The following is a 57,671-nucleotide window of genomic DNA, read 5'->3' as shown; positions in this document are numbered from 1 at the left end:
TCGCTAATATCGCGAACAGGGAGACCGGCTTCTCGTAGCGCACGGGCAGTCCCCCTGTTGAAACCAGGTCCACGCCGAACGATGCGAGACTTCGAGCAAAATCAACAAGCCCAGTTTTATCGGTAACAGAGAGTAGAGCGCGGCGGATCTGCCGAAGATCGGTAGGAGCAGCTAAGGAAGCGACGTCGTGTTCAATCATCACCTGACTATTCTAAGCCAGCACAGGCTACAACCTATCGTCACAGCAGAGCCGAACCAGTCAGCGAGCTTACGTGCAGAATCTGGTGCGTAATGCACCAACGCTTCAGCCCATTGGCGACATTCTCCACTGCACGCGGATCTGCGTAACTGGCCGTCCCAACCTGTACCGCAGTCGCTCCGGCCATCATGAACTCCACCGCGTCCTCAGCCCGAACAACTCCTCCCATGCCAACGATAGGGATCGTCACATTCTTTGAAACCTCATGCACCATCCGCACCGCAATGGGCTTGATCGCCGGGCCGGAGAGTCCTCCGGTGATATTGGCGATACGAGGACGACGCGTCTCAACATCAATCGCCAGAGAGACGAAGGTGTTGACGAGTGAAACCGCGTCAGCTCCCCGTCCGCTGCGACGCGTGCCATCAATCCAATATCCGTAACATTGGGTGAGAGCTTGACCATCAGAGGCCTGCGAGCAGCTGCCTTGCACCGCGCCACCAACTCCCAAAGCTGCGGCGGATCTGTCCCGAAGACCATCCCTCCGTGGCTGGTATTCGGGCAACTCGCATTCAGCTCATACATCGCTACATCGGGGGCATCGTTCAGAGCTTGGATGACCTCAACGCAATCCTCGATGGTGAACCCGAAGACGTTCGCAATAATCACCGTGCCTGTGATCTTCCTCAGCTTGGGAAGTTTTTCAGCGATAAAGGCGCGAACCCCCATGTTCTGCAGCCCAATCGCATTCATCATCCCGGCGGCGGTCTCTATGATTCTCGGAGCCGGGTTGCCTGCCATCGACTCGCGCGAAAGCCCTTTCGTGACGAACCCTCCTATGCGATCCAGAGAGACAATATCCTCGAACTCGACCCCATAACCGAAGGTTCCGCTTGCCGCAATCACCGGCGAGCTAAACTCAACACCGGCGACGGTCACCCGCATGTCCGGACCTTTGGTTCGTGCAGTCGCGCTCACTATCTCGATTCCGTTCCCATACTATCCAGTGTAGCGGTACTCATCGCACGTTAGCATCACCCGACCGTAGCGCCTCGATTTGTCCGCGCCCAACATTGGCGTCGGGAATTGACCCCGCACAAAGCGCTAGTGCTTCGACGCAGCCAGTCGATGCATCTCCGAACCCGCCATCAGGAACCCACCGACACCATACACATAGCTCGCAGAAGGCTTGAACTTGCCCGGCTGCCCATCGATCGGCTGAATCGAACCCAAGCGTCCATCAGCATAGATATGCCCAAGCATCCCCTTCCACGACTTCTCCACCACCGGGAGATACGTCTTGCGATCGAGAATCTTCTCGTTGATCCCATACGCAATCGCAAACGTAAAAAACGCCGACCCAGACACCTCCGGCAGGTCGTAAGACTCAGGGTCCAACAACCCCGATCGCCACAACCCATCCGGACTCTGAATCGCCGCCAGTTTCCCGGCCATCTCACGAAACTGTGCCACATACCTCGGTCGCGCAGGATAGTCCGCCGGCATGATCCGCAGCACGTTGACCAGCGCACCCATCACCCAGCCATTGCCGCGCGACCAGAAGATCGGCTTTCCGTTCGCCTGTTTCTGCGTAACGTAGCGGCTGTCGCGAAAATAAAGATGCTCCTGCTGGTTATAGAGGCTCCCCGAAGTTAGCCACCACTCGTGATCCATGTAGTCGAGATATTTCCGATCTTTCGTAATCTCATACATGCGCGAAAGCACCGGCGGCGACATGAACAGCGCATCGCACCACCACCAAAGCAGCTTATTCGAATCGTCTTCCCGCATAATCAGACGATCCATAATCGCCTTCGTGTCTGCCATCCGCACGGGCTGCGAGTCTTCGCGATAGAGATCCAGGTAAGCCTGCCCTAAAGCCTGATCATCTGCGTGAGGAAACCGCGCATCGAGCAGCGTCCACTCCGACAGTTCCGCCAGATGCAGAACAGCATCACGATACTTCCGATCACCGGTAGTCTTCGAAGCCGCCAGCAGACCGTCATAGAGCGCAGCAAAGGTCCACTGCTTATTGAAGTGGGGCTCCGCATAAGCAACCTGCCAGTCGGCAACCTTCTTTATCGCCGCATCGATCGCCTTCGGCTTCAACTCCGTCGAAAGTCCCGTCGCCGGTGGCCCAGGATCATCCGGAGCATCCCCCGCGGCGTTACCGTCCACCGGCACAACCTTCGCTGTCGAAGCTACTTCCGGCGCAGACTGTGCAAAGGCCGTCATCGAAACAGCCCCGACAAGTACACCAAGAGCAAAGCCACGCGAAACTCTCGCCGCCAACCCACTTCGCGAAATCTTGCCGGGAACCCACCGCCGCAGCACCACAAAATTCCAGAAAAACATCATTCCTAAACCAGACTCCCATTCATTACCAGCGCGACTGCACTCCGCAACCGCGCCGTGTTTCCTTCAAAGGCAGGCCGCAACCTCGGCGCCTTCGAAAGCGCATTCTGTTTGAGTTCAGACTCAACGATCGGCCCGAACAGATACCACGCAGCCGTAATATCCCCAACCACCACGATCTCACTCGGAGCCAGCGCATTGGCAACCATCCTCAACCCGCGTCCAAGAAACGACGACATCTTCTCGAGCGCCTTGACCGCATGGACATCATGGGACTGCGCCATCTTCACCAGCGCAGCAAAGGTAGGCGGCGCACTCGCCCCACTCATCTCCTCGTAGTAGCGCAGCCCCGCGCGATTTGAGCTGACAGTCTCCCAGCACCCTCGCCCCCCGCAACCGCACCGCGGCCCGTTCATCTCCATCTGCACATGGCCAAACTCTCCAGCCATGCCGTTCGCGCCGCGAAGCAACTGCCCATTGGCAAAGATCCCCGTTCCAATTCCCTCCGAAACATTCACCACCACCAGGTCATGCAAGCCGTCGCTGTCGCCGAACCAAACCTCCGACAGCGCGCATGCATTCGCGACGTTGTCCATCTCAACGCGCAACCCCGTAGCTTTTTGAATGCGCGACTTGATACTCGAGATAGGCCACTTCAAATTCGGCACAAAGATCGGCTCATCCCGGAGAGGGTCAGCACGGCCCGGCAGACTGATGCCAATTCCGTCAAACGATTTGTCGCTATGCGCCGCAATCAGCTTGCGAATCGCAGAAATAATCGGCTGAATCGCCTTCTTCGGATCCTCCGGCAACTCCACCACATTCTGCGCCACAATCTTCCCGCCAAGGTCGGTCACCGCAACCGTCGTCTGCGACGGATGAATATCCAGCGCAATCACAGCACGCTGATGATTCAATTCGAGAAAAGTCGGTCTGCGACCGCGAGGTGGCCGCCCCGTCGAACCCTCCAGAATCCACTTCTCCTTGATAAGGTCTTCGACGATCAGCGAGACCGTGCTCCGCTGCAGGCCGGAGACGCGGGCAAGATCGGCACGAGAGAGTGGCTGACGAGTCCGAATCAGATTGAAGACAAGGTTCCGGTTGATCTGGCGAGGCGTTTTGTTCGACGCGCTCTGTCTGCGGGTAAAGGTGAATCGAGCCGAATGTGTGGTGGGCATCGTTTAGCTTTCGTGTCTCATAAGATCAATAGGCGAAACCATATCAAAACATACGAACTGGGCAAACTCGAACGTCGCACTGTCGTTCGAATCTTGAGCCGCCCATCGCTTGACATCTTTGGCGACGAGTCTTTATATCACTGGAGGTCAAGCATTTTGTAGATACTTTGAATTATTGTTTCGGAAACGGTATTCAACTCCTCTCCCAACTCAAGAGGCGCGCGCATGCTAGCCTGAAAATCGTGGCGACCTACTTAGAGCAATCGCTAACAAAATTAAAAGAGTTCGAAGGCTGCATCCCGTGGATGTATCGCGACACGGTAGGCAAAATCACCGTCGGCGTCGGCCTCATGCTCCCCGACGCCAACGCCGCCGAGTCCCTCCCCTTCCTCCTCGGCAGCCGCCCAGCTACGTCACAAGAGATCGCCGCCGAGTACGCCCGCGTCGACTCCCTTCCCCAGGGCCGAGCCTCCGCCTTCTACAAATCCCCTAACTGCCTCGAACTGCCCCAGCAGACCATCGACGCAAAACTGACCTCAGTCCTCCAGGGCTTCGAAGCCACCCTCCGCACACATCTCCCCCACTACGACACCCTCCCCGACGGCGCAAAGCTCGCACTGCTCGACATGATCTACAACCTCGGCCCCGCAGGCCTCTTCAAAGACTTCCCGCACCTCATCGCCGCCGTCGAGTCCGGCTCATGGACAGAGGCTGCAGCCCGTTGTCTTCGTCGAGGCCCCAGCGCCGCCCGCAACGCCTGGACACGCGAGCAGTTCCTCTCCGCTGTCGTAACCAACATCCAGGCAGAGGCCGAGAGCCTGTTGAAGCAAATCTGGCGTCTCATACGTCAAATATGGAACGCCTTATTCGGCCCCCGGTAATAGAGCCCGGCCCCGGGCTTCGATATAGTGGAACTCTTGACTCACAAAGTCTGCGGAGGGCTTTTGGTAAAGGTAAAACGTAGAATCGCCCCCATTGCGATGATTGCTGCATGTGCAATCGCTCTAACCTCGGCAGCGAAGGCACAGGACCTCGCAAGCTTCGAAAAGCGCACCACCGTCAAAGTTCTCCCCAACGGCCTCACCCTCGTCATCTGCGAGCGCCCCGAAGCCCCCGTCTTCAGCTTCTACACCCTCGTCGATGCAGGCTCCGCCGACGACCCCGACGGCGCCAGCGGCATCGCCCACATGTTCGAACACATGGCCTTCAAGGGCACCACCGAGATCGGCACCACCGACTACCCAGCAGAAAAGATCGCCCTCGCCAAAGTCGAAACCACCTACGCAGCCTACGACGCCGAGTATCGCAAGCGCGTAGGCCAGAATGCAGAAAAACTGGCGCAACTCCTCAAATCGTTTCAGGATGCGCAGGCCGAGGCACAAAAATACGTCATCCCCAACCAGTTCTCCCAGATCGCCGAAGAGAACGGAGCCGTAGGCATCAACGCCAACACCACGGAAGACTCCACCCAGTACTTCTGGAGCATGCCCTCCAACCGCCTCGAGCTCTGGGCCTATCTCGAAAGCCAGCGCATCGCCCATCCCGTCGAGCGCGAGTTCTACAAGGAGCGCAACGTCGTCCAGGAAGAGCGCCGCATGCGCTCTGACTCCTCCCCGTCGGCCGCATGGTCGAGCAGTTCCTCGCCACCGCCTACGTCGCCCATCCCTACCGTCGCCCCGGCGTAGGCTGGGAGAGCGAGATCAGCCAGGTCTCCGCCACCGAAGCCACCACCTTCCACGAAAAATATTACGTCCCCGCGAACATCGTCATCGCGGTCGTAGGCGACCTCAAAGCCTCCAAGACCATGCCCGTGCTCGAGCGCTACTTCGCTCCCATCCCCGCCGCCCCGCGCCCCGAGCCCATGACCACCGTCGAGCCGCCGCAGGTCTCCGAAAAATCCGTCACCATCCGCGAAGCCACCCAGCCCTTCTACATCGAGGGCTACCATCGTCCCGACTACCTCGACCCCGACGACTCCGCCTACGACGCCATCTCCGACATCTTCTCAAACGGCCGCACCGCTCGCCTCTATCGCTCTCTCGTTCGCGACCAGTCCATCGCTGCCGAAGCCCAGGGCTTCAGCGGCTTCCCCGGCGACAAGTACCCCGGCCTCTTCGCCGTCTACGCCGTCCCCTCCCCGGCCACACGCCTGAAGAGATGCGCGCTTCCATCCACAAAGAACTCGACCGCCTCAAAAACGAAGACGTCACCGACGCCGAACTCGAACGCTACAAGACCCGCTCCCGCGCCGACCTCCTCCGCGGCCTCGCCGACAACGAAGGCCTGGCCCATCAACTAGCCGAGTACCAAACCCGCTTCGGCGACTGGCGCGAGCTCTTCAACCAGCTCCAAAAGATCGACGCCGTCAAGAAATCCGACATCCGCCGCGTCGCCAACAAAATCTTCACCGACAGCAACCGCACCAGCGCACGAATCGAATTCGTCCCACCCCAACGCAAAGCCCCGCAAGCCGCAGAAGGCGCAGGAACAGGAACTCCAGGAACCTCCATGCTCACCGCACCCCCAGCGCAGACCGCTGAGACCGCCGGAGGTACGAAATGAACCAGCTCTCCGAAATGGCCAAAAAACTCCGCACACCCCAGCAAAGAATCGTCATCTCGACCGAAGCCGCGCGGCCTCATCGCGCGGCGCAGTGGAGAGACCACCGTATTTCGTCTTTGCTCTTGTCGTTGCCGGCTCTCAATCCACGTCGGCGAAAATTAGCAGCCGGCTTTTCAAAGCTAGCCTTCACCGTCGTCGTCTCTTCATGGCTGCTAACCACTCTCGCTGCCTCTGCACAAACCGCACCAGCAGCAACAGCCACCACACAAGCACAACCGTGGAAACAAATCCCCATACCACCCCTCCCCGCCTTCAAACCCGCACAACCCCACCGCGTCGAACTCGAAAACGGCGTAGTCCTCTTCCTTCAGGAAGACCACGAGCTCCCCTTCATCAACGGCACCATCCTCATCCGAGGCGGCAGCCGCGATGAGCCCAATGCAAAGGTAGGACTCACCTCCCTCTACGGCGAAACCTGGCGCACCAGCGGCACCGCCACCATCGACGGCGACAAGCTCGACGACGTCCTCGAGGCCAAAGCCGCGTCCATCGAAACCAGCGGCGGCACCGCCTCCACCTCCATGGCCTGGTCAAGCCTCAAAGGCGACTTCGACACCGTCTTCGCATCCGCCATCGACCTCCTCCTCCATCCCACCTTCAAAGATGACAAACTCCAACTCGCCAGGCAGCAGCTTGAGACCGGCATCGCTCGCCGCAACGACGACGCCGGCAGCATCGCCACTCGCGAAGCCGCGAAGATCGCCTACGGCCCCCACAACCCCTACGCACGCGAACTCGAGTACTCGACCGTAGAAGCCGTAACCCTCGCCGACCTCAACGCCTGGCACACCCACACCGTCGTCGGCAGCAACATCATCGTCGCTCTCTCAGGCGACTTCGACTCCGCAGCCATGGAAGCCAGACTCCGCGCCGCCTTCGCGCCCATCCCACGCGGCCAGCGCTTCCAGTCCTTCAAAGCCACCTTCACCGACCCCAGACCCACCGTCAACTTCGTCTCCAAAGATGACGTCAACCAATCCAACGTCATCATCGTCGGCCTCGGCACCGAGCGCAGCAACCCCGACTACTACGCCCTCTCCGTTATGAACCAGGTCTTCTCCGGGGGCTTCGGCTCCCGCGTCGTCCAGGACGTCCGCACCAAACTCGGTCTCGCCTACACCGTCGAAGGAAACTACGGCGCCTCCTACGACCACCCCGGCATCTTCGTCGTCGAAGCCGCAACCAAGAGCGCCACCACCGTAGCCGCAACCAAGGCTCTCCTCGCCGAGATCGACCGCCTCAAAACAGAACCACCCACCCCCGCCGAACTCAGCAAGGCCAAAGACCAGGTCCTCAACTCCTTCGTCTTCCACTACGATTCTCCCGATAAAACGCTAGGCGAACAAGTCACCCTCGCCTTCTACGGCTATCCTGTCGACACTCTCGAAAAGTACAAATCCGGCATCGAGAAGGTCACCTCCGCCGACGTCTCTCGCGTAGCCAACAAGTACATCGACACCAGCAAACTCGCAGTCATCGTAGTAGGCAACGAATCGCAAATCACACCGTCGCTGGCCACACTAGGTCTAGGCACCGTAAAGAATCTGGACATCACCATTCCACCCCCACCAGGCGGCAAACCCGCAGAATAAGCGACCAACGGGAGCACCCCGCAAAGCAATCACAAGTCACGAAGTGACCGCAGCCCGCGCAGGGCGCCCGTCCGGCAGGACCCAATCACGCAGTTCACACAGAACTCCCCTCAAAGGGAACGATGGCGCTATCCTTGGAAAGCGTTATCGTCCCGGAGGTTCGTCATAAAAAATTCGCACGCGTTTCTGCTAGGTGTTGCCTCGCTCCTGCTTAACTCTCTCCCCCTCTCAGCCCAGCGTCCTCCGGCAACGCCGCTCATCACCCACGACCCCTACTTCAGCGTCTGGTCCACCGCCGACAACCTCACCGACTCCGACACCACCCACTGGACTGGCACTCCACAACCCATCACCGGCATCATCCGCATCGATGGCAAGCCCTTCCGCTTCCTCGGGCACAACCCCGACACCATCCCCGCCATGCAGCAGACGGCTCACTCCGTCGCACCAACCCACACCACCTACGAGTTTCGCCAGAACGGCATCACCCTCCGGCTCGTTTTCTTCACGCCAGCTCTCCTCAGCGACCTCGACGTCCTCTCCCGCCCAGTCACCTACCTCACATGGACCGCTGAATCGACCGACGCCACACCGCATCAAGTCTCCGTCCTCCTCGACGCCGATCCCGTCATCGCCGTCAACGACCGCAGCCAGCAGGTCAACTCCTTCCGCAACCAAACCTCTTTGCTCAACGTCCTCTCCACGGGCTCCCAGGAGCAAAAGATCCTCAACCGCTCCGGCGACGATCTCCGCATCGACTGGGGCTACTTCCATCTAGCAGTCCCCAAAGACGCGCACTACGCAACCTACCTCGCACCACATCCAGCCACCGCCTTCGCCGCAACCGGACAGCTCTCAACCACCGACACCATGGACATGCCCGAGCGCGCCGACCACTCCGCCTCTGCACTCTCCGCCATCATCGACTTCGGCTCCGTCTCCGCACAACCCATCACCCGCCACGTCCTCGTCTCCTACACCGATAACTACGCCATCCAGTACCTCCAGCGAAACCTCCGCTCCTACTGGCAGCGCAACAACCAACCCGTAGACCAGATGCTCGATCAAGCCGAACAGCAATACTCAGCACTCGAATCACGCGGAGAAGCATTCGACAAAGAGCTCACCGCCGACCTAATCAAAGTTGGCGGCGAGCACTACGCCTACATCGCGATCCTCTCCTACCGCCAGGCCATCGCCGCACACAAGCTCGTAGCCGACGCCAACGGCGACCCCATGCTCTTCGCCAAAGAGAACTTCTCCAACGGCTGCATCGCCACCGTCGACGTCCTCTATCCCTCAGCTCCGTTCTTCCTCTTCTTCAACCCGAAGCTCCTCGAAGCCCAGCTCCTCCCCGTCCTCGAGTACTCCTCCCTCGCCCGCTGGAAGTTCCCTTCTCCCCTCACGACCTCGGCCAATACCCACTCGCTAACGGACAGGTCTACGGCGGCGGCGAAGAAACCGAAGAAGATCAGATGCCCGTCGAAGAGAGTGGCAACATGATCATCCTCGTCGACGCCGTAGCACGCGCCGAAGGCACACCCCAACTAGCCCAACGCTACTGGCCCCAGCTCACCAAATGGGCCGAGTACCTGAACATCCACGGCCTCGACCCCGAAACCCAGCTCACCACCGACGACTTCGCCGGTCACGTAGCCCACAACGCCAACCTCTCCATCAAAGCCATCGACGCCCTCGCCGCATACGCCGACCTGGCCCATCTCCTCAAACAAGAGTCCGTCGCAAAGCAATATCAAGCCACCGCAAAAGAGATGGCTCAAAAGTGGATCACGATGGCGAAGGAAGGGGACCACTACAAGATCGCCTTCAACAGCCCCAACACCTGGAGCCAGAAGTACAACCTCGTCTGGGACAAGATCCTCGACTACAACCTCTTCCCCAACAGCGTCCGCGACAGCGAGGTAGCCTTCTACCTAACCAAACTCAACCTCTACGGCCTCCCCCTCGACAGCCGCGCCGACTACACCAAGCTCGACTGGTCCATCTGGACCGCAACCCTCGCCTCCAACCCCGACCAGTTCAACGCCATCATCGACCCCATCTATCGCTGGACCAACGAAACCCCAACCCGCGTCCCCCTCACCGACTGGTACGACACCAAAACCGGCAAACAAGTAGGCTTCCAGGCCCGCAGCGTAGTAGGCGGCGTCTTCATCAAAGCCCTCTCCGACAAACAACTCACCGCAAAGTGGCGCAGCAAATAGTCCACTCCAGGATCGAGCACCCTCCTCGCGGGCAGAAATTTTAGTACCATTCCGGGGAGGTTTCATCATGCATGAACGCAACAGCGAGGCGAAGCGCGTCTCTCCGCTGGCGATGGACTCTCAGGAGTTCCGAGAGGTGGGCCATCAACTCATCGACCGGATCGCCACGTTTTTGGAGACTCTTCCCCAACAGCGTGTCACCCCCGCGGAATCCCCAACATTAGTGCGGCAAGCCGTTCAAGCAGATCGCCCCCTCAGCGACCGTGGCGAAGAGCCCGCGCTCATACTCAACCGGGCCGCCAGCCTGCTCTTCGAGCACTCGCTCTTCAACGGCCATCCCCGCTTCTGGGGATACATCACCTCCTCCGCCGCACCCATCGGAGCGCTCGGCGACCTCCTCGCCGCCACAGTCAACCCCAACGTAGGAGCCTGGCTCCTCTCTCCAGTCGCAAGCGAGATCGAAGCCCAGACCATACGCTGGATCGCCGATCTGCTCCACTATCCCACCGACTGCGGTGGTCTCTTCGTCAGCGGTGGCAACATGGCCAATCATGTCTGCTTCCTCGCAGCGCGTCAGGCCAAGGCGAATTGGAACCTTCGCACCTCCGGCCTGAACGGCGTCCCTCTCCGTCTCTACTGTTCCAAAGAGACTCATACCTGGATTCAAAAGTCTGCCGATCTCTCCGGCCTCGGAACCGACGCAATCCGCTGGATCTCCACCAACGATCAACTGCAGATGGACGTGACCGAACTCAAAGAGCAGATCCGGCGCGACCTCGCTGCAGGCGAGCGCCCCTTCCTCGTTATCGGAACCGCAGGCTCCGTCAGCACAGGCGCCATCGACCCGCTGCCGGAACTCGCTGCGGTCTGTCGTGAATTTGATCTCTGGTTTCACGTCGACGGCGCCTACGGTGCTCTCGCCGCTCTCCTGCCTGACGCTCCCAGCGCTCTCGCCGCGCTAAAACTCGCAGACTCCATCGCAGTAGATCCGCACAAATGGTTGTACGCTCCTCTCGAAGCTGGCTGCGCACTCGTACGCAATCCGGACAAGCTCCGCGACGCCTTCGCCTATCACCCGCCTTACTATCACTTCGGAACCGAGGCCATCAACTACTTCGATCTTGGCCCTCAAAACTCGCGCGGCTTCCGAGCCCTCAAAGTCTGGCTCGCCCTGCAGCATGCTGGGCGCGAAGGCTACGTGCAAATGCTCTCCGCCAATATCAGCCTCGCCCAAACGCTCTTTCAACAGGTGAAGCAACACCCTGCCCTCGAAGCTCTTACCCACTCGCTCAGCATCACCACCTTCCGATACGCCCCGCCCGACCTCACCCTTCGCGACGAGAAAACGCAGACCTACCTCGACGATCTGAATCGAGAGCTTCTCACTCGTCTGCAAAACAGCGGCGAAGTCTATCTCTCCAACGCCGTCATCCACGGAAAGTTCGCTCTGCGCGTCTGCATCGTCAACTTCCGCACCTCTCTCGACGACATCCACGCGCTGCTACCCCTCGTTACACGAATGGGCAAGGATCTTGATCTCGAGCTGCGCCCTCAGCATCTCGCGCCTTAGCCTGCCGGATAGTCTCAAAGAAATAAAAGAACTACTCTCACGCCATCCGTAACGTACTCTCACCGATCCTCATCCACTGCGTTGCAGGGCCGCACTACGGTTACTCGCAGGGAGCTCTACTACTGGAGATAAACCACCCTGCATGAGACCATAGTCCTCTATGGACTCCAACGAATTCGCCATCGCCATCATGGCCGCCGGAAAAGGCACACGCCTCAAAAGCAAGCACCCCAAAGTCCTTCACGAGATCGGCGGCCGCGCTCTCCTCCTCCACGTCATCGCCGCCGCCGAAACCGTCGTGCGAGCTGACCACATCTTCTGCATCATCGGCCACGAAGCCGACCGCGTACGCACCGCCGTAGCCTCCACCGGAGTCCAGTTCGTCCTCCAGCCCGAGCAGCGCGGCACCGGCCACGCCCTCCAGATGCTCAAAGCTGACTTCGAGCTCTCCGGCAAACCAATCCCGCAACATCTTCTAGTCCTCTCCGGAGACGTCCCCCTCATCCGCCCCGAAACCATCGCCGCCCTCCGCAACACCCACCTCCGCGAACACGCCGCCATGACCATCCTCACCGCGGTCCCAACCGACCCCACTGGCTACGGCCGCGTCCTCCGCGCATCCGGAGACAGACCCGAAGTCACCGCCATCGTCGAACAGAAATCCCTCCGCCCCGACCAACGAAACGCACCCGAAATAAACTCCGGCATCTACTGCTTCGAAACCGCAGCCCTCTTCGCCCGCCTCGATGCCCTCACCACCAACAACGCCCACGGCGAGTTCTACCTCACCGACATCGCCGCCATGCTCGTAGCCGAAGGCAAGCGGGTAGTCGCCATCAAAGCCGACAGCGTCGACGAGGTCCTCGGCGCCAACACCATCGCCGAGATGATGCACCTCGACGCCGCCATGCGCCTGGCCACCGCCCACCGCCTCATGGCCCAGGGCGTCACCATCTTCCGCCCCGAGACCTGCGTCATCGACTCCACCGTCACCATCGGCCCCGACACCGTCATCGAGCCCTACGTCCAGCTCCTCGGCACCACCCACATCGGCAGCGACTCCCGCATCCGCTCCTACTCCGTCATCACCAACACCACCATCGGCGACAACGTCACGGTCCACAACGGCTGCATCTTCGACAGCTCCGAGATCGCCGACAAAGCCATACTCGGCCCCTACGCCCGCCTTCGTCCAGAGAGCCGCATCGGCGAAGCAGCCCACATCGGCAACTTCGTCGAAACCAAAAAGACCATCGTCGGCAAAGGCTCCAAGGCCAACCACCTCAGCTACCTCGGCGACGCCGTCATCGGCGACAACGTAAACATCGGCGCCGGAACCATCACCTGCAACTACGACGGCGTCCACAAGCACCCCACCATCATCGGCGACGGCGCCTTCATCGGCTCCGACTCCACCCTCGTCGCCCCCGTCACCATCGGCGCCGGCTCTTACATAGCCGCCGGCAGCAGCATCACCGAAGAGGTCCCCGAAGGTGCACTGGCCCTTGGCCGCAGCCGCCAGACCACCAAGCCCGGCTGGGTAGCCGCCCGCAAAGCCGCCAGACAAAACACCGGCAGCTGAACCATCAGCCACAAAGCCCAGCCACAAGCCCCGCGGTTGTTGTGAGCAGGTTTATTTATGTACCGCCTCCGACCACGGAGGCACCACACCCGTCATCCGCGCATAAGCGATCAGCTGTCCCATGTGTTCATTATCGTGAACCAGAATCCTCAGATACATCCCATCCACCGTCACCTCTTTGCCTTCAATCTTGACCTTCCGCTGAAGCTCCCCGGCTTCAACTGAGCGCGCGCGGTCTTCACCGCATCCAACGAGCGCTTTAGAAACGCAATGACATCCGCCTTCGAGGTCACAGTCTTCTCCATCTCCTGGGACTTGATATCCGCCGGCATCGCAGGTCCGGTCACACTTAGCAGGTAGAAGTTCGCCAGCGCGATATGCATGTACACCTCGCTCGTCGACCTCACCCCGGGCGCTGGACGCCACGCAAACTTATCCGCCGGCGTAGCCTCTGCCAGCGCAACCAGCTGCCGCGAGACATGCGTCCATTCCCCATCGTAGCCCTCCCACAGTCCCTCCATCTGGGCATGCAGAGAGCTGGTGCACATCACCACCAGAAGTAACAGCGTCTTCATGGCTTCCCTCAATTGCTTTCTGTGACTACAGGTTGTCATCTCGATCTGTCCGCACTCTCAATCGCATCGCCAAGCGAACGAGAGCAGTCGTGGATGGCGCCAAACTACATCCGCCCTGCTCTATCTGTCAAAATCTCAGGCAACGCAAAAAAACTCGAAGATCGTGGCGCATTTTTCGCACCTCTCAAAACACGTTCCAAAGACCCACATCCACCATACAAACCACCACGATCTCACCATCAATTCACCACACCAAAACACGCCTTTTTCCACAACACCCCTCAAAAACACCGAACAAAGACGAGAAACCGGTGCACGACCCATAAAAGGATTTTTTTACCGAAAGCTCCCCAACCAACCGCTCATCCAGTCGCCCTGACCGCCGATAAAGACACAGAAGAGAAGCCGCTCGCATCCAACCAAAAGACGGCAGCGTCGCTACGCGAAAGTATCTATCCATGACGCAGGAACGAATCCTTGTAGTTGACGACGAAGAACCCGTAAGATCGGTCGCCGCAGCACTTCTTGCACGCAGTGGATACTCCGTCACCACCGCCGAAAGCGCCGAAGACGCCCTCACCCGGCTCCAGCAGGACCCCGACTACGACCTCGTCCTCTCCGACGTCATGATGCCAGTCACCGACGGCCTCACCCTCCTCGACCACCTCTGCACCGACCACCCCGGCATCCCCGTCGTCATGTTCTCCGCCATCAACGACATCTACGTCGTCACCAGCGCCTTTCGCCGCGGCGCAGTCGACTATCTCCTCAAACCCTTCGAACGCACCGACCTTGAAAGCGTCGTCCTGCGAGCGATCGAGCACGGCCGCCTGCGCAAACAGAACACCACCTACCGCCACAACCTCGAAGCCATCGTCAACACCAGAACCGGCCGCCTCCGCTCCACCATGCAGGACCTCGAGCGCAGCTACGACATCACCCTCGAAGCCATGGGCGACGCACTCGATCTCCGCGACCAGGAGACCGAAGGCCACTCGCGCCGCGTCACCGCCTACACCAACGCACTCGCCCTGGCCATGGGCCTCGAATCCGAAGACCTCCGCATCATCGCCCGCGGAGCCTTCCTCCACGACATCGGCAAGATCGCCACGCCCGACGCCATCCTCCTCAAGCCTGGGCGCCTCACCCCCGAAGAGACCGCCATCATGAAGCAGCACTGCGAGCGCGGCTACGAGATGGTCCGCAAGATCTCCTTCCTGCGCGAGGCCGCCGAGATCGTCTACGCCCACCAGGAGCAGTTCGACGGCAGCGGCTATCCACGCGGCCTCCGCGGCGAGGAGATTCCCTCGGCGCGCGTATCTTCGCTATCGCAGACGCCCTCGACGCCATGACCTCAGACCGACCCTATCGCAGGGGAACAACCTTCGCGGCGGCCAGGGATGAGATCACTCGCTGTGCCGGAACCCAGTTCGATCCGCAGATCGTCGAGGTCTTTCTTGCCCTTCCCCCGAAACCTGGTCCAACCTGCGCGTCGCAACAGAACTACGATCACCTTCCCCGTCATCGCAAGGCACCCACGCTCTCCCGGTTGCGCCGGACAAACAACGCAGCTAGGATCGCAAGGCGAGGTAATTCTCTATGAGCAAAGCCATGAATGCGGATGAGATCGAGGACGTTCTTAAGGCCCACCCAGAGTGGCATCTCAAAGGCGGCAAACTGGTACGCGAATGGACTTTCAACGATTTTCTCGAAGCGATGACCTTCGTCAACCGAGTCGCTGTCCTGGCAGAGGCCGCAAATCATCATCCCGACATCGACATCCGCTATAACCATGTTGTCCTTGGCTTGGTCTCTCACGACGCCGCAGGAATTACTCAGCGCGACGCCTCTATGGCCAGCCAATTGAGCAACGAGTTCCCTCCCGCATAAATACTGTGTGTTACCGGTCTTGGCAAGTGAAGTTTCATGGGTCTTCCCGTTCTTCGGAAGAAAGCCCACGATAGGTCGTCTGCTGCAGGAAAGGTGTTCCCGCCACGAAGTTGGCCGCGCCACGCCTAGTGAGCCAGGCGGGACAGCTTCTCATAGGGTGCCTGTAATAGAGGATCCTGCTTACGACTCGTCATCTCGACCGAAGTCGCCGCTCAGCCTTATCGCGCGACGCAGTGGAGAAATCCCTGTATTTTCTCCTCTCCCTTATCCCGTACATTGACGCAAAAGTCGCTCAGCCCACACCCAGCTAAGCAAAAACTGTATTTCATAGAAAGAATTTGAACCCCTATTATTAATCTAAGAAAATGTGTGGAAAAACTCTTGCTTTCTATAAACCATTTATCATGAGCATTTTATAGAAGAATTCGAAGAAGACATAGGCCACAAAGCGACCGCAAAATCATCAATTTTCTATGATGGAACATATTTACGTTTCTTTTCCTCCATATTGTGGTATCTTCATTTCAACGCAGCGTGAGTCTTCCGCCCGTGAAATATCTCAGCCGGCACCATCGAACCAAGGCTGATACAAGTTGCGTCACTGGCCTCCCGGCACGAGCAAAATACCGTTCGTGCCGCATTTTTTTGTTCTGACGCCGTCTTCCCACACTTAAAGCTCCGAGCTGCCGCCTCCCTTTCTGCCGCATCTGTCTCGACAGATTTCGCCAGGGACCGGATTAAAGACAAGTGGAGGCAGAGAATCGCCATCTCTTGTTGTCAAGTCCCAAACTCTTGCAATGCTAAGCAGAACAATAAGATGGCTGTGGCGCATGAGCTACGGTTTGATGGCTATGATTAACACAGATGCCGAATCTTCCGCGGGCATTCCGATCTTTGACAAAATAGCTCCATAAACCATTTAGATAGAATATTTTACAGCCTATAGCGACTGCAAGATTAAGAAAATAAACCATTTACGTCCACAGCCCCCCGGGGGAGGGGTACCGCATGTCGATGAACGATTTCCGACCCACTCAGACGATTAGTTGATCCAGATTGCGGGGAAAGAAAATCGCGTGCGAGGTTGATATCCGGCACCACGAGAGATTGATCTAGAATACCGACATGAAACGGATCCTAGGATGCATCGCGTTAGGTCTGGCCACTATGGTGGCCTCAGCCCAGTGGTCAAACCCGTCGGAAGATATCCCTGCCTACAACGCATCTGCTCCAACAAAGCCTCTTCCACCAGTGCTTAGCGGTGATCAGCTGACGGGTGTCTACTTCACGCATCCCTACCAGGTGACTGCTTATAAGATGGCTGCCGCTATCCCGGCCGTGTTACATCAACAACCCTGCTACTGCCACTGCGACCGCGAGATGCATCACAACAGTCTCCATAGCTGCTTCGAAGGCACACACGGAGCCGCCTGTTCGACCTGCATGAGAGAAGCCGTCTATGCTTACCAGCAGACCAAAAAGGGCCAGACTCCGGCACAGATTCGCGCCGGAATCGAGCGTGGCGAGTGGCAGCAGGTCGACCTCGTAAACGCAACGATGTAGCGCCTTGCCGATCTCTCGGCACAAGTTTTTTTGACCGAGTATGCTTGCATCTATGACTTGGGTCTTCTGGGCAGTTCTATCGGCAGTCTTTGCTGCGGCAACTGCGCTGCTGGCCAAAGTCGGCGTCTCGGGAATCGACTCGAACCTCGCGACCGCCATCCGAACGACGGTGATCCTGATCTTTACCTGGGCCATCGCCGTCGCCTTCGAGAAGCATCACGCGCTGGCACAGATCGGTCGACGCAGCTGGGTGTTTCTAGTGCTCTCCGGCATCTGCACCGGCCTGTCGTGGTTATGCTACTTCCGCGCCCTGCAGATGGGACCGGCCTCAAGCGTAGCGCCGGTCGACAAGCTCAGCGTGGTACTGGTCATTCTCGGCGCGTGGCTGTTCCTTGGCGAGCATCTGACTCCGCTAAAGATCGGCGGGGCTTCGCTGATCACCATTGGCGCCGTAATCCTCGCGTTCGCCTGATCTCTGTCTCGGACAGTAAGAGTTATAATCGCAGTAGTTCTTTGTAGCGCCCAATGCAATGTTGGTGCCAGCTCCAGATGGGGGCGTCACGGCTTCGACGGGATTGCTTGTGGCAGAGAGGCATGCCGGGGTGTGGACACCCGTAATCGCTCACAAAACTATAAGTGCCGAACCTCAGTTCGCTCTTGCTGCTTAATTAAATAAGTAGCCGATCGCTCAAGCTTCGCCTACGGGCCTGTACCGATCGTCGCACAGTAGGCTGGTCTTCCCTGCTCCGTCTGAGCGGGTCAGACGAGATCAATCAGACTGGTCGTCGTCGCATCTTCGTCCGTTCTAAGCGCCGATGACGAGACAAAAATGATACGGAAAAAGCATGAAAGCTCTCTGTTGGAAGTTTTTTCGGACGTGGGTTCGACTCCCACCGCCTCCACCAACTATAAGTCATTCATTATAAATGGTTTGTTATTTAGAACTAACTGATTGTGCTAATTTCGTGCTACCGTTTTGAGGTTGTCACCTCAGAGCAGGAGCACCACGCGCAATTGACGGTTCCCTCAATAACTGTGTTTGTCCGACACTCCGTTGACTGCTCCCACAAATGTGAGGAGTTCTACCGACGCTGCAATTGTCCTAAACACCTGCGGTTCACCCATGACGGCAAGCAACATCGAGAATCCGCTAAGACGCGGTCATGGGCAATCGCTGAGGAAAAGAGACGGTCTAGAGAAGCGCAGTTCAAAGCAGCCGATCCCTCTCAGCCTGTCGAGGCGATAGCTACGAAGGCAGAATCCAGACCTACAATCGAACGGGCTGTGGAACTGTTCGTCAGCGACAAACGATCTCAGGGCCTCAGTACCGAAGTCTTGGGAAAGTACGAACGGGAGTTGAATCGGCTGAAAGACTTCATGACTAAGCGGTCCAAGTTCTTTCCACATGAGATTGCCCAGGGAGATCTGACCGAGTTTCGTGCCGGATGGAACCACGTCTATCCATCGTCAACAACTCGCTCGAAGGTGCAGGAACGTCTACGTGGTTTCCTCCGCTACTGCTCAGCTGCAAACCTCATCACCAAACTACCTACTCTGTCCCCTATTAAAGTCAATGAACCCCTACCCTGCCTCTGACTGACGCACAGTATGCGAAGCTGCTGAAGGTCATTCCCATTGAGTTCGACGGCACGAGAGCGAAAAGAATACACGCACTCGTGAGGCTCATGAGACACAGTGGTCTTGCAATACGTGACACAGTGACCCTTGAAAGGAGTGAGCTAAAGAAGGACGACAAGCGAGGCGGCCTCTATCGGATCGTCACCAGCCGTCAAAAGACAGGAACACACGTAAGCGTCCCTATACCACCCGATGTTGCGAAAGAAGTCGAGGCAGCGATGAAGCTCAATCAGAGCGCAAAGTACATCTTCTGGAACTCAGGGACTGGCACAGAGAGAACAGCTGTCACCAACTGGCAGCATGACATCAAGCAGATGTTTGTTGCGTCAGGGATGCCTAATGGTCATTCACATCAGCTGCGCGATACATTTGCGGTCTCACTTCTGCAACGGGGCGTACCCATGGAAGAAGTGAGCAAGCTGCTCGGCCATACTTCAATCAAGACGACCGAGAAGAGTTACGCTCCGTGGGTTACGGCAAGGCAAGACAGACTAGATTCACTGATAGTTGGAACCTGGTAGGGACTGGAATAGCTCCAGTCCCTTTCCGGGATCATGCACAACTCTTACTCTCCAACAAAAATTGTTCGAGAGTTTGGCGAGGTATCCGAATAACCCGATATCTGCGTTTAAATCGACTCTCCGAACTTCCGAGATCAATTACGCCTGCGCGTGACTCGAATCTACGAATCACTGTATCGGTTGAGATCTTCAGAATGTCTGCGACCTCCTGCGCAGTCAGATACTCATCGAAACGTTCAGCAGCACAAGCCTGGATATCAATCGTTCCCTGTTCTGGCCACTGCAACAGATTGTCATCATCGGCGCAGGCTTGCAGAGTGCGCAACACGCTATTCAGTGCGGCCTCACCGTCCTCAGTAGCAAATCCCACATGCCGCCTAAGCTGGCGTGGACTGATGTTGAGCTTAGTTGATACCTCAAGCTGGGACAGTCCCTCACAGAGCATCTTCACGATGTCCTGAGTGATTGGGTTCATCTGTCGGAAGAGACGATCTCTGGATACAGGAAAGTAATAACCCTTGCGCTGCTCTCTCTCTACCTGTTCCTCCTGGACATCTACGATTGCGACAGAGTGGTTCTGATGCTCGAAATCTTCATCGTCGTCACCACCACGCGTATCGGTCTGATTAACATATGTGTTGCGGTCCAGATAGCTTTGGATCTGGGTCAGGATCTCAGGCAGGTGGTAGTTGCCCCACTGGTAGCCTAGCCAGTTCTCCATCTTTCCTTCGTGCGTGTACTTCCCACTCTCTATCAGGCGTGTAATCTTGAGCAGGAATTCACCTAAGATATCCCCTGCGTCTATATACATCTCTGCCCGTTCCGACAATTGCAGATAAATTGCGTTTGACCGCACACCCCGAACGTAGGCAGAAAGCGTCATGTAGAAGCTTTCCCTCTGCCCTGCGGGGTCTTTCTCATACAGGACATAAGCAGCATTCAGTTCTTTTTCAGCTTGAAGCCTGGAGGCACCATAGAGCGTTTTGAGTTTCTTTATAGGCGCAGTAGACTCTCCTAGCTCTCTAGGAATCGTGATAGCCTTTGCACGCTTCGCACCCCACCCCGCAATGACCTGATACCCGGCAGTGACCTCACTCATACCTGGGACAGGAAAACTGAAATCGACATCAACTAGGTCAACTGATGCAGAGTGCGGGGTATTGTAGGGTAGCCATTCAATACCACTCCATACCAAATCAAAATGAACAGGACCGATCCATACACGTTCGATGTTTCTCTTTCCAACGGCCTTCCAAATCTGCCCCTTCCAAGGTTGAGGTTTCCATCCTTCCGCGATGGCGCCAGCTTCCTTATGTGCTTCTCGGTTTAGGAAGTGATCATTGACGAAGTTGAATGTGAGAACGTGATTCGGATTTCTGCTGCTGCCAGATGGTGACGGGGAATGTGACTAATCTGACCAGCCGTATAGGCCAAGTGTTCCTCTAACTCCTGTTCTAGGCGTAGAGCAGTGGCCTCTTTATCTTTGAGGGTGCGTTTAGGATTAGTGCGGTTGGGTTCCTTGGGGACAAGGATGGGTGCAGCCTCAGTTACGAGGCTGAGGGCGACAATATTGGTCATGGTGAAACGATCTCCGAAAGCAGGCAAGGGTCCACGAAAGGGACGATTAGAGTGAGCTATTCCCGAGTACTGTGGGGCACAGCAAACAAATTGTGTGTTTGATAGGCTGTGGCCCAGGCTCGCCTGCTGCCCTAGACCGATGCTCTGGTACTAGGCTGGTGGAGGAGACTACTCTCTCACCTCTGGACTTGGGTCGTTGTATATTTATGCCCAAGCTTCGATTGTCCCGTAGGATGGTCTCTCCGGTCTACGCTGGTTAGATAACTGTCTAAAATACAGACACCTACCCCTCTCCCTACGTATAGGGATGATTTATTTGTACCACGGCTGGAAGGGTTTGCACCAATTATTTTCAACTATTTTTCGTTTCAATGTCCAAAATCATAAATTTGGACAGTTACTACAGGTATAGGAGGACAGTAATCTCTCCTCTGACCTCGATCAAAGACACCAATCACATATGCCGGAACTCCTAGCGAAGCAGGAAGGCGTGATGCAACTGTGAAACTTTGAGCGGGAAGCAGATGTTGCCAGATGCCTTGACGGGTATGCTGGTTGCCAGTTTTGTGCACACTGTGCGCAGAGCTAAACCCACGACTGATAATCGTGGTGCGAGTCAGTTGTTTGAGACTGACAAAATCCAGTGAGCAATCATTGGCGGCGGGGAACAGGTTACGAGTTAGTTATAAAGACCTCCATCCAAGCGTCGGTTAGGACCAACACCCGGTTGGCAGACAGGGTGCAAACCAGCCTGGGGATACTCGTCTGCATGCTCAAATTTTAGAGTTTGTTGGAATGGATAGGGTTAACCTATCTGCGTCTCAAATTATCCAACAACCTGTTAATCACAAAGAGAAATAACAAACAGAACGACCAAATGAACAATCTGTTAACAGGTTGTGTTTAAAGGGAACCACTGGCGAAATTCCTACCGATTGAGCAATGAAAAATAAATATGCTCTCGGTGTCCCAAATCATAAATTTGGACAGTTACTACAGGTATAGGGGATAGAGCATTGTCACTTCTCCGATAGCAGCGATGGGCGCAGACTGGTCCTCTGCGTCCACCCACTCATCAGAAAGCAGGCACAAATGACTATCCAAGAAATACAACTGAACGCCGTGCGTGCCTACATTGCCTGGGTCCGTGACTTGTACCCCAACGAAGAAGATGGAGCAGCCCGTCTCATCCTGGTATTGCAGATCTATGAATGGCAACTGCGGCGATATAAGAATCTCAAGCCAGTCAATCCTGATCAGATGGCAACACTTAAGCATGGCATCAGAACGGCAGAACTTATCCTGGACGACATTTGGGAGAATCAACAGGAGATGATGCAGGGATGGTATCTAGGTTGCACCCCTCAGAATGAGGCGCAGCGACTAGCCAATTTGTTGTGGCAAATCACTCTCGAATTCACCAAAGAAATCCAAGCAAACGAGCAGTTTTATCCAGCATTGAAACCAATGTTTGATAAGGAGCGTGTGGAATACCGCAAGATGCTTGACGACGTTAGAGAGGCAGACCGAATTGACTGAATCACGGAAGGAAGCCAAACGCAGACACATAGCCAGCCGCAAAGCATTAACCCCGCGAAACATTATTGAGAACAGCATGGAGCGATGCGCCGAAGTGAGACGCAAGAACCAGTCTGCGAATGCTCGGGCAACGGCACTGAAGACCAGACCAGAATTGTTGAATGTCGTGTGTGTCTATGTGGCACCTAAATCCCGAACAGAGCAGACTCTGCATGACTGAGACAGAACGCACTGAACTTTGCAAAGATATCGACCCTGAAACGATCCTGCCATCTGAACTCAAACAACTGTTGTCACCCAGCGCACAGAAGCTCTTCCAGGCAATCTGGTTTCTGATGGCTGTTAGAGACAGTGAATCACTTTTTGTTGATCACCGAGATATGTCGCAACGATCTCATGTGGGTCTCAGCAATCTGCAAATGGTTACCAAGGAACTGCTGAATGCAGGCTTGATCACTGTGAGCAGCCAACGGCGCGGTTCAGTCTACAAGCTTCATAAATAGACACTGACATCTCGGGAGTCTTGGCCTGAGTAGGATGAATCGGCTTTGTTCGCTGTGATAGCTTGGCGGTTCTTGCAGTGTTTCTTTCAACGATTCATCTGATGATGACAGGCAGTCGAGCTAACGCTCCTGCCTGATTCATCCCCAAACTGCACACTGTGCAAACCAGAACAGATTGACATCGTGTCTGCAAGCCTCCGAAAGGGACAGATACGTGAAGAGCTGGTGGTGACGGCGCAACAATCCTCCCCACCGGCATTCATCAGATCCTCTTAAGTTGTTGACAGGAGGGGGTAGGTCCAAGGTGAGAGCGGAAGAGTGCCTAGACCGACACGGTAGCCAGAAACTTTTGTCCCCGATTGAAAAAGTTGGCTTTGACGCCTGAACTCTTCGTGAACTCCTCAGAGTCAAGCCCTTTTGCGTTGGTCTGGAGGCGCATTTCTGGGCTTTCGTCTCTGGTTTAAAGGACGTTAGACAGCCACGATCTGCTAAGAATGCCAACTCGTAAAATCCAAACTCTCGGGCATCTGTCGGGGGCACATTCGTCTTGCGCTCACTACGGGGGTAGGGAGTACTGCGCATTTAGACATCAATTCCTCCTGCGAACAAATGAACCTGGTAGGAGGGAAACAGGACTGCAAAACATCAGGGCTTGTGCGTAGATTTCTCCCAAACTCGCACCATGTCAAGTGAATTTTATCCGCAAAGATGCGGCAGGACTTAGTCAGCCCAACGTGGCGGCCCTGCTCAGAAAGAACGAATATGAAAATACAAACCCTTGGGCTAACCCAGCCTGAGAAGAGAAACAGCGTCCTGGAGAATCCAGCCGTGCCGTTGTCTTCCGTGGCGCAGTGGGAGTTCTTGGGTGCTGGCAGTGACACTGAAGCAGCGGAGATTGTAAACACAAACACGGCATTGCAACTGAGCACGGTATTCTCTTGCGTCAAAATCTTGGCTGAGTCGGTGTCCAGTCTGCCCCTCAATCTCTACAGCAAAACTGCAACGGGCAGAACCCTTGAGACCGCACACCCTCTCAGCTACCTATTGGGCAGTGAGCCGAACCCAGAGATGGACTACGTCAGTTGGATGGAAGTCTGCATGTCGCATTTGGCGTTGACTGGGAACTCCTACTGTCAGATCCAACGGGATGCAGAACAGAATCCTATTGCGCTCTGGCCGTTATCTCCACGGCAGACTCATCCATACCGACTAAAAAACAATCAATTGGTTTACCGGACAGAGGACGGTGGAGTGCAGCGTATGTTGGCCGCTGCCGATGTCCTCCACGTGAAAACCATCTCGTTTGACGGTTTGTTGGGCATGTCACCAATCCTCCAATGCAAGCGCCTGTTGGGTGGACAGATTGCCGCTGAGAAGTATGGTTCAAGGTTCTTCGCCAACAATGCGACACCTTCAGGCATTCTCACCATGCCGGCAACCATGAAGGTAAAGCCCGAAGACAAGCCAAAGATGAGAGCAGACTGGGAATCACAGCAGGCCGGATCGAATCAGCATCGCGTAAACATCCTTGATCAAGGAGCAACGTATCAGCAAATCTCAATCTCACCTGAAGAGGGACAGTTCTTAGAGGTGATGCAGTTTAATCGTGCTCAGATCGGTTCAATATACCGAATCAGCAGCCATCTATTGGGCAGCGAGACACGGCAGACCGATGCCAACGTTGAATCAATGAACTCAAGCTTTTTGTCTCAGACCCTTAATCCATATTTGGTTAAGTTTGAGTCAGAGATAAGCAAAAAGCTATTGCCTCGCACTCCAGGGCAGCACTCTACAGCCTCAACTGGTGCACCGAATCCAATAGTCAAACTGGTAATGTCCGCAACCTAATTTGGAACCTACGATACACAGCCCCAGCCATTGCATACGTGCAGGCTGGGGCTGTTTTTTCGGTCTGAAGACCGCGATGATTTATGAAGACTTTTTAGAGCCTAGATCGAGACTGCCCCACCACTAAATACTTTCCTATTTCATACCTCGACTTTGCACACAGCTAACTCATAGGGTCATTCCAGAACCAACGAATTCCGAAATCCAAATGAGTCAAGACAGAAGGAGAAGGGATCATCAACTCTTTAGACGTACGATCACTGCGGTTTGAACAACTGGATTCTATGAGGGGATTGGCGGCATTAGTAGTCGTGTTTCATCACTTCTACCTGATGTTTTACAGAGCGCAGTTCCAATCGAGCCCGATAACATCTCTCATTTATCCTCTGGTTGCTGGACGCGAGTCAGTCATGCTGTTTTTTGTTCTAAGTGGATTTGTACTGGCACTTCCGCTGATGAAGAGGAAGACGGCCAGCTATCCTACCTATGTCTGGAAGCGCGTACTGCGTATCTACGGTCCGTACCTGGGTGCTCTAGCCTTGGCAGTCGCGGCCTGTGCTATCTGGCATGGTCAGGTTCCCTCATTCGCACATGGTGACGCACCCTGGGCCGGACCGGTAAACCTGGGTGCAGTCCTCCAGGCTGTATTCTTTATCGGGCCGGGGAACGATCTAAGGTACAACCAAACCTTCTGGTCGCTGGTTCATGAGATGCGGATCTCAATCCTGTTTCCGTTTCTCTTTGCCGCCGTTGGGAGGCTGGGAGGTCTTCGATCTTTGTTGCTGGTTGCATTCTGCACACTGATCGGCGTGCAGGGTCCAGGCTCACACTTCTTTGGTGACCTCAGCACAATCCAATATCTCGGAATGTTTGCGATGGGTATTCTGCTTGCAAAGCATCGCATTCAAATACAGCATGTGTTTCATCGGCTTACTTTGCGCGGAAGGCTCCTCTTTGCCTGGATCTGTTGCATGCTCTACTACGGGTCGCATATGGTCGGCGGCTTGTGGTGGCATCTGGGAGATATGCCTGTCGCGGTAGGCGCGGCAGGATTTATCGTACTTGGATTGAACTCCAGCAAAGCAAAGGCTCTCTTGCATGTACCCGCGATTCGGTTTCTCGGAAAGATTTCTTACAGTTTGTATCTGGTTCATATGACCGTACTATGTGCCTTAACTGCATTGCTGTCGCATCGGATCAATCATTCGGGCCTGTTGCTCGTATATCTCACGACTTGCATCCTACTTTCCTGGGGATTCTATTTGGCAGTGGAGCTGCCATTCATGAAGCTGAGCCGTCAAGCTGGTACTAGGAATGTGACGCCACAGCAGAAAGAGATTAGCGAAGGAGTCTTTTCTTCCGTTCAGCATCGAACAGATTAAGTGTCAATGAGGGAAACAGAAACTGCAAACTGGCGCACAAACCTAAAGGTAATGAAAGAAGCCCCATCCTTTGCACACTCTGCATTGGGTAGGGCTTCTTTTTGTTTAAGACGCCGATCCCAGCTTTTTCTTGAACTCTTTAGACAGAGCCAGGTGTTCTGCTGCGCTCGCCCTGTGCAAGTCAATCAGCGTATTGTCTCTCCGTGGGTCACCCTCTTCCAGACCCCAGCTTTTGAGATTTTCTTCAAGTTGGTTAGCTACGGCGATCATAAATTCATATGACTTGAAGTGGTTCTCAGCCTGCTTGTGGAACCGTTCTCGGTCCGTCATCACGCTGCCACCTTGTCAGTCTGCTCTACTGCGCTGAACGCTGTTATGGTGAATCGCTGCATGTAAGTACCTCAGATGGATTTGACTTCGATCTGAAAGTAGCTCCGATTCTCAACTAAGCCAAGCTATAAATACAACAAAACAAATGATTTATGCCAAGGTTTTGTTTCCTGTATAGCTAGAGGACAATCACTTCTGAGACAGACTCTTGGGTATCCAATGCTGTTTGCCATCGTCGGACACGTCAAGTACAAATCTGGCCACCTTGCTCCTATGGAGAAAAGTTAACCATGGAGGAGAGTAGGTGATGTTAATCACGACATCGGCGCTACCGATTTTTCCTGGTACCCGAATTCCGTGTCCATCGTCACAGGCAACAGCTGAACTCTCACCCGACTCAAGCTTTGGAATTTTGTTGATTGTTGGCGGCACGATCAACGAGTTACTCATTTGAATGGTCGCCCCACTAGCCGTCTTAATCGAATTAGGACTGCATGACGCATTCATATCAGTCACTGCAAAGCGTCCCCCATTCGTCACATTAAACGGGGTGAACAGCACGTTAGTTTTTATTGGGTTGGGGCTGATAGTTATAGGCGTGTAAAAAGATACGTCCCGAGTGCTAGGGGTACTGTGACTAGACTAGACCAGCCGAGAATACTTTTAGCCTGGCCCCAAGTGTTGTCTTCGGAAGGGTAGGTCTTCTTCCCTCGTTGCGCAATCGTCTGACGTTAATCTGGTATGCCATTTCGACCCACGTGTGATCCTCTTCCCATATTGCTCAATTGAATCTAATAATTCATTCTCAGCCAAACAATGACCCTGTTGAATCCGCGCAAGGCTCACACGGTTCAGTCAGACTCGCATCGTTGTTCCGCACATTTCCCACATCCTTCTTCACTTTCCACGCAACCATCTCTCCCGCGAGATGCGGCCTGAGTATGTCTGTTGGTGGGTGAGCAGGATCTACAGGGCCAAGCCAGCGGCTCCAGTCGGCTCTAGGCACTATGACAGGCATACGGGTATGGATAGACTGCATGAGTTCGTTGGGGTCCGTGGTGATGATCGAGAACGTCTCCAGAGGGACACTCTGCTTTGGATCGTTCCACCTCTCCCACAGTCCAGCGAATGCGATCGGCTCTTTGTCCTTACGACAATCGCATACGCTTGTTTGTTCTTGCCCTTCTCGTCTAGCTTTTGCCATTCATAAAAAGCATCAGCAGGTACGAGGCAATGGCGACGTTTGAATGCCTCCCTGAATACAGGAGCAGTAGTCACTGTTTCTGCTCTCGCATTGATGCTTGAAAACCCAACCTTGGAATCCTTTGCCCAATAGGGAACCAATCCCCATCGCATCATCGTGAGTTCACGTTCCCCTGTCTCACGATTCAATCTGACAACAGGTTGGAAAGTTTGGGGCGCGACGTTGTAATCGGGTGGGAGTTCAAACCCTTGTGGCAGCTTGCCAAGTTTGAATGCGTCAGCAATCTTCTGTTTGTCTGAATGCCTTTCGTACCGTCCGCACACCTAATCTTCCTCCATCAACTGTTCGATGCGTTCCAAGGCGGCTAGCCAGCTGGCGTGTTGCTCATTGCTCAGTGTCTCTAGCGCATGTGTTACCTCTTTGGATGCGCCCTCAGTCTTCAGGTATTTGATGAGGATCGCAACGTCATCATCCAACCGCTGGAGATTCTCCCGTTGGATGGTCGCAATGCGCTCCGAGATGGCAGACAGATCGCGTCGTGCTGGTTCGGGAGTCTTGGGAGCAACGCGGTCTGTGAATTGGAGGGTACTCGCATCCACATTGAATCGAGTGAGGCTTGTGCCTGGCAGCTCGAGATTGACGTACCTACCCTCAGAGCGGACACTGGTGATCTTCCATTCCGAATCAGATCGCTCAGGAATCACCCTGTCTCCTACCTGTGGTTCAGGAGATGTGGGTGGTGATGGTAGTTCAAGTGGCAAGGTTGGATGCGTGTTTGTTTACGTGCTTTAGCCATGATGATGCAGACAGGGTAACAGGAAGGCGCATTTTAAAGAGCAATCCTTTGAAACGAAAACGCCTTGGGGACACTATCAAGATGCACCCTAATCCTCCTGGAGGTAAAACTGATGAAACATGTGAGCATCTTCAAAGCCTTGTCCGTTCCGGTCGCGCTCGCGCTATGCATTTTTACCAGCGTTACTGCTCGCGCAGACACCTACCAAGTGTTCCAGCTAAACTCAGATCGGCCGATTCCATACGGAATCGATGACTCAGGCGATGTCGTCCTGGAGGATTTCACGGTCAATTGCGGCGGACACAACCCCTGCTTTGACACTTACGTGTCAGGCCAACTTGTCGACGTTTCAAGTACTGCTCCCCTATTGGCATACGATAACGGGACGCCGTGTTCGATTCCGGGCGCAGTAGTTGGACCTGGGGTTACGCCAAGATGCAATAACGGGAGAGAACTTTTCACCGCTCCTGAGATTAGCGGCCCTGGACGACTTCTGACAGGAACTCCCACTGATCTTGTCCAGATTTCGGACGAAGAAGGAATTTTTGGACTAATCAACTCTCTAGGAGACGTAGTAGCGGTCAATGGTGCCCAGGGTTATACCTATGAATACCTGGACGTTACGAGTCGCGTCGGAGTTACCCCTGAACCTTCAACGCTTGCTTTGTTAGGTTCGGGGATGTTTGGCATTGCCGCGATGATGCGACGCAAGCTACTGTCAATCTGATTGTAAGTTTGTTCGGGTGAAGCCTCATTGAGGTTCTGCACTTTGGGAGAGGGTAGAGCCTCATCGTTTAGTTCCTTTGCTGCCGATCATCGGGTAGCTGAGGATCAACTTATTGGTTATTCCTGAGCCTCAGCCCAACCCCGTTGCCAAGCTGCACTCTTGGTGTCGTCATTCTGCCCGCCGCTCTGACCACACTTAAAGCCATCGTCGTAATCGGCAATCTCTGCGTCCGTATGCCTCCGCAGCTCAAATGGCTCTGTGTCCAAATCCAAATCTACTGCAGCCTCACCACTGAGACCTCCTTGACTGTAAGCTTCAGTCGTTGGCTCCTTCTCAATTTTAGATTGGGGCACCATTGCGTCTTTTGTGGAGTTCATCTCACACCTCGTTGCAGTCATCACAATTCTCGCCGTGTTCGACGAGGGCCATGTAACAGGCTTGGATGTCATTCATGCGGTCTAAGGAACCTCTGCGTAGGCGTCTGACTTTCTGGGGTCAGGGAGTGGGCATGGAAGATGCGCGGGTTTTGGTTGGTTTGATGCTGTTGGAGGGCTAATTGGAACGCGCATCCGCCCGTTTTCCGGGGCTTCCAGGCGCACTACTGCCCAAGGACTGCCAGACGTTTGCGGTGCAGGTACAGGTTCACCAGCGCGAAGTTCGCGCACAGGCGGTGATGGTTCTTCGCGATGCCTCTGTATCTCACTTTGTCGAAGCCGAAGATGCGCTTCAGGATCCGGAACGGATGTTCTACCTTGGCCCGCACCCTCGACTTACTCCGGTTCTTCTTTTTCTGTAACTCGTCGACATAGTTTTTGAACTTCGTCCGCTTGCAGGTCATGTCCTGTGCCTTCGGAGCGGCCTCTTGGATGGCGTCGGTCTGGCCCTGATAGCCGCCGTCGCCCCACACCTTACGCTCTTGGCCGTGCAGCAGTTCCGGTAACATGTGGCAGTCCGCCACGCTGGCTGCGCTCGTCGCCACAGAGTGGACGATGCCCTCCTCGCGTCCACGCCGATATGCGCCTTCAGGCCGAAGTACCACTGGTTGCCCTTCCTGGTCTGGTGCATCGCCGGGTCGCGCTCGCCACTCGCGTTCTGGGTCGACGAAGGCGCATGCAGGATGGTCGCATCGACAATCGTGCCCGTCGCGATCCGGATGCCCCTGGCATCCAGATGCACGTTCACCGCATCCAGCATCAACCCGCCCAGCTCGTGCCTCTCCAGCAGATGACGGAACCGCAGGATGGTCGTCTCATCCGGCGCAGGCGCAATCCCAAGGTCCACGCCAACGAACCGCCGCAGCGCCGCAGACTCGTACAACGCCTCTTCCACCCCAGGGTCCGACAGATTGAACCACTGCTGCACAAAGTAAGTCCGCAGCATGATCGCCAACCCTACCGGCTGCCCTCCCTTGCCCGCCTTCGCATAGTGCGGTCGTACCAGGGCTTCCAGCGCAGACCATGGAACCACCTGCTCCATCTCGTCCAGAAACAACTCCCGCCGACTCTTCCGCCCGTACTTCTCAAACACACCCTGACTCGACAGACTCTGCTGCTTCATCGCAATCTCCTCGCAGCTATCAGATTAATCAATCAGGCAAGCGATGCAGAACTTGTGCAGACTCTCCCTAAGGGTTCCTCGGTGCCTAAACGATTGACTCCCTCGCCGCAACTGATCAGATATGCCTGTGCCAGCATCATCCCCTCAGGACATGCGGGATAGTCGTCAGTGTTCCATAGAGCTAACAGTTTGTTGTGGTCCATCATCGTGCCCTATGCTTTGAAGAGAAGAAGCGCATCACCCTGGTGAGGAGTCCACCACGCTTTCTCGCGTCCTCTGCCTCAAGCTCCCTCATCCGCTTATTGAAGCGGCCCATCTCTTTGGCGTGCTCCTTAGCCCTCAGATGCGCTTCTACCGAACCACGGTCGTCTGGATCACCAAAACCCATCGGCTTGTATTGCTTCGTAAACTTGATTTGTATAAGCGAAACTTTTGTGGAAAGCGAAAGCTCCAAACATCCGCCTATCGTGTTGGCACAAGCTTCACTGAGCCAGAAGCCTCTGCGTGAAGAGCCAGATTGCCTCTGATGGTTAAGACACGGTAGGAATCACGCACTCACGAGCTGCTTCCGTAGCTGGGGTGCAACTCCACTTCTATTACCGCTTATGTTATTGAGTAGACACAATCGCGGCACGGGTGTAATTTCCTTCCACAGCCGAATATATGTCGCGACGGCATTCCGCCCACCGGATCAGCCTCGACTTAGATCGGAAAAGGCTATGCGAACAATCCTCGCTATTTCTCAGGATGCGATACTTCTCGCAAGTAGGGCTGCTGTACTTCGCAAAACCAATGCGGAAGTTATCGAGGCGAAGGCAAGCGAAGCAAAGAATATTCTCAAGGCGCGCCAATTCGATCTTGTAGTGCTCTGCCATTCATTAACCCCCGCAGAGACGCTTGAGATTGTATCCTTGGCCCATCAGAAGACAATCGCAATACCGGTACTCAAAGTTGTTTCGAACATAGAGTTTGCTTCGGAGCGGACATTTATCGCGCCGGACGTGGTGACTTCATGTCACCCGAAGATTCTCCTAGAAAAAGTGGCGGAGCTTCTGGATGTCTCGCTATCAGGGTGCAACTGATCTTCGATGGCACGGCTCTGTCCTCTGTGGGTCTTCCGTTGAACTCGTTGCTTCCGACTCTTTAGCCTATCGAACTGTTCCTGACTCAATTCAATATCAATGGAACCCGATCTACGCTCTTTCAGAGTCTGCCTCACCGATTGAATGTCTCTGAACCGGCAATTGGCTGATTCCATCAGACCAATGACCTTCTCCGCATCAGTGAACTCCCAATGTGCGCCAATCAGCGTGTTTCCCTGAAGGAAGCACACGCTGTATAGCATCATCGTTTCTGGAGGAACATCTCCACGATGGGCATAGGCGAATAATAAGCGAAAATATGCTGTGGAAAGCCTCTATTCTTTACGGCGCATTTGTAATATGAAAGTGATGGCAAACATATCGCAGAGCACTGTTGTCGTAATGATTAACGTCTTTGAATATCTAGGCTGCTATGACAATTTTTTTAGTTACGGCACAGACGGGCCAATCCTTTCCGCAACTGACCTGAGAAAGCATCTATTTTCGCTAGATTTCAACAACAAATTGCTCGACAGATTCGCGGAATGGGATTGGGCCTTCAAGACAATTCTGCCTTTGATGGGCCCCGGTAATTTTGAGCCAGGAGAAATGTTAGTCTTCGACCAAATTGAAGGGCCTGGAAAAGCTGTACCAACTAGAGGGTTAGGAATCGGCTTGTTTTTGTTTCAGCCAGATCGCGGTTAACCGCGATCTGGCTGGTGAACTCCTCTGGTGTCCTGTTGGCGAGAGCCCTGTGAGGACGACTCTCATTGTATTCCCGCCGCCAGGCTTCGATGATCTGCTTTGCTTCGGTCAGATTCTGGAACCAGTTCGTGTCGAGACACTCTGATCGGAAGGTTCCGTTGAAGCTCTCCACGAACGCGTTATCGGTTGGCTTACCGGGCCGCGAGAAGTCGATCTTCACGCTGTTCCGATACGCCCACAGATCCAGCATCTGACCGGTGAACTCAGACCCATTGTCACAAAACAGCAGCTTCGGCACACCACGCTGCTCCTTTAGTCGGTTCAACACGCGCACCACATCTTCTCCTCTCAGGCTCTGCCCAACTTCGATGGCAAGACTTTCTCTGGTGTAAATATCCACGATGGTCAGCGAGCGGAAGCGCCTTCCATCGCAGAGCTGATCGGCAACAAAATCCATGGCCCAGACCTGGTTCGGTCCGGTTGGACGGAAGCGCTCTTGTCGATGCACCACGGCCCGCCTTCTTCCAACGGGTCGCTTGCGCAGCCCCAGCCCCTCTTCCTTATACAGCCGATAGACAAGGTCCTTGCCCACCTTCCAGCCCTCACGGTTCAACAGCACGCGGATCATCCGATACCCGTAGCGCACGCGGGTCTGCGCGATTTCCCGGATGCGCATCCGCAACTCGATCCACTGCTCCTGGTGGCCTTCGTAGCGATACGTCGCCCGGGCCAACTCCAGAACACAGCATGCGTGCCGTTCGCTCACTCGATAGCTCTGCTCGAAGTACTTCACCATCGGGCGGCGCCGCGAGGGCTTCACAACTTTTTTCTGAGCACATCCTGCAACATCGTCTTATCCAACGTCAGTTCCGCCACCAACTGCTTCAGCCGCGTGTTCTCATCCCGCAGTTGCTTCAGCTGCCGGACCTGGTCGACTTCAAGGCCCATGTACTTCGCCTTCCATCGATAGAACGTCTGTTCACTGATCCCGACCTTCCGAATCAGCTCCGCCACCGGCACGCCTACCTCGGACTGCTTCAACACCGACACAATCTGCTCTACCGAGAACTTCTTCTTCATGGCAAAATCCTCCACCCTCTTCAGGGCCGGTTTTGCCGAAAGACTAACCCTCCATATGGTCCAGTTCTAGCCGGGCCCATCAAAATCTAACCCTATGGCTGAGGAGGATTTGGATGAGGAAGAGACGGTTCACGGTAGAGCAGATGATTGGTGTGCTGAAGCAGGCGCAAGTAGGCGTTCCTGTCGCGGAGGTGATCCGCAAGGCGGGGATTAGCGAGCAGACGTACTACCGGTGGAAGGCGAAGTACGCTGGCCTAGAGGTGGACGAAGTTCGCAAGATGGCTCAGTTACAAGAAGAGAACCTGCGTTTGAAGCAGCTTGTTGCAGAGCTAACGCTGGACAAGACGATGCTGCAGGATGTGCTCTCAAAAAATGGTGAAGCCTTCGCGGCGTGGGCCGATGGTGGAGCGGCTGGTTGGAAGCTACCTGGTAAGCGAACGGCATGCCTGTCGTGTTCTACGCGTCCCTCGAGCGACCTACCGCTACCGAAGCTGTCTCGATCCACGGACTGAACTGCGGATGAGGATCCGCGAGATCGCTCAGGCAAGAGTGCGTTATGGATACCGCAAGATCCGCGTGCTGTTGAACCGCGAAGGCTGGGATGTGGGCAAGTACTTGGTGTACCGGCTGTACAAGGAAGAAGGACTGACGCTGAAGAGGATGAAGCCTGCCGGGAAGCGGAAGGCATCTCGAACTCGTGAGGATCGGATCAAGCCTACGGCTCCGAACGAAGCCTGGAGTATGGACTTCGTGATGGATCAGCTGCAGGATGGAACGCGGTTCCGCGCCTTGACGATCGTGGATGTGCATACGAGAGAAGCTGTAGCGATTCAAGTAGGACAGAGCCTGAAAGGAGACGATGTTGTGCGGACACTGAACCAGTTGAAGCTAGACCGTGGCGTGCCGAAGGTGCTGTTCTGTGACAACGGCAGCGAGTTCACCAGTCAGGCGATGGATCTATGGGCTTATCGCAACAGCGCTAAGATCGACTTCTCCAGACCAGGCAAGCCAACAGACAACGCCTTCGTTGAAAGCTTCAACGGAACCCTGCGAAGTGAATGTCTGAATATCCACTGGTTCCTCGATTTGAAGGAGGCAAGACACCTGATCGAAGCATGGCGGCAGGAATATAATGAGAGTCGTCCTCACGCAGCTCTCGATGACAGGACGCCGAGCGAGTTCGCCAGCCAGATCGCGGCTAGCCGCGATCTGGCTGGAACCTAAACAGGTCGAAGACTAACTCTGACCTTGGTACAGGAAAATTAGGCCCTTCAATAAACGCGCTACACTAACTCCTCACTGGCACAAAAGATCGGGCAAACCACCGTTTGTGCTGATTTGTGCTCCCCGTTTCGAGGTTGTCATCCTCGAAATGGAAGCGTTCCGTTTGAACATCTCTTCGATCGCTGTCTCTCAGTGTCCTAGACAGGGCTTTGTGAACTCACATCTATGATTCCGACCATCCTTTTCTTACGGGACCCTCTGAACGTATAGAGTGCGATTGTGAGAAGGTAGCCATGCCCGAAAAGAAACAGGCGCAAAAGATGAAGGTTCATAACAGGTTGATTGGTCGTATGCCAAAGCATAGTGAATATTCAGCGACGGCATGAGATCTGAAAACCAGGATTCACAAGCCGGCGAAAGACCTTGTTGCATTGGATGAATCTTATAAGCTCCTGCCGGAACCATCAAACGGGGCTCGTTAACGTAATGAGAATTTTCTAGTTCTGTCCAGGCGTCGTATTCAAATCCGGCACGAATCTCACTTCTAGTCACCCCCGTAGACAGCACTTCGTTTGTGATCGCCAACACCGCACGATCTCTGGCATATAAGTCGTGAAGTTCGCTAACACCAAAAGCCCCAAACATCAGAATTAGAGCCACGGTCAACGACGGTAGACGACCACTGACCCTCTCCTCATATAACCGCAAAAGACCCACCGCGGCCACGAAGATCAAAGGAATCAGGTATCTATCGAAAATGTTTGTCCTTGTCACGAGCAATACTATGTAGGCCAGGGTAAATGGACCAAACATCGCAAACGTACTGCTCCACGTGAATGCCGCTTTGCCTTTCCAATGCGGGCGTTGAATTTTGGAAACGCTAAGCAAAAAAAGAACGAAGCCCGAGAAAGCAGCAAGGATTAGCAGAGTGAGCACCATACGACAGTCATAAGGTAGTACATCCGGCTGTACACCAAGAATCCCGGACCCGCTTGTCAATCCTCTGTTCATCACGGTGCCGCCAGTGAACTCAAGTTCGAGGTTTACCTGCTTGCTGAAAATCAAACCGAGAACCCCCACCAATGCAAAGCCACTTAGCAGGAGAGTAGCTTTGAGACGCGTTAGCCGATCGTGAAAGGGCAACTTGACTATGAAGGCAGTGATAATTGGAAGGACGAAGAAACAGATAGCTAGGGTATTACGCAGCACTATGTTTCTCAGCACACCACTTACTCGTCCGTGCGGCTGGTGTATTAGCGCCTCGGTAAGTGAGTAAGGTTGGTGGCGGAACCAATGCATACTCCATCCGATTATTCCGGCACTGATCAGCCACAATGCAGCTGCCACCATCAGAATTCCTTTCCTTCTCCGAAGGTGCCAGGCTACGCAAGGAACCATTACCAAAGCCCCAAGCCAAGCTACCTGGCGGACAGTCCCACCGACCGCATTAGATAGCGTTGCAAAGACAAGCCATGCAATTGCCTTCCGCGTCGTGCTTGCCTGAATCGCGCGTGTGCAACTGTAGAAACAAAGAACTATACAGAAGAACCCCGGGACGTCGGACATAAAGCTAAAAGCCACTGACAGAAACGCTGGTGACAGCGCAATCATCAGAGTGCCGACAGTAGCGTTCCACTCGTTCACTCCTAAACGAACGAAGAGGCGTTGAGCCAACATGATCGTCGCTACCGCAACAAGTAGCACCGAGACCCTGGCAATAAAAAAGAAAATCCGAACACTTTGAAAAAGAGTGCACCGAGGTACAACTGCCAACCCAGCATAGCGGTCGCCCATCCGTTATAGACAACGTGCCCCGTATCGGCGAGTACCCGTGCGCTCCAAACGTAAGACCAATCGTCATCCAAACCCATCTCGGCTATCGGATGTGAAACAACAATCGCAAGGACAAGAAACAGACCGCACAGGGCAGGACCGAATGCAGAGTTACGAATTCGCGAAAACAAGAGATTCCTCCACCTCACCTACAGGAGTTAGTAGCCACCCCAGTCAATAGGAGACTTCTTGTTTATACATTGTTGGACAAGGGCGTACTGTCGGTCGTATCAACCAGATTCCAATGGAAAGCCGCAGCGGGGGCCGCACTAAAATCTCATTACCGGTTGCGAAGAGGTCAAAATAGTGTGGGGTGGCCAAAGTCCGAGAACGAAAGATGTCGGTACACAGACAACAACGGCTAAAGCCGCATGGTGCAGGGTGTTTCAAACCCCTCGCCATTTCTTTCAATGCCGATACGATTTCCTTAGAGATGTTCGCGAAGCCAGAACTTCAATTCTCGAAACAATGAGACTGCCACCTTAAAGCTTGGCACAGCCAGAAGAGCGCCGATGGAGACAACAGGTATCAGCAAGTTGTCAGGTATTCCCGGGATAAGACTGACAGTTTCGCCTGAATTTTCACCTGGAGTCGGTAAAGTGGGATCATCCAAAACCAATGCAGCAAGGAACCAGAGCGTGTTCATGGCAACTTCCTTATGCTGAGTGTCTCGTGCCGGATGGAGTCGCTAGATACTGACTCTCGCTCTCTCGGTTCTTTCAGGTCTGTTCTTCGGATCCATACCGGCTATGAGATACGCGCGGACCGAGAACTCTGCAATGATGGGAGGAGGAAACCGGACGAGCAGCGCCGACCGTGCGCGGCACCACTCGCGCAATGTACTGGTCATAGCACAGGTAGCCATGGCTCTGATTCTGCTCGATCCCCTGACGTTCTTTGCTGTCCCGGTTGTCCTGGGCGCAGCGGCTGCGATTGCCAGCTTATCTGCCAGCGCGCCGCGCTGCTGGAGTCGATCCAGTCGAAGCGCTGAAAGCCCAGTAATGTCCCCTTCAACAAAGATTGGATAATATATACAGACGTGGTGTTTGCACCATTTTGCAGGGGTTTTTCCAAATTTTCGGCCGCAGATGGTGGTGAGAACGTGGTGAGGTTGTGGTGGAATGCGTGGTGAACGTGGTTTTCAGGCACCACATTTCTGAGGCAGAAAAAATGCGCCACATTTATCGACTTTATTTTTAGTCAGGGTGGGTGGGTGAATCCTTTACGGGCGATTCAGCCACTCAGGCGAAGGCGCGGATCGTCGGATGCCGTCACGCAGAGGGGCCGGTTTAGCTGTTTTGCAATTGGGCTAGAGTGTCTATCGCTTCTTTGCGAAGTGACACAGAACTTCAGTGAGGCTATGGAATTATCTCGGTTGCGGTGGCGAAGCTTAGTTGGTGGATTGCCATCCAGGTCTGGGAGTAGGCGTTTAGAGCGTCGGATGTGACGGACCGGGATTCGCGCAGTGCGTCGAGATAGTCGATCAGGGCGAGGCCGCCGTGCTGATAACTGAACTGAGCGATGTCGAGAACATCTTTGGCTTCGTCGATATAGTGTCCGTTGTAACGGTCGGAGAGGACTTTGGCGTTGGCATAGCCGGACCACGCCTGATCGACGTCGGCAATCACCTGATTTCGCGTAGCTAGTTCGGTAAAGCGGCTGGCCTGGGCGACGTATTTGCTGGTCTCTTTGTTGCCTTGATTGCGGTCGAAGATGCGTATGGGAATGTTGAGGGAAAAACCGGCGGAGTTATAGGTGCCACTGCGATCGTATTCTCCTTCGAGGGTTGGATCTGTAGTCCCATTGGCGTAAGCGAGCTTGACGTTGGCATCAGCCACTGCGACACCGAGTTGCGCCGCGTGAAGGTCGGGTCGGGCGGCGATCGCCTTCTGCTCCAGGTTCTCCATCGTGTCGGAGACCACAGGAGGGACTACATCTCCAATCACGTCGAAGTCTGGGCGAGGCTTGTCGTAGCCGAGAAGGGCCTGAAGCTGAATGCTGGCCTGCTGGGCGTTGGTGACGGCATTCGATTCGTCAGTTTCGAACTGGGCGAGCTGAAGGTCGAGGCGTTCGAAGTCCAGCTTGGCGATGTCACCAGCCTTATAGCGCTCGCGACCGATGTCGAGCTCGTGTCTGTAATCGGCGAGATTATCGTCGGCCAGCTTTTTAGCGGCCTTGGCAATGACAAAACTAGTAAAGGCCTGCCGGACCGCGAAGACGGTCTGCTGTTCCTGAAGATGATACTGGGCGTCGGTCTGGGCCGTAGTGGAACGGGCACTGTCGAGACGCCAGCGACGCTTTTCGCCTCGCTCGAACAACCGCGACACCTGCAGACTGTATTGGTATGGGTTAGAGGCTCCTTGTGCGGGAAGCGTTATGTTTGACCCGGTAAACCCGAAGTAGGGATTGGCTCTGACGCCGGCCTGAATCTCCTGGGCTTTGACCGAAAGCAGATTTTGTTGCGCAGAGAGTAGTGTCGGATTTTTCATCCGTGCAATATCTACGGCCTGCTGCATGGTGATGGCGGCAGGGGTGGAGCCTGACGGCTGAGTCTGCGGAAACGCGATGCAAGCCGCGAACAGAAGGCAGGAGGCCACGAGGAGGATTCGATGTTTTTTCTTCGCCATTAGCTTTTCGAACCTCCTTTAGCCTGCGTGATTCTTATTGAAGACTTGCCTGCGTTCTTGAACAACATCAGTTCTCAAACTCCGTCTCGGGGGTGGGGAGGACATCGTCAGGCCTTGCAATCCAGACGTATAAGGTGGGCAGAAGGAAGACGCTGATGAGGAGCGCGCCGATGAGACCGCCAACGATGACCATGGCGAAAGGACGCTGCGAGTCGGACCCGATGCCGTGCGAGGTTGCAGCAGGTAGAAGACCAAGGGTGGCGACGAGCATGGTCATCATGATGGGACGAAGGCGGAGTACGGCCCCTTCGATTGCGGACTCTTCAATGGAGTGGCCGCGAACCCGCATCTGATTGATGTACTCGAGCATGATGACGCCGGTCTGAACGGAGACGCCGAAGAGAGCCAGAAAGCCGACGCCAGAGGAGACGCTGAAGTTGGTATGGGTAAAGAGCAGCGCGAGCAGACCGCCAACCGGAGCCATGGAGACGTTGATAAGGATGAGACCGGCCCATTTTCCAGAGTGAAACATGGAATAGAGAATGATGAAGATGATGAGGATCGTAACGGGAAGCACCAGCATGAGACGGCGAGAGGAGCGCTTCTGGCTCTCGTACTCCCCGGCCCAGTCGATCTTGTAGCCGGGCGGGAGCTTTACCTGCTCATTGACTTTAGCGATGGCCTCTTCGACGGTGCTGCCGAGATCGCGATTGCGCACGCTGTATTTGATAGCCACAAAGCGCTGGCCAGCTTCGCGAGAGATCGTTTCAGCACCATCCTGCATCGAGATGTTGGTGAGCTGTGCCAGCGAGACACGCTCGCCTGAGGGCGAAAGAAGCCGGATATTATCGATGGCCTCCTGCGTGTCGCGATACTGCGGCAGATAGCGGACGACGAGGTCGTAACGCGCTTCACCCTGAAGAACCTGACTGACTGCGTTGCCCCCCACTGCGGTTTGGATTGCGTCCTGAATATCGGCGACATTGATTCCAAAGCGTGCTGCGGCCGGCCGATTCACGGTGTAGTTCAGATTGGGCTGGCCGATGACGCGAAAGAGTCCGAGATCACTTACTCCTTTGATTTTGCTCATGATGGAGATGATCTGGTCACCCTTCGCCTCGAGGGTCTTGAGATCATCTCCGTAGATCTTGACAGCGAGTTCGCCTTTGACACCGCTGACGGCCTCTTCAACGTTGTCGGAGATGGGCTGTGAGAAGTTCCAAATGACGCCGGGCATCTTCTCCAACTCGCGGTCCATCGCACCGATCAGCTCGTCTTTATTTTTCTTGAAGACGGGACGCCAGGCTTCCTTGGTTTTCAGGTCGACAAAGTACTCTGTGTTGAAGAAACCGGTAACATCGGTTCCGTCATCAGGACGACCGGTCTGACTTACGACCTGGGTCACCTCGGGAAATGAAGAGAGAATGATACGAGCTTGATTCATTACTCGCAGACTCTCCGTCGGGCCGGTACTTGGGGCGAGTGTGCCACGAACCCAGATGGCTCCTTCGTCGAGATGAGGAAGAAACTCTGACCCAATCACGCCGCTGAGCCCCAGGAAAAGAGCGAGAGCAAGAGCCCCGCCTGCCACCCCGATCGTAACGTAACGATGCTCGATGGCCCATCGCGCGGAGTGTCGGTAGCGGTCGGTGAGCCACGCCATCACCGGGTTCTGCCATTCCGTGGTGCCGTTGGGAAACAGCAGGCTGGCCAGAACCGGCGCGATCAGCATGGAGAAGACAAGAGCACCGAGAAGAGCGAAGGCCACGGTCCAGGCCATTGGCTGAAAGAGACGGCCTTCTACTGCCTGCAGAGTGAAGATCGGCAGATAGGCCGTGATGATGATGCCAATCGCGTAGAAAACGGGGCGCTGAACTTCGTGCGCGGCCTCCCGGATCTGCTCTGCCGGAGACAGCGAGTCTTTGCGCTGGTGGCTGAGGTGACGGACGATGTTTTCCACCATTACGACAGCGCCGTCGACAACCATGCCGAAGTCCAACGCGCCCAGAGACAGCAGGTTCGCGGGGATGTGCCGGAGGTCGAGACAGATGGATGCAAAGAGGAGAGCAAATGGAATGGTAAGCGAGACGATGAGAGCGCCGCGGACGTTACCCAGAAACAGGAAGAGAATGATAACGACGAGAATGATGCCTTCGGTGAGGTTATGCAGCACCGTATGCGTGGTGTAGTGGAGCAGATCGCTTCGATCAAGAAACGGGACGACCTTGACCCCGGGCGGGAGGACACGATTGTTGAGTTCGTCCACCTTTTTGTGAATGCCAGCCAGGGCGAACTCAGAGTCATCCCCTTCTGGAGAGCGACAATGCCTTCAACTACGTCCCCGTTATCGACGATCTTTCCGTCTTCACGATGGATCGCCTTTGAGCTGCCGGGCTTGTCCTGGTGATCGACGCAAGGGTCGTTCGCGGTCCAGGAACCTGGCGGGTCGGTCAGAGGCAGGACCCCAGAGCGACAGGCTTTGCCGATCTGGCCGAGACGGATCTTGGGTCCCTGGGCAACCGTCGCGATATCTTTGACGCGGAGTGCGGTGCCGGACTGAGTCTTAAGGACGGTCTCCTCTATATCGTGGACGTTCTTGTAAAGGCCAACTTCGCGGACGTTGATCTGCTGCTGGCCCTGTTCGATAAAACTGCCACCTGCGTTGGTGTTGTTGTTGGCCAGCTGCTGCTCGACCTGACCGATGCTAAGCCCGTAAGCAACGAGCTTGTCGGGATCGACGCGGACCTGATACTCGCGTGTCATGCCACCGAAGCTTGAGTCGTCGACAACGCCGGGCACGGATTTGAATTGCTTCGCGATGGTCCAGTCCTCGAGGGACTTAAGGTCCATGTTGTCGTAGAGCGGGTTCGTGCTGCGGAGTGTGTACCAGTAGATCTGACCGACGGGGCTCCAGTCGGTTCCGATCTGCGGTTGAATTCCCGTTGGGAGAGTGACCTGGGAGAGACGCTCGAGGACCTTTTCACGATTCCAGTCGTTGACCGAGTCATCATCGAAGATAAGGCTGATGTTGGAGAGTCCGGCAAGCGAGGTCGACCGCAGATGGGTCATGTGCGGGATGCCCGCCATTCCAATTTCGAGCGGGATGGTGACCTGCTGCTCGATCTCCTCGGCGGCGCGGCCGGGCCACTGGGTGATGATCTGGACGTAGTTGTTGGCAACGTCCGGGTAGGCTTCCACCGGTAGATTGTGGAAGGAGACGATGCCCCAGGCGAACAGCATAATCGCGAGGCCGAGTATCAGCCAGCGGTTGTTCAGTGCAAAATCGACGAGCTTACGAATCATTACTGATCCGCCGTGTTCTGCAGCGCGAGGGCGTTGATGACGACCTGTTGGCCCGCATCAAGACCGGAGACAATCTCCTGCATATTGCCCGGCAAGGATGTGCCGCCGCGTACCATCACTCGGCGAAACTTGCCGTCCCCTGCAGGAGTGTAGACCCAGTCGCGGTCATGCAGATGGAGCACTGCTGTGGCAGGCACCTGCACGTGCGTCTGCGCGGTCTTGCCGTGAAGGGTGGCGGTGGCAAACATGCCGACGCGCATTAAGGTGTTGGGATTCTCAATCTGAATGCGAACTTTGGCCGTGCGGATCTGTGGATCGAGGACGGCTCCGACGTCGCTGATGACGCCGGTGAGAACGCGGTCGGGATAAGCGGTGAGGCGGATGTCCGCCTTCTGACCGAGATGGACTGTGGGAAGATCGTTCTCGTAGACGTCGCAGATGATCCATACGTGCGACAGGTCGGCAATGGTGAAGGCGTTGGCCGAGCCGGCGTAGGTGACTCCGGCTGCGGCGGCATTGGTGACATTTTGGGCGATGATGAAGCCTGAGGCGGGTGCGTAAACCTTGACCGTTGCGGCTGGGTGGTTTTTGTCAACACCAAGAACGCGGAGTTGTTCTTCGGAGGCGGATAGGGCTGCTTTAGCATCGTCTTCGGCGTTCTGCGCGATTTCAACCTGGCTATTGGGAATGGCGCCCTTGTCGTTGAGGATCTTCGCCCGGTCGAGCTGAACCTTTGCAAGACGTTCGTCGTTCACAGCCTTCAGGTAAGAGCCAAAAGCACCGGATACGTCGGTGCTCTGAACATCCATCAGGAGCTGGCCCTTCTTAACGTAGTCACCGATGCGGGCATGGACCTCCACGACGCGGCCGGAGGCGATGGATATCACGGGAATGGTGCGGGAGATATCGGGATTTACCGTGCCGGTGACCTGGATGGTGGAGGTGGCAGCGTAGTCGGTCGCCGCAGCCAGCGTGAACTGATCCGGGTGATCAACGTGAACCAGATTCGGGTCGGCGTCGGGTTGGACGACAGCGGCCGGTGGAACTTCGCTTTTGGATCGGATGGCTTTGCACTGCAACCTGCTAGTAGACAGGCGCCGAAGCAGAACAACAGAGTGGCAGGGTGCCTGAAACTGATTGAACTCATCGCGTAAACTCGTTATCCCCCATAGGATCAATCGTTAATTCTTCCATTTTAGAGATCATCCGATGCACGCGATCTGAGCGACGCTTGAATCAGTCATAAAGCGCATTTCTGGAACCACATGACGCACTCGTCACGTCCAAGCTAAAGTCTATCGTTTGCTTGCTATTCCCGTGTCAACTTTTTTGACTGAGGGTGGCCTGGTTTCGGTAGCGGCTCAAGGGGAGAAGGCCAACCAAATGTGAGAGAAAGGCGCGCTTGATCCATAACAACGATGGTCAACGCTGATCCGGATTTGCACTATCGACCTTCGCGCACGTTACGGCGATCTCAATCAGGACAACTGTAGATAAGCGATCAAGATATCCTCCCCGCCGTACCAATCCGGTCTACTGATCAAGATTAGATGTCTAGAAAGCCGCGCTTGAGAGCGATCATCACTGCGTGAGTCCGATCACTTGCGTCAAGCTTGGAAAGAATGTTTTTGAGGTGTCCCTTGACGGTATGCTCGGAGATGGAAAGCCGCGATGCGATGACCTTGTTAGAACTTCCCTTGGCAACATCGCGCAGCACTTCGATCTCTCGCGTAGTGAGGATCTCGTCGCCGGCGTGCTCTGCTAGTTCCTGGGCTATCTCGGGCGGAATGCGTCTCATACCTGCATGAGCCAGCCGTATTGTGTCAATTAGTTCGGTACGCAGCATACTTTTCAGGAGATAACCGACTGCTCCAGCCTTGAAAGCGCGAAGAGCCTGAATATCTCCTCCGTATGTGGTGAGGACGACTATGCGAGCGTTAGGAAAATCCTTACGAATGGTTGAGATTGCGTCGATGCCATTCGTCTTAGGCATCCGTATATCCATCAGTGTTACATCCGGACGGTGTAATCGAAACGATGCAATCGCCTCCTCACCATCCGCAGCTTCGGCCACAACGGACATGTCGGGCTGCGCGTTGATCGCACCCGAAATTCCAGTTCTAAGGAGCGGATGATCGTCGACCGTAAGAACTCTGATTGTACGTATCTCACTCATTGTCGATCCTTCTATTCCGATCGGATCTCCCGCAAAACACCGCAGATGCAAACTCCCCGATCATCGACCGATTTGATTCGATGGTTGACGTCTCATTCTATCTCCGTGTCTGAGTTGAGTGACATCAAACTTCCGAATCCAACTGTTAAGCTCACCGCAAGATGCGGGACGGACGGATGAGCAAAGTACGGCCACACCCCCCAAAAGTATTACTATTCCTACCCTCTCTTCGGGTTTGCCGGTTTTCAGTAGACCGGATACGCTCACGACTGTGCAGAGACTCTTTTCGATGTTCCCGACGGGAGCGGCGGGCGTTGCTTTGATTCTTGTGCGTTTCTCTGTCGCTGTGACGCTTTTCGCGGAAGTAATGCCCGCGGGAAATCCAGCCGCTCATATTTGGGAGTCCGCCGGTCTGGGTTTGCTGGGTGTCACGATCTGTCTTGGACTATTTACTCCAGTGTCTTCGATCGCATGCTGTCTGATTGAGGCAGCGATGTTGCTTGACACGAAGGACCTTGTCTTCATCCCTCTGATCTCTTCCATTTTGGTTGCCGCTTCTCTTGGGCTGTTGGGACCTGGAGCATACTCCCTTGACGCACGGATGTTTGGACGACGACTGGTGGTTTCGTCCTCCGACAAAACCATGAGCGGCGACTAAAGCGACACGTCTGTGGTGAGCGCACCCTTCGCGAGCAAAAGAGATTCGCATTGAGGAAATCTCCCCCTCGAAAGAGTGTCCCAATAGAAATACGATTTAGGCTATCGAGCAATTGGTTTTCGCTTTAGCTTGGGGAAGATCTCCATCCGTTTAGCGATCCTCACGCTTACAGGACAGGTGATTCCAATGCAGGGCACCGAACTTAGGACTTGGACGCGTCGATTTAGCTTCGTCATAACTCTCGGCCTTGGGAGCAATACAAGTATCAATATTCAATATCTGAATTAGCGGTCAAGCTAGTCTTTTATTGATCCGAAATTTGAACTTGATTACTAACCTAACGAAATTCGGTTCCAGAATCTCTCAGAAAGGCCGCCCAATGGACTCATACTTTTCAACAGGCACTATCAGCGTGCAAGCTATTCTCGAGACCTCCAATGATGAGATGTTGGTCGCCGCAGCGAAGACGGGAGAGCATCTAGCTTTCTCCGAGCTTTGGAGTCGCCATTCAAAGAAAACTTTCAGCACGATGTATCGGATCACGAGAAATCGGCAAGATGCAGAAGATGCGCTTCAAGATGCTTTTCTGAAGGCTTATGTTCATCTAAAGAACTTCGATGGCAGGTCGACGTTCTCCACGTGGCTTACGCGAATTGCCATCAACTCGGCACTGATGATCTTACGTCGGAAGCGCGCTCATCCCGAGATCTCGATGGACGGCGGGGTAGAGGGCGAGACCTGGCAGCATTGGGAGGTGCCCGATCGACGGGTCAACACAGAAGAGCACTATGCGAGATCTGAAAGAGAACACCATCTGAAACGCGCGATCCACCGATTGAGACCAGCACTTCGAACCATCGTGGAAATCCAGCAAGTGCACGACACTTCGATCAAAGAGATCGCCGAAATCGCTGGAATCTCCGTAGCCGCCACAAAATCCCGCTTGTTGCGTGCCAGAACTGTGCTGCGCCGGTCGCTCGGATGAAAGATCAATCTCTTCCAATCTGACGACTCGTACCGTCTCCTCATCTTTTTCCGATCGGAATTTCTATGTCGGAAACGAACTGGTAGACTTTGACCATTCTCAGATGAAAGACACGACACACCTTCTTTCTAAATCCAGTTTCAGGCTGGCGTTGATGTTTTTCTTTGTGGGTTTCTGGACACCACAAAGCGGGCTTACGCAGTGTGCGGGAACTGCGTCGACGCCTCGCTCGGCATCAGAATGTGCTGCGCATGCCGTTCCGTCGGGAAAAGTTGCAATCCTCGATCCTAAACGGGTGTACACACTTCCCGAATTGATCGATATAGCGGAACGCAATAATCCCCGCACTCGAATCGTTTGGGAGCAAGCGAAGCAAAAGGCCGAAGAGCTTGGGATAGAGAAGAGCGCTTACTACCCTGTGCTCGCTGGACTTGCGGTATTCGCTGACCAACGGACAATCGTCCCGTTTCCGGAGTCGTTGTTACCTCGCGGCTATTCTTCGGTTGAGATCCCGCTGATCCAACCCGAAGTCACGCTTCAGTATCTACTTTTTGACTTTGGGAAACGGGAGGCCAACGTCGACAGCGCGACAGCCGAAAAACTAGCCGCCGGCGCTAACTTCATCCAGGCGAATCAGGAAGTGGCTTTTCAAGTAGCTAGTGACTATTACAAGCTGCTTACTGCGCAGGAACGACTGCAGGCTGCACAGGAGACGCTTAAGACCGCGCAAACCACTCAGGATGCGGCCGAAGATCAGTTAGCAAATGGGCGCTCCACCTTGCCTGACGTGCTCAATGCCCGCGCCGAAACCTCGCAGGCCGTATTCGATTTGGAGTCTGCGGACGGCGACGAGAAAATCTCGCGAGTAACGCTTACCGAAGCGATAGGCGTGGAGCCTTCGCCGGATATAACCATCGACGCGCAGAAAGATTCCTCGTTGCCCGAATCGCTTACCCTTTCCATCAATGAGCTGATCGATCGAGCTCTGTCGGATCGGCCCGACCTGATGGCCCAGGCTGCAGAGATTCGCGCGGCTGACGATCAGGTGAGAGCGGCCAAAGCGGAGTATCGTCCAAAGATCGTCCTATCGGGCTCTGCAGCGCAGACCGCTATCTGGCCGACCGCGGACAACGGTCTGCTTGGTCATGCCAACGTGACTACCTGGTCGGCCGAGTTGGGAGTGGAGTGGCGGATCTTCGATGGAGGAGCTCGAAAAAACGGAGTGGCCATTGCCGAATCGAAGAGACGTGAGGCACAGGACGTAATGACCACGAAACACGATCAGGCAACACGGGAAGTTTGGACAGCGTTTATTGCTTTTCGTACGGCGCTGAGAAAAGAGCAGGCCGCACTTGCTCTGCTCGACTCCGCAAACACTTCGTACTCCGCTTCGCTGGAAGCGTATCAATATGGAGTGAAAAATTTGATCGATGTTGTTACAGCCGAAAGACAGTTAGCACAGGCTCGACTCTCCGGCGTCTCGGCACGATCTCAGCTGCTTCTGGAAGCTGTTGATCTAGAGTTTGTGACCGGAAACTTGCTTAGGACCAAACCACCCGCAACGAAACTACATACACAGGATGGCCAGAAGTGATGACCATTAGAAGCAAGCGTTCAGGTTCCGTATTAGCGTTGTGCCTACTCTGCGCCGGCTGCGACCATGCGCCGTCGATTGATATTATTGGCTCCTTTTTCCCAGTGTGGATGCTCTGTCTGTCGATTGCCGTGGTCCTCGCGTTCGTCGTACGTTACTTCCTGGTTCGATTCAAGTTGGACTCTGAGATTGGGCCGGTCGCGCTCTTTTACCCCAGTGTCGTCATACTCTTCACAAGCCTGCTCTGGCTGATTTTTTTCCGGTAAGGAGGACAAATGGAACAGGCAACCGAAGCTCTTGACCGTAAACAAATTGGCCGCAGGATTGCCATAGGTGTTGTGGCGTCCGCGGTAGTCGCCCTCGTTCTTGTCGTCCTCCAAACCGATCTTCACCCTCGCACCGACGACGCGAGCGTGCGGGCGAACTACATCGAGATTGCTCCCGAGGTAAGCGGCAGACTGGTTGAACTTCCTGTAAAAGACAATGCGTTCGTGAAGAAAGGCGACCTCCTGTTCTTCATCGATCCTCGCCCCTATGAGTATGCCCTGCAGCAAGCGTTGTCGGATCAGGAGGCACTCGAGCAGCAGATCATCGACGCGAAACGAAGAATCGCAGCCCAGAACAGCGCCGCCGAAGCCGCTCTTGCGGGCGTCCATAGCTCCAGAACCGGTGTCAAGACTGCTGGCAGCAGCATTGATGTGGCGAAGGCCACCGTCTCCCGATCTCAAGCATCAGTAGCGGCTGCAGAGGCTCACTTGAAGCTGGCCACCAATGACCTGCACCGCATCGAGCCACTGTTAAAAAACAGTACGTGACGGTAGAGCAGATCGATCAGGCTAATACCGCCGTCCGAGTCGCCCAGGGAAACTTCGATGAAGCCCAGGCTGCGCTGGCGCAATCGCAAGCTCAACTCGCCCAGTCGATCCTGCGACAACAAGAGGCGGATTCTGCCGCAGCGGAGTCGCAGGCGAAGCTGGGTCAGGCGATTCACACTATCGATACGGTCGACACGCTGATGTCGGAGCGACCGGGAAAGGCAGCCAAGGTGGACAGCGCTCGACTCGATCTGGAGCGTTGCCGTGTTGTCGCTCCCTTCAACGCCTACGTGACCAACATGAATATCTCCGTAGGCGAATACGCGCGTCCCGGCACCCCTCTTTTCACCCTAATAGACACACGGACCTGGTGGGTTGTCGCAAACTATCGCGAGTCGAAGGTGAAGAATATCGGCATCGGAGCGCATGTTGATGTGTATCTGATGGGACACCCTGATCGACGATTCAATGGAGTGGTCGAGAGTATCGGATATGGCGTCTTTCCAGCGGATGGAAACGTAAGCGGCGGACTACCCAACATCGACCGCACCTTGAACTGGGTCCATCTCTCCACGCGGTTCCCTGTTCGTGTTCGGGTAAAGGATCCCGATCCGGATCTGTTTCGTATCGGCGCTACCGCAGTAACGGTCGTGAGATAGCAGATGGTGGAGACATCTTTCTTCGGTACGATCTCGTCTCTAGGGCGAAAGCTCTGGGCGGATCTACAGCCCACGCCGGGGCGGCTCAACAGCTCTCTCCGTATCGTCCTTGCAACCATCATCGCTCTGATCCTCATGCTGACCTGGCAGATGCAGTCTATCTCCCTCGCCATGTATTTCGTCTTCCTCGTCGGACGCGACAGCCCCACAATCTCTTTTCGGACCGGTCTGATTTCGTTGCTCACCGTTGTAATTGCGATTGCAGTTGAGCTCGCGGTAATCAAGTTTAGCGATAACGATCCGATGGCCCGCGTACTGGGCGTCGCAATCGTTACCTTCGTTGCCGGTGTACTCGTGGCCTCGACCAACTTTCCGACTCTCGGATCCACCTGGGGACTAATCTTCTGCACCGTGATTGGGACCTGGGAACGGCATGTGCCTGCGGACAGATTGGTCAAAGGCTCGCTCTGGCTGATTGCATCTCTTTCCGTCGCGATCGGCTCTTCCGTTCTGGTGGAGTACCTCTTCGGCGATCGCGACCCCGTGAAGAAATTAGAAACACAGCGCATGATCCGATACCAGGCTCTGGCGAAGATGTTCACGGTCTACGCTCAAGGTGGAACACCAAAGGAGCGATCCGACGCAGCGATTCCTGTCTCTCGCCTCGCGTTGGCCGGCCCCGCTGGAATGCTGGAGCTATACAACAAAATCGCAGAGCGAGATCTCGATACCGGCTCCCTTCCTCCGGGGACACGCATGCGCGTCACGATGATCGCTCAGATCATGGATGTCGCCGCTGCCTTCGGCCTGCAAAATACTGAGAAAGATAGTCCGGAGCTAAGACGGCGCTGCGAAGTGATCGCAGAACAGTGTCGCGAATTGATCCCCGTTTTCATTCCAAAGCTCGAAAAGCGTCTGCAATTAATGCCCGAGAACAGTGTGACGTTGCTGGATCGAGTCGAAGCAGCTCTTCACGCTATTCTGACAATGCCCTCCGACTCCGCCGAAATGGGCAACAAAGAGTTGGTTGCGATGCCTGTAACCAAGGCGCCCTTTTTCATTCCAGGAGCGGTCGGCAGAAGCGACACGATCGCGTTTGGGCTCAAGATCAGCCTCTGCGCCACTCTCTGCTACATCGTCTACAACGCCGTGGATTGGCCGGGAATCTCGACCTCAGTGATTACCGTTGTCGTCACTGGCCTGAGCAGCAGCGGCGCAATCAAACAAAGACTCTTCTTCCGTCTCATTGGTTCGATCGTTGGCGGTCTCATCCTTGGTATCGGAGCGATCTCTCTTCTCTTTCCTCACATGGACTCGATCACCTCGCTGGTCATCCTCATAGGGCTCGTCGCATTCATCTCAGCCTGGACAGCCGCGGGACCAAGATTCAACTATGTAGGCTTACAGATGGCGTTTGCGTTTTACCTTGTGGCGTTTGAAGATTTCAGCGCTCCCACCGTACTCGCACCCGCACGCGACCGCTTTGTGGGCATACTCCTCGCACTTCTGGTCATGTGGTTTGTCTTCGATCAGATCTGGCCAGTGCGCACTGTCACCGTCATGCGTCAGAGCCTTGCAGGCGTTCTCAAAACCATTGCGAATTTCCTCCGTCTTATCGAACCTGGCCCCGACCGCAAAGATCTGTTTCAACGAGCCGATGCCCTGCGCGATCAGGTCGGCAAGACCGTCGTAGCGCTTCGATCCATGAACGACGCGGTCGATTACGAGTTCGGTGTAGACCGGGAAAGCCATGTCCGCTCGAGTGAAATGATTCTCCGAACCTCGCTCACTGCAGGAACGTTCTTTTGGAATCAGTTCGCAGTTCTCCACCATGAAGGAGACAAAGATTTTCTCACTGAACCTGATCTGATCGAAATGCGTCGAAAACTAGCAGAGTATATTGATGAGCTGGCCGTAGGGGTTGCGAAAAAGACTGCCCCCACAATGGTTCCCACGACTGCTCTTCTCCCTCCAGCGATCCTGAATGACCCGCGCTACGGGGAGTATTCTCGCAATACGATCGCGCGGTTCGAAGAACTTCAGGCGTTCGCGCTAAGGCTAAGCCACGAAGCCTAACGCTCCTGAAACCAGCCTCACAGTGAAGGGATCAGGCGTCAACGACAAACACGATCCTTTGGATCAAGAGTGTGGAAGGCTGACAGCATACAAATACCAGGCAGCATGGGGAAGCCACTGCTCGGTCCAGCGCCAGTCTTCATCCTTGCCGGTCACTGCGTATCCCTCGTTGAAAGCAATGCCGTCTTCATCGTCGGCAGCCGCAGTAATACCGTTGAGGATCGAGCCTGGAGCGCTGGTGTACTTATAAGAACGAAAGAACATATACGGCGCATTTCCATGGCCGCTCCCCATCAGCATGCTTCTGTCAAATGGATTCCGTCCGAGAATCCAGTGCAACTGATTCCAGGCATATTCCTGGAGCTGTGATTGAAAGACGGGGTCAGCGTCGAAGAGCGGAGCTGCCATGCGTGCAGCAGCCGATAGCGAGGCCAATCGAGCATCTTCGCCTTGCCACCACGGCGCTGCCTCGGAGTCGTGGGGAAAGAAAAACGCGCTGCGGACCTTTCCATCTCCCATACGAACCAGCTGTCTGGCGTAGCCGAATGGATTGTTGACCTCCGACGTGATACCAAGCTCAAAACGTAACGACCTTTCCACGACGGTCCGGACATGTTTCTGTGCATCAGGCAAAGCAATCTGCGCATATTCAAGCAAACTAACGATAGGTAAGCCCGCGTCTGATGGGTGGAAGTACGGTCGTCTCCCGTCATCAGCTCGCCAATAGTCGTGGCGACCTTCAGCACTTGTAAGACGCTCCATCAAATTCAGTGCTCGGCGATCAGCTGCCAAACGATACCTTTCCTGCCTCGTTGCCCGATATAGTTCAGTAGCAGCCATCAGCGCACAGTAGTCGTCGAGGATGTTTTCCTTCCCGTCGTTGAGCAACTCGCGATTGTGTGCATCGAGAAATCGAAACGCTTCCTCAGCGGTACGAAGGTATTCGATGCGAGGCAGATCGCCGTCTATCGGCATAGTACTCGCGAGTGCTAGAGCGGCAATGGCCATGCCTCCTCCAGCACGAAAGCTGGCCTCGTAAGCGTGCGGACCCTCGGCAATTTGTATCTGCTCGGTCGAATCGGAGGCATTCTTCTTTATCTGCGTTCGCCAGTTGGGATTGCCGATCGCACGATCCTGAGGCAGCTTATCTTTTCCGGGGGCCGTTATACTCTCGAAGAATGAGCCATCCGGTCGTTTGATTCGTACGAGAAAGTCAGCGCCAAAGAGCCCCTCATCCAGCATTCGCCGCAAGTACTCGCTGAAATTATCGTCATGTCGCGCTTCAAGAACTCGATAACTCTTCAACAAAGTCCACGCGACCAGCGGCACCTGTTGAGGATTGAAGTAGGAGGTGAGATTTTGATGAGAAAGATGGATTCCGTAATCGCCGGTCGCGTCATACCAGCCTCCATGAACATCTACAAAGCCTGACTGGCCCACCGGTAGGGGAAGATGACGATCCGCCTGATCCATCAAGCCACTGGCGCGTTGTCCTTTGAAGTAATAGATGACATTGGAGAGGGTATTACGTTCGAGAAGATCGTCATCGATATCGAAGGGGCAAGAACGCACCGGGCTGGCGGTCGACTGAATCTGAACCGCGTAGTGGCCAACGACACGCCACAAGGAAAAGTCTGCCGTCCAGAATACTCGGCCACCCCATGAATCTACAGGGCCTTTAGGAATCAGGCTTCCGGTCAGCACAATCTGGCCGCTTGTCGTATCAACTAGCGAGAACTTCTCCGGGTGGTCCCGCACCGTCCCAACTACAATTGCATCTTTGGGCGACCGCGTTTCATAGCCGACCTGATCGACTACGACGTTTAACTGTCCCATAGCCGTCAATGGGAATACCGCGAGAAAGCAACCCGCTAAAGCGATCATCCTTGGGTGTTTAATTTTTCTAATCCTCGAAAACTATTTGCGGAATAAAAGATTATGCGAACCGGACGTGTTGCGATCTGAGGATGTCAGAACTCTCATTGCTTCAACCTGTCTGGACGACTATACTCATCGTCTAATCTCGAAACCAGAAAAAGCACAAAGCAGCCGTCTGTTTCACTCAGGATCACGCCAGGAGGGAATCGGCAGACAAACGCAGCGTGTAAGGGACTTTGGAAAATGCTCTCGATCGGGATCAGTTCCACGGATCGTCCGATTCCGTTCGTCAGCAAAGCTGCATACAGAACCCTTTTTCCCAGGAGACCTAGTGGAAAAACCCGATGCCCAATCTTTTGCTTACACGCTGTCGTTAGATAAAAACGGGTTCGTTCCGTTGTACTACCAGATTCAACAGGCTTTGATAGACAAGATTCAGGCGGGCGAGCTGGCCGTCGGCGATTGCCTTCCCTCAGAGTATGAACTGGCGCGTTCCTATCAGGTAAGCCGAATGACTGCTCGACAGGCCCTGCATAACCTGAAGAGTCGAGGCTACGCGCTCAGCCAAAAAGGGCGAGGCACTTATGTCACCCGTCCCAAGTTGGAGAAAAACATCATGCACCTCAGGGGTTTCACCGAGGACATGAAACGACACGGGATGATGCCAAGTTCACGACTCCTGGCGCAAACCGTCCTGCAAGCAAAAGGAATTCTTACGGACCAGCTTCGAGTGGAAGAAGGTTCGGCAGTGCTGCAACTCCGTCGCCTGCGCATTGCGAATGGAACTCCGTTGGCACTCGAAGAATCGCACATTCCTTTGAAACACTACCCCGGACTCGAACGAACTGATTTTTCGTCAGAGTCCCTTTACAAGGTCCTTCGCGACAAATACGGCGTTCGCGCTGCCTGGGCCGATGAAGTACTCGAGGCCTCGCCAGCAACCAGCGAAGAGTCGGACTTGCTGTCCATTCCGAAGAACACGATTATGCTGTCGATCTCCCGGGTCATCATGACGACTGCAGAGATACCAATTGAAGTGGCGTGTTCTCGTTATTGCGGCCACCGATACCGCGCGTCCATCCGAGTCCCAACCACCACGATCGAGTAAGTAGGCCTGGCCCGCGACGAAACAATTCCTTACGCAAATCGAATCCGGTCGGCGATTTGTCGTCTACCCACGTATTACGGCAAACCCTCGTATCTGGAGGGTCCGTGTTCCCTGCCACCGGATTAGAAGCTCTGCAATTTCGGCGAGACGTCTCATATGCTCCAAAGTCTTTTTCCGCCCTTCCGGGATGGCCCAAAAAATCTCTTGCACTTCAGTACAGTTGTCTATACGATCTGTCATCCGCACATTTGAATTTTTGAACAAATCCTGTCTTTCTTTTGATTACACAGAACAGAACTTCCTGCTTTTTCGGGAGATTTAGTATCCGCATTCAGAAGAGATCACAGGTGCGATGAACGGGCAATTCGTTTTCGACGTGTGGACTATTCACGAAGTCTGACTGTTTCCAGTGGGGCACTGATCTGTTGCAGCAAGCATGATGGGCCAGAACAAGCCGACCGCGAAACTTCGCATAGGCACAAGCAATTCACTCGGAAATCTACTTTTGGAGGAACGCAATGCACAAAGGACTAAAGCTCGGCTTTTGTTGTCTTTCAGCGTTAGCGCTGGTCATCGCGACCTGTCTGCCAGCGTTCACGCAGACCATCACCGGTTCTATTACTGGTATCGTGACCGATCCAACCGGGGCTGTCGTGACGGGTGCGAAGGTAACCGCTACCAACGTCCTAACAGGTGTAGCCACTCCGACTGTGACCAATCCGAGTGGCATCTATTCTCTCCATTTCTTGCAGATCGGACAGTACAAGATCACCGTCGAATCCACCAGCTTTTCTCCTCAAAGTACCAGTGTCTTTTCGCTTGAGGTCGATCAGGAAGCCAGGGTGAACGTGGCCTTGAAGGTCGGCGGCACAAACAGCAATGTGGTGGTCACGGACACGGCTCCCATCCTGAATACCGAGAACGCGACGACCGGAGACACGATTACAGCGGCGGCCTCTACGGAACTACCGCTGCAGAGCCGGAATTTCTCTTCGCTCACACTGCTGGTAGCAGGAGCCATCTCACCGAATCCGCAGGCCCTGGATAACGTCGGTCGGAGCGCCTACAACGGCGGATTCTTCGTTAACGGCAATCGTGAACAGGGCAACAACTATACGCTCGACGGCGCCGACATCAACGAAGCAATCGACAACTACATCGGCTACAGCCCAAACGTTGACGCGTTGGGTGAAATTCGTATCATCACCGGAAATTCCACAGCCGAGTATGGCAACGCGAACGGCGGCCAGGTAGTCATGGTCACCAAAAGCGGAACAAATAAGTTTCATGGCAACGCCTTCTTCTTCGGTGAAAACCAAAACCTGAACGCATCCCCATGGAACGCAGGATCACGGCCGCCGCTCAATCGCGCTATATTCGGCGGCACCTTGGGCGGCCCAATTTTCAAGGACAAGCTCTTCTTCTTTGTGGACTATCAGGGCGCACGCCAGCATAGCGACACGGTCGAGCAGCGTACGGTCGTCACCGCCGCCGACCGTAGCCGCACGGACATCACCAGTCCGGCGGCCCGCTATCTCTTCGCACATCCCGAAATCTACCCTTTGCCGAACACGACCCCAGCTCCGAATTCTTCAGTGAACTACATTGGCTCTTCCGGTCAGGCTACCGTGAACGATCAAGGTGACGCAAAGGTCGACTGGCGCGCAACAAATCGCGACACCCTCTCAGGCCGCCTCTCAATCGGACGGGAACGCTCCGGTTTCTCCAAAGTGGCTCTGCCCACGGATATTCCTACCAATAACAACGATCCGTACACGGGCTTCATCGTGAACTGGACCCATGTCTTTTCTTCCAGCATCGTCAATGAAGCGCGCGCCGGTTATGGCCGCACCCGATATATCCAAACACCTACCGATGTCTCCGGAAATTGGGGAGTCACCGGCAACGCGAAGCTCGGCATCCCGGGAACACAGCTCGTCCCTGGTTTCAGCACCCTTGTGATCGGAAACGGGCCAAACTCCGGCACCGTCGACGATATCGGTGCGCCATCGGGCCAGGACGGCAACGGCGCCTATGGCGGCATTGACAGTGACAGCATTGTGAACGCTTACACCTACGGCGACAACCTCACCTGGCAGCACGGAAAGCAAACCATAAAGCTCGGTGTGCAGGTCCTGCGCTACCAGGAGAACCGGTACTACTCAGGCAATGACGGAACGTTGGGTTTCTTTAACTTCAACAGCTCGGTCGACGACTTTCTGCACGACAGTGTTACGAACGAGGGACAGGGTGCTCTAACCGGTCGCTGGGGCCAGCGTCAGTATCGCGACGCTGCCTTCGTGCAGGACGACTATAAGCTCAGCCCCAACCTTACCGTCAACCTCGGTCTCCGCTGGGAATACGATCAGCCCTACACCGAAGTCAACAACAAGCAGGCAAACATCAACCTCACGACTGGCGCAATCACAAATGCCGGTGTCAATGGCGCACCTCGCGCTCTTTACAACGCTTACTGGGCAGGATTCATGCCCAGGCTAGGTTTCGCCTGGTCGCCGGAGACCTTCCACGAAAAATTCGTTCTCCGTGGAGGATACGGAATCACCAACTTCCTCGAAGGAACGGGGCGAATCTTCGCCTGACGCTCAACCCGCCATTCTTCGTCGACGCATCGTGCACCGTCGGCCTTCCCTGCGCCAACGGAGGTCCATTGACAATTACAAGCGGATTCTTTCGACCGTCCGACCCTTCCGTGTATTCGGGTAACGTGCGCGCCTGGCAGAAGAATCTCAAGCCCGCTCTCATCCAGCAATTCAACTTGACCTCTGAGTATGAGCTCGACAGCTTTACATCGCTAACAGTTGCATACCTGGGGCAGAACGGTAACCATCTGGTAGATCCCCGCGAGGGCAACCAGCGCGCCTGCCTCACGTGTG

Annotated in this window: 48 protein-coding genes, 1 other RNA gene and 5 pseudogenes (2 of these 54 only partly in view); 32 read left to right on the top strand and 22 right to left on the bottom strand. The window is 55.0% G+C overall.

Going from position 1 to position 57,671, the window contains the following annotated elements:
* The 5 genes and pseudogenes from purH to RBB80_RS18045 form a co-directional block, all read right to left on the bottom strand.
* Nucleotides 1-199: pseudogene (purH, locus tag RBB80_RS18065) on the bottom strand (bifunctional phosphoribosylaminoimidazolecarboxamide formyltransferase/IMP cyclohydrolase); it reaches 1,411 nt to the left of the window's first position.
* Between the two features lie 40 nt (nt 200-239).
* Nucleotides 240-557 (bottom strand): HisA/HisF-related TIM barrel protein, encoded by a 318-nt coding sequence (locus tag RBB80_RS18060; protein WP_433969736.1) that lies wholly within the window; start codon nt 555-557, stop codon nt 240-242.
* Entirely contained in the window at nt 446-1,177 is a 732-nt protein-coding gene (locus RBB80_RS18055; protein WP_433963867.1) for a dihydroorotate dehydrogenase, read from the bottom strand. The genes RBB80_RS18060 and RBB80_RS18055 overlap by 112 nt, the downstream gene beginning before the upstream one ends.
* Before the next feature lie 126 nt (nt 1,178-1,303).
* On the bottom strand, nt 1,304-2,557 hold the full coding sequence (locus tag RBB80_RS18050; protein ID WP_433963866.1) for a glycoside hydrolase family 88/105 protein: 1,254 nt from the start codon (nt 2,555-2,557) through the stop codon (nt 1,304-1,306).
* 2 nt (nt 2,558-2,559) lie between these two features.
* On the bottom strand, nt 2,560-3,732 hold the full coding sequence (locus tag RBB80_RS18045; protein ID WP_433963865.1) for an ROK family transcriptional regulator: 1,173 nt from the start codon (nt 3,730-3,732) through the stop codon (nt 2,560-2,562).
* A gap of 242 nt (nt 3,733-3,974) precedes the next feature.
* Between RBB80_RS18045 and RBB80_RS18040 the strand changes: the two genes are divergently transcribed.
* The 7 genes and pseudogenes from RBB80_RS18040 to glmU all read left to right on the top strand — a co-directional run bounded on the left by RBB80_RS18040 (nt 3,975) and on the right by glmU (nt 13,323).
* Nucleotides 3,975-4,613, top strand: coding sequence for a glycoside hydrolase family protein (locus RBB80_RS18040; RefSeq protein ID WP_433963864.1), 639 nt, complete (start codon nt 3,975-3,977; stop codon nt 4,611-4,613).
* 63 nt (nt 4,614-4,676) lie between these two features.
* A complete protein-coding gene (locus RBB80_RS18035; RefSeq protein ID WP_433963863.1) occupies nt 4,677-5,417 on the top strand; it encodes a M16 family metallopeptidase in 741 nt (246 codons plus the stop codon).
* Nucleotides 5,357-6,031 carry a M16 family metallopeptidase gene (locus RBB80_RS18030; RefSeq protein WP_433963862.1) on the top strand — a complete coding sequence of 225 codons (675 nt, stop codon included), beginning with the start codon at nt 5,357-5,359 and terminating at the stop codon, nt 6,029-6,031. Before RBB80_RS18035 ends, RBB80_RS18030 begins: the two co-directional genes overlap by 61 nt.
* Before the next feature lie 259 nt (nt 6,032-6,290).
* Entirely contained in the window at nt 6,291-7,946 is a 1,656-nt protein-coding gene (locus RBB80_RS18025; RefSeq protein WP_433963861.1) for a M16 family metallopeptidase, read from the top strand.
* A gap of 84 nt (nt 7,947-8,030) precedes the next feature.
* Nucleotides 8,031-10,171, top strand: a pseudogene (locus RBB80_RS18020) (glutaminase domain-containing protein).
* Between the two features lie 67 nt (nt 10,172-10,238).
* The gene (locus RBB80_RS18015; RefSeq protein WP_433963860.1) at nt 10,239-11,741 is read left to right on the top strand and encodes a pyridoxal phosphate-dependent decarboxylase family protein; all 1,503 of its coding nucleotides are present in this window, start codon (nt 10,239-10,241) and stop codon (nt 11,739-11,741) included.
* 160 nt (nt 11,742-11,901) lie between these two features.
* Complete coding sequence (gene glmU, locus RBB80_RS18010) at nt 11,902-13,323, top strand: bifunctional UDP-N-acetylglucosamine diphosphorylase/glucosamine-1-phosphate N-acetyltransferase GlmU (protein ID WP_433963859.1); 1,422 nt, start codon at nt 11,902-11,904, stop codon at nt 13,321-13,323.
* Between the two features lie 170 nt (nt 13,324-13,493).
* Here glmU and RBB80_RS18005 read toward each other — a convergent pair whose 3' ends face one another.
* Nucleotides 13,494-13,898 carry a DinB family protein gene (locus RBB80_RS18005; protein WP_433963858.1) on the bottom strand — a complete coding sequence of 135 codons (405 nt, stop codon included), beginning with the start codon at nt 13,896-13,898 and terminating at the stop codon, nt 13,494-13,496.
* A 93-nt stretch (nt 13,899-13,991) separates the two neighbouring features.
* Here RBB80_RS18005 and RBB80_RS18000 point away from each other — a divergent pair, with 93 nt between their 5' ends.
* The 8 genes and pseudogenes from RBB80_RS18000 to RBB80_RS17965 all read left to right on the top strand — a co-directional run bounded on the left by RBB80_RS18000 (nt 13,992) and on the right by RBB80_RS17965 (nt 19,510).
* Entirely contained in the window at nt 13,992-14,360 is a 369-nt protein-coding gene (locus tag RBB80_RS18000; protein ID WP_433963857.1) for a hypothetical protein, read from the top strand.
* Nucleotides 14,357-15,501: pseudogene (locus RBB80_RS17995) on the top strand (HD domain-containing phosphohydrolase). The gene RBB80_RS18000 and the pseudogene RBB80_RS17995 overlap by 4 nt, the downstream one beginning before the upstream one ends.
* Entirely contained in the window at nt 15,498-15,788 is a 291-nt protein-coding gene (locus RBB80_RS17990; protein WP_433963856.1) for a 4a-hydroxytetrahydrobiopterin dehydratase, read from the top strand. The pseudogene RBB80_RS17995 and the gene RBB80_RS17990 overlap by 4 nt, the downstream one beginning before the upstream one ends.
* A 1,125-nt stretch (nt 15,789-16,913) precedes the next feature.
* Nucleotides 16,914-17,351, top strand: a complete 438-nt coding sequence (locus RBB80_RS17985; protein WP_433963855.1) for a CYCXC family (seleno)protein — start codon at nt 16,914-16,916, stop codon at nt 17,349-17,351.
* Nucleotides 17,352-17,403: 52 nt separating this feature from the next.
* Nucleotides 17,404-17,823 carry an EamA family transporter gene (locus tag RBB80_RS17980; RefSeq protein WP_179584625.1) on the top strand — a complete coding sequence of 140 codons (420 nt, stop codon included), beginning with the start codon at nt 17,404-17,406 and terminating at the stop codon, nt 17,821-17,823.
* Between the two features lie 79 nt (nt 17,824-17,902).
* Nucleotides 17,903-18,256: a transfer-messenger RNA gene (gene ssrA, locus RBB80_RS17975) on the top strand.
* 472 nt (nt 18,257-18,728) lie between these two features.
* Nucleotides 18,729-18,947 carry a hypothetical protein gene (locus RBB80_RS17970; RefSeq protein ID WP_433963854.1) on the top strand — a complete coding sequence of 73 codons (219 nt, stop codon included), beginning with the start codon at nt 18,729-18,731 and terminating at the stop codon, nt 18,945-18,947.
* Nucleotides 18,938-19,510 (top strand): tyrosine-type recombinase/integrase, encoded by a 573-nt coding sequence (locus RBB80_RS17965; RefSeq protein ID WP_433969734.1) that lies wholly within the window; start codon nt 18,938-18,940, stop codon nt 19,508-19,510. The genes RBB80_RS17970 and RBB80_RS17965 overlap by 10 nt, the downstream gene beginning before the upstream one ends.
* A gap of 31 nt (nt 19,511-19,541) precedes the next feature.
* On the opposite strand, the gene RBB80_RS17960 is transcribed toward RBB80_RS17965, so the two are convergent.
* Nucleotides 19,542-20,705 (bottom strand): helix-turn-helix domain-containing protein, encoded by a 1,164-nt coding sequence (locus RBB80_RS17960; RefSeq protein WP_433963853.1) that lies wholly within the window; start codon nt 20,703-20,705, stop codon nt 19,542-19,544.
* A 1,475-nt stretch (nt 20,706-22,180) separates the two neighbouring features.
* Between RBB80_RS17960 and RBB80_RS17955 the strand changes: the two genes are divergently transcribed.
* The 4 genes from RBB80_RS17955 (at nt 22,181) to RBB80_RS17940 (ending at nt 26,360) form a co-directional block, all read left to right on the top strand.
* Entirely contained in the window at nt 22,181-22,627 is a 447-nt protein-coding gene (locus tag RBB80_RS17955) for a hypothetical protein (RefSeq protein ID WP_433963852.1), read from the top strand.
* A gap of 212 nt (nt 22,628-22,839) precedes the next feature.
* Nucleotides 22,840-23,130: a hypothetical protein gene (locus tag RBB80_RS17950; protein ID WP_433963851.1), complete on the top strand. Its 291-nt coding sequence runs from the start codon at nt 22,840-22,842 to the stop codon at nt 23,128-23,130.
* Nucleotides 23,131-23,892: 762 nt separating this feature from the next.
* The gene (locus RBB80_RS17945) at nt 23,893-24,978 is read left to right on the top strand and encodes a phage portal protein (protein ID WP_433963850.1); all 1,086 of its coding nucleotides are present in this window, start codon (nt 23,893-23,895) and stop codon (nt 24,976-24,978) included.
* A 284-nt stretch (nt 24,979-25,262) separates the two neighbouring features.
* Nucleotides 25,263-26,360 carry an acyltransferase family protein gene (locus tag RBB80_RS17940; protein ID WP_433963849.1) on the top strand — a complete coding sequence of 366 codons (1,098 nt, stop codon included), beginning with the start codon at nt 25,263-25,265 and terminating at the stop codon, nt 26,358-26,360.
* A gap of 105 nt (nt 26,361-26,465) precedes the next feature.
* On the opposite strand, the gene RBB80_RS17935 is transcribed toward RBB80_RS17940, so the two are convergent.
* The 3 genes and pseudogenes from RBB80_RS17935 to RBB80_RS17925 all read right to left on the bottom strand — a co-directional run bounded on the left by RBB80_RS17935 (nt 26,466) and on the right by RBB80_RS17925 (nt 28,598).
* On the bottom strand, nt 26,466-26,690 hold the full coding sequence (locus tag RBB80_RS17935) for a hypothetical protein (protein WP_433963848.1): 225 nt from the start codon (nt 26,688-26,690) through the stop codon (nt 26,466-26,468).
* A gap of 805 nt (nt 26,691-27,495) precedes the next feature.
* Nucleotides 27,496-28,217: pseudogene (locus RBB80_RS17930) on the bottom strand (SOS response-associated peptidase).
* On the bottom strand, nt 28,218-28,598 hold the full coding sequence (locus RBB80_RS17925; RefSeq protein ID WP_433963847.1) for a hypothetical protein: 381 nt from the start codon (nt 28,596-28,598) through the stop codon (nt 28,218-28,220).
* A gap of 204 nt (nt 28,599-28,802) precedes the next feature.
* Between RBB80_RS17925 and RBB80_RS17920 the strand changes: the two genes are divergently transcribed.
* Nucleotides 28,803-29,417 (top strand): PEP-CTERM sorting domain-containing protein, encoded by a 615-nt coding sequence (locus tag RBB80_RS17920; RefSeq protein ID WP_433963846.1) that lies wholly within the window; start codon nt 28,803-28,805, stop codon nt 29,415-29,417.
* Between the two features lie 116 nt (nt 29,418-29,533).
* Here RBB80_RS17920 and RBB80_RS17915 read toward each other — a convergent pair whose 3' ends face one another.
* The gene (locus RBB80_RS17915) at nt 29,534-29,794 is read right to left on the bottom strand and encodes a hypothetical protein (protein WP_433963845.1); all 261 of its coding nucleotides are present in this window, start codon (nt 29,792-29,794) and stop codon (nt 29,534-29,536) included.
* Nucleotides 29,795-30,015: 221 nt separating this feature from the next.
* A protein-coding gene (locus RBB80_RS17910; protein ID WP_433963844.1) for an IS5 family transposase occupies nt 30,016-30,974 on the bottom strand; the annotation gives its coding sequence in 2 pieces (ribosomal slippage) (nt 30,016-30,413 and nt 30,413-30,974; 960 coding nt in all).
* 719 nt (nt 30,975-31,693) lie between these two features.
* Between RBB80_RS17910 and RBB80_RS17905 the strand changes: the two genes are divergently transcribed.
* The gene (locus RBB80_RS17905) at nt 31,694-32,056 is read left to right on the top strand and encodes a hypothetical protein (protein WP_433963843.1); all 363 of its coding nucleotides are present in this window, start codon (nt 31,694-31,696) and stop codon (nt 32,054-32,056) included.
* A 655-nt stretch (nt 32,057-32,711) separates the two neighbouring features.
* On the opposite strand, the gene RBB80_RS17900 is transcribed toward RBB80_RS17905, so the two are convergent.
* Nucleotides 32,712-33,841, bottom strand: a protein-coding gene (locus RBB80_RS17900; protein ID WP_433963842.1) for an IS3 family transposase whose coding sequence is annotated in 2 segments (ribosomal slippage) — nt 32,712-33,592 and nt 33,592-33,841 — 1,131 coding nt in all. Because the reading frame shifts where the segments join, the coding sequence is not laid out codon by codon here.
* Nucleotides 33,842-33,954: 113 nt separating this feature from the next.
* On the opposite strand from RBB80_RS17900, the gene RBB80_RS17895 reads away from it, so the two are divergent.
* A protein-coding gene (locus tag RBB80_RS17895; protein WP_433963841.1) for an IS3 family transposase occupies nt 33,955-35,065 on the top strand; the annotation gives its coding sequence in 2 pieces (ribosomal slippage) (nt 33,955-34,208 and nt 34,207-35,065; 1,113 coding nt in all).
* Nucleotides 35,066-35,311: 246 nt separating this feature from the next.
* Here the strand turns inward: RBB80_RS17895 and RBB80_RS17890 are convergent.
* The 8 genes and pseudogenes from RBB80_RS17890 to RBB80_RS17855 all read right to left on the bottom strand — a co-directional run bounded on the left by RBB80_RS17890 (nt 35,312) and on the right by RBB80_RS17855 (nt 45,004).
* On the bottom strand, nt 35,312-36,415 hold the full coding sequence (locus RBB80_RS17890; RefSeq protein WP_433963840.1) for a hypothetical protein: 1,104 nt from the start codon (nt 36,413-36,415) through the stop codon (nt 35,312-35,314).
* A gap of 910 nt (nt 36,416-37,325) precedes the next feature.
* Nucleotides 37,326-37,544: a hypothetical protein gene (locus RBB80_RS17885; RefSeq protein WP_433963839.1), complete on the bottom strand. Its 219-nt coding sequence runs from the start codon at nt 37,542-37,544 to the stop codon at nt 37,326-37,328.
* Nucleotides 37,545-37,744: 200 nt separating this feature from the next.
* Entirely contained in the window at nt 37,745-38,077 is a 333-nt protein-coding gene (locus RBB80_RS17880) for a hypothetical protein (protein WP_433963838.1), read from the bottom strand.
* 179 nt (nt 38,078-38,256) lie between these two features.
* Complete coding sequence (locus RBB80_RS17875) at nt 38,257-39,525, bottom strand: TolC family protein (protein ID WP_433963837.1); 1,269 nt, start codon at nt 39,523-39,525, stop codon at nt 38,257-38,259.
* 67 nt (nt 39,526-39,592) lie between these two features.
* Nucleotides 39,593-41,791 (bottom strand): efflux RND transporter permease subunit, encoded by a 2,199-nt coding sequence (locus tag RBB80_RS17870; RefSeq protein ID WP_433963836.1) that lies wholly within the window; start codon nt 41,789-41,791, stop codon nt 39,593-39,595.
* Nucleotides 41,792-42,087: 296 nt separating this feature from the next.
* Nucleotides 42,088-42,765, bottom strand: a pseudogene (locus RBB80_RS17865) (efflux RND transporter permease subunit); the annotation flags it as partial.
* A gap of 62 nt (nt 42,766-42,827) precedes the next feature.
* Nucleotides 42,828-43,907, bottom strand: coding sequence for an efflux RND transporter periplasmic adaptor subunit (locus RBB80_RS17860; RefSeq protein ID WP_433963835.1), 1,080 nt, complete (start codon nt 43,905-43,907; stop codon nt 42,828-42,830).
* Nucleotides 43,908-44,374: 467 nt separating this feature from the next.
* The gene (locus RBB80_RS17855; RefSeq protein WP_433963834.1) at nt 44,375-45,004 is read right to left on the bottom strand and encodes a response regulator; all 630 of its coding nucleotides are present in this window, start codon (nt 45,002-45,004) and stop codon (nt 44,375-44,377) included.
* Between the two features lie 271 nt (nt 45,005-45,275).
* Between RBB80_RS17855 and RBB80_RS17850 the strand changes: the two genes are divergently transcribed.
* The 7 genes from RBB80_RS17850 (at nt 45,276) to RBB80_RS17820 (ending at nt 51,791) form a co-directional block, all read left to right on the top strand.
* Entirely contained in the window at nt 45,276-45,662 is a 387-nt protein-coding gene (locus RBB80_RS17850) for a hypothetical protein (protein ID WP_433963833.1), read from the top strand.
* A 379-nt stretch (nt 45,663-46,041) separates the two neighbouring features.
* Nucleotides 46,042-46,647 carry an RNA polymerase sigma factor gene (locus RBB80_RS17845; protein WP_433963832.1) on the top strand — a complete coding sequence of 202 codons (606 nt, stop codon included), beginning with the start codon at nt 46,042-46,044 and terminating at the stop codon, nt 46,645-46,647.
* A gap of 103 nt (nt 46,648-46,750) precedes the next feature.
* Nucleotides 46,751-48,241, top strand: coding sequence for a TolC family protein (locus RBB80_RS17840; RefSeq protein WP_433963831.1), 1,491 nt, complete (start codon nt 46,751-46,753; stop codon nt 48,239-48,241).
* Complete coding sequence (locus RBB80_RS17835; RefSeq protein WP_433963830.1) at nt 48,241-48,507, top strand: YtcA family lipoprotein; 267 nt, start codon at nt 48,241-48,243, stop codon at nt 48,505-48,507. The genes RBB80_RS17840 and RBB80_RS17835 overlap by 1 nt, the downstream gene beginning before the upstream one ends.
* 9 nt (nt 48,508-48,516) lie before the next feature.
* Nucleotides 48,517-49,056: a biotin/lipoyl-binding protein gene (locus RBB80_RS17830; protein WP_433963829.1), complete on the top strand. Its 540-nt coding sequence runs from the start codon at nt 48,517-48,519 to the stop codon at nt 49,054-49,056.
* Nucleotides 49,053-49,715, top strand: coding sequence for an efflux RND transporter periplasmic adaptor subunit (locus RBB80_RS17825; RefSeq protein ID WP_433963828.1), 663 nt, complete (start codon nt 49,053-49,055; stop codon nt 49,713-49,715). Before RBB80_RS17830 ends, RBB80_RS17825 begins: the two co-directional genes overlap by 4 nt.
* Before the next feature lie 3 nt (nt 49,716-49,718).
* Nucleotides 49,719-51,791 (top strand): FUSC family protein, encoded by a 2,073-nt coding sequence (locus tag RBB80_RS17820; RefSeq protein ID WP_433963827.1) that lies wholly within the window; start codon nt 49,719-49,721, stop codon nt 51,789-51,791.
* 63 nt (nt 51,792-51,854) lie between these two features.
* Here RBB80_RS17820 and RBB80_RS17815 read toward each other — a convergent pair whose 3' ends face one another.
* Nucleotides 51,855-53,627, bottom strand: a complete 1,773-nt coding sequence (locus RBB80_RS17815; protein ID WP_433963826.1) for a glycoside hydrolase family 9 protein — start codon at nt 53,625-53,627, stop codon at nt 51,855-51,857.
* Nucleotides 53,628-54,000: 373 nt separating this feature from the next.
* Between RBB80_RS17815 and RBB80_RS17810 the strand changes: the two genes are divergently transcribed.
* The 3 genes from RBB80_RS17810 to RBB80_RS17800 form a co-directional block, all read left to right on the top strand.
* Nucleotides 54,001-54,777, top strand: coding sequence for a GntR family transcriptional regulator (locus RBB80_RS17810; RefSeq protein WP_433963825.1), 777 nt, complete (start codon nt 54,001-54,003; stop codon nt 54,775-54,777).
* Nucleotides 54,778-55,295: 518 nt separating this feature from the next.
* A complete protein-coding gene (locus tag RBB80_RS17805) occupies nt 55,296-57,377 on the top strand; it encodes a carboxypeptidase regulatory-like domain-containing protein (RefSeq protein WP_433963824.1) in 2,082 nt (693 codons plus the stop codon).
* A 68-nt stretch (nt 57,378-57,445) separates the two neighbouring features.
* Nucleotides 57,446-57,671, top strand: partial view of a hypothetical protein gene (locus RBB80_RS17800; protein ID WP_433963823.1) — the 5' portion only. 872 nt of this gene lie beyond the right edge of the window; the window shows 226 of its 1,098 coding nt (coding positions 1-226); it begins with the start codon at nt 57,446-57,448; its stop codon lies beyond the right edge, outside the window.

It is taken from the genome of Tunturiibacter gelidiferens, assembly GCF_051013345.1.
Taxonomy (GTDB): Bacteria; Acidobacteriota; Terriglobia; order Terriglobales; family Acidobacteriaceae; genus Edaphobacter; species Edaphobacter gelidiferens_A.
The sequence above is the reverse complement of the archived record's forward strand: the minus strand, read 5'-3'. Positions and strand labels throughout refer to the sequence as shown.

Coding starts and splice junctions, on each gene's coding strand:
- RBB80_RS18050 (WP_433963866.1), bottom strand. CDS start 2,557: ATGATGTTTTTCTGGAATTTTGTGGTGCTGCGGCGGTGGGTTCCCGGC.
- RBB80_RS18045 (WP_433963865.1), bottom strand. CDS start 3,732: ATGCCCACCACACATTCGGCTCGATTCACCTTTACCCGCAGACAGAGC.
- RBB80_RS18030 (WP_433963862.1), top strand. CDS start 5,357: ATGGTCGAGCAGTTCCTCGCCACCGCCTACGTCGCCCATCCCTACCGT.
- RBB80_RS18025 (WP_433963861.1), top strand. CDS start 6,291: ATGAACCAGCTCTCCGAAATGGCCAAAAAACTCCGCACACCCCAGCAA.
- RBB80_RS18015 (WP_433963860.1), top strand. CDS start 10,239: ATGCATGAACGCAACAGCGAGGCGAAGCGCGTCTCTCCGCTGGCGATG.
- glmU (WP_433963859.1), top strand. CDS start 11,902: ATGGACTCCAACGAATTCGCCATCGCCATCATGGCCGCCGGAAAAGGC.
- RBB80_RS18005 (WP_433963858.1), bottom strand. CDS start 13,898: ATGAAGACGCTGTTACTTCTGGTGGTGATGTGCACCAGCTCTCTGCAT.
- RBB80_RS18000 (WP_433963857.1), top strand. CDS start 13,992: ATGGCGCCAAACTACATCCGCCCTGCTCTATCTGTCAAAATCTCAGGC.
- RBB80_RS17990 (WP_433963856.1), top strand. CDS start 15,498: ATGAGCAAAGCCATGAATGCGGATGAGATCGAGGACGTTCTTAAGGCC.
- RBB80_RS17985 (WP_433963855.1), top strand. CDS start 16,914: ATGAAACGGATCCTAGGATGCATCGCGTTAGGTCTGGCCACTATGGTG.
- RBB80_RS17980 (WP_179584625.1), top strand. CDS start 17,404: ATGACTTGGGTCTTCTGGGCAGTTCTATCGGCAGTCTTTGCTGCGGCA.
- RBB80_RS17970 (WP_433963854.1), top strand. CDS start 18,729: ATGACTAAGCGGTCCAAGTTCTTTCCACATGAGATTGCCCAGGGAGAT.
- RBB80_RS17955 (WP_433963852.1), top strand. CDS start 22,181: ATGACTATCCAAGAAATACAACTGAACGCCGTGCGTGCCTACATTGCC.
- RBB80_RS17950 (WP_433963851.1), top strand. CDS start 22,840: ATGACTGAGACAGAACGCACTGAACTTTGCAAAGATATCGACCCTGAA.
- RBB80_RS17945 (WP_433963850.1), top strand. CDS start 23,893: ATGAAAATACAAACCCTTGGGCTAACCCAGCCTGAGAAGAGAAACAGC.
- RBB80_RS17940 (WP_433963849.1), top strand. CDS start 25,263: ATGAGGGGATTGGCGGCATTAGTAGTCGTGTTTCATCACTTCTACCTG.
- RBB80_RS17935 (WP_433963848.1), bottom strand. CDS start 26,690: ATGACGGACCGAGAACGGTTCCACAAGCAGGCTGAGAACCACTTCAAG.
- RBB80_RS17920 (WP_433963846.1), top strand. CDS start 28,803: ATGAAACATGTGAGCATCTTCAAAGCCTTGTCCGTTCCGGTCGCGCTC.
- RBB80_RS17915 (WP_433963845.1), bottom strand. CDS start 29,794: ATGAACTCCACAAAAGACGCAATGGTGCCCCAATCTAAAATTGAGAAG.
- RBB80_RS17905 (WP_433963843.1), top strand. CDS start 31,694: ATGCGAACAATCCTCGCTATTTCTCAGGATGCGATACTTCTCGCAAGT.
- RBB80_RS17890 (WP_433963840.1), bottom strand. CDS start 36,415: ATGGTGGCAGCTGCATTGTGGCTGATCAGTGCCGGAATAATCGGATGG.
- RBB80_RS17885 (WP_433963839.1), bottom strand. CDS start 37,544: ATGAACACGCTCTGGTTCCTTGCTGCATTGGTTTTGGATGATCCCACT.
- RBB80_RS17875 (WP_433963837.1), bottom strand. CDS start 39,525: ATGGCGAAGAAAAAACATCGAATCCTCCTCGTGGCCTCCTGCCTTCTG.
- RBB80_RS17855 (WP_433963834.1), bottom strand. CDS start 45,004: ATGAGTGAGATACGTACAATCAGAGTTCTTACGGTCGACGATCATCCG.
- RBB80_RS17845 (WP_433963832.1), top strand. CDS start 46,042: ATGGACTCATACTTTTCAACAGGCACTATCAGCGTGCAAGCTATTCTC.
- RBB80_RS17840 (WP_433963831.1), top strand. CDS start 46,751: ATGAAAGACACGACACACCTTCTTTCTAAATCCAGTTTCAGGCTGGCG.
- RBB80_RS17835 (WP_433963830.1), top strand. CDS start 48,241: ATGACCATTAGAAGCAAGCGTTCAGGTTCCGTATTAGCGTTGTGCCTA.
- RBB80_RS17830 (WP_433963829.1), top strand. CDS start 48,517: ATGGAACAGGCAACCGAAGCTCTTGACCGTAAACAAATTGGCCGCAGG.
- RBB80_RS17820 (WP_433963827.1), top strand. CDS start 49,719: ATGGTGGAGACATCTTTCTTCGGTACGATCTCGTCTCTAGGGCGAAAG.
- RBB80_RS17815 (WP_433963826.1), bottom strand. CDS start 53,627: ATGGGACAGTTAAACGTCGTAGTCGATCAGGTCGGCTATGAAACGCGG.
- RBB80_RS17805 (WP_433963824.1), top strand. CDS start 55,296: ATGCACAAAGGACTAAAGCTCGGCTTTTGTTGTCTTTCAGCGTTAGCG.